The organism is Pseudomonas sp. MH10 (genome assembly GCF_034353045.1).
Lineage (GTDB): Bacteria > Pseudomonadota > Gammaproteobacteria > Pseudomonadales > Pseudomonadaceae > Aquipseudomonas.
Genome location: NZ_CP133783.1, coordinates 3560882 through 3618552, shown reverse-complemented (window position 1 = coordinate 3618552; position 57671 = coordinate 3560882). Strand labels below are relative to the sequence as shown.

Below are 57671 nucleotides of genomic sequence, written 5' to 3'. Positions count from 1 at the left end.
GTGGGCAGCGCGAAAGGCAGGTCGATCATCGCATCGATAATCTTGCGACCTGGGAAGGTGTAACGCACCAACACCCACGCCAGCAACGTGCCGATCACGCCGTTGATGATGGCGGCGCAAAACGCAGTTCCAAAACTCAGTTTGAGCGCGGCCAGCACACGCGGTGCGGTCACGATGGCCCAGAACTGATCCCAGGTCAGCTGCGATGCATGGATGAACATGGCTGACAGCGGAATCAACACAATCAAGCTGAGGTACACCAAGGTGTAGCCCAGCGTCAGCCCGAAGCCGGGTATGACGGGGGAGATACGACGCGACATAAAAGTCCTTGGTTAACGCGCGAAGCCCGGACCAGGATCCGGGCTGAAGGCCAAACAGCGACCCACTTTTTTCAGGGGCCGGCCTGCCAATTATTGCGGCTGGTAAATCTGATCAAACACGCCGCCATCGTTGAAGAATTTCGGTTGCGCAGTTTTCCAGCCACCGAAGTCCTTGTCGATAGTCACCAAGTCCAATTTCGGGAATTGATTGGCGTATTTAGCCGCGACGGCTTTGTCGCGAGGGCGATAAAAGTTCTTCGCTGCGATTTCCTGGCCGGCCGGGCTGTATAGGTGTTCCAAGTACGCTGTAGCTATTTCGCGAGTGCCTTTCTTGTCGACGTTTTTGTCGACTATCGATACCGGCGGCTCAGCCAGAATCGACAGGGACGGTACAACGATGTCGAACTTGTCGGCGCCGCCGTCTTCTTTCAAGGCCAGATACGCTTCGTTTTCCCACGCCAGCAGCACATCGCCCTGACCGTTGTTGACGAAGGTAATGGTTGAACCGCGAGCGCCGGTGTCCAGAATCGGTACGTGTTTGAACAGCGCTTGGACGTATTCTTGCGCCTTGGCTTCGCTGCCACCGGCCTTCAGGCCATAGGCCCAGGCTGCCAGGAAGTTCCAGCGTGCGCCGCCCGACGTTTTCGGGTTAGGTGTGATCACTGACACATCTTTCTTGATCAGGTCGCCCCAATCTTTGATGCCTTTCGGGTTGCCTTTGCGCACCAGGAACACGATGGTCGAGGTGTAGGGTGTGCTTGCGTCCGGCAGTCGGGTTTGCCAGTTGGCCGGGATCGCTTGCCCCAACTTGCTGATTTCGTCGATGTCACCGGCCAAGGCCAAGGTCACCACGTCAGCGCGCAAACCGTCGATGACGGCTCGACCCTGCTTGCCCGAACCGCCATGGGACTGCTGTATTTTGACGTTGTCGTCAGCGTGGGTTTGCTTCCAGAAGCTGATGAACTCTGCGTTGTAATCCTGATAAAGCTCACGTGTCGGGTCGTAGGACACGTTCAGCAGCTCAATATCCTTGGCAACAGCTGAGCCCGCAAAAACGGCGCTGGCGATGGCAGCCAAGGCTAAAAGGCGAATAGACATGGGTGAAGCTCCTGGACGATTCTGTTTTTAGTTTTTATGAACACGATTTAGCTAGGCTTGGTACTGGGGGTTTGCAGGCGGAATTTTTCTTTGCGTTCGATCTGCACCACTTGCGCGTTGTGCACCGTGATTTCTACCGCGCCGAAGCGCAGATCACGCAAAGCGCTTTGAATTTCACGCAGGATGCTTGCTTCGTCTTGGCCGTCAACGCTACGCACAGATGCGCTCATGGTGCTGCTCCTTGAATAGAGGTGCCTGCAGTAGCGGTTCGAAGGCGACTACTTGCGGCGTGACGCTAATCTTAGAGAGGCGCGGTTATTCTTAAAAAGACTGTTTAAGAATGCAGATATAACTAAAAAGAATAATTAGATTTTTGGCTAGGCTTAGAGCGCATTGCGCAGCTCCAACACCTTGTATTTGCGGCTTAGTGAGGCACGCGCTGCAACTTGCTATTCAACTCTTCCGGCGGTTGTGGACGGCCGAATAAGTAGCCTTGGCCTAGTTCACAGTGGTTTTCCAACAGAAAACTCGCTTGTTCAGGTCGTTCAATGCCCTCTGCAAGTACTTTCATGCCTAACGCCTGCCCCAGCGCAATGATGATCCGGACAATGGCGGCGTCGTCTTCGTCATGAGGCAGCCCGGCGACAAACCCCTGATCAATTTTGAGCTTATGCACCGGCATGCTCTTGAGCCGCAACAGCGATGAGTAGCCGGTACCGAAATCGTCTATGGCCAGTCGCAAGCCCAGCTCACGCAGGCGGTGCAGCTGCTCAAGGGCCATTTCGGGGTCTTCCATCACCGCACTTTCGGTGACTTCCAATTCCAGAATCGCTGGATCGAGCCCGGTTTCGCTCAGTACCCGCGCCACTTGTTGGTACAAATCACTGTGACCAAACACCCGGCTGGAGACGTTTACCGCGACAAATTCGAGATCAAAACCCGATTCGCGCCATTCACGCATCTGCCGACAGGACGTTTTCAGTACCCAAGCGTCGATGTCGGCGATCAGGCCACTTTGTTCGGCAATCGGAATAAACTCACCGGGTGACACCAGCCCACGCTCAGGATGCTGCCAACGCACCAGCGCTTCGACCCCCAGCATGCGACCACTGTAAAGATCGTGTACCGGCTGATAAAACACTCGTAGTTCTTCATGCTCGATAGCGCGACGCAGCTCACCGGCGAGTTCGACCCGTTGCTGGGCGTGGGCAGTCAGTTCTTCGGTATACAGGGCGTACCCTTCGCGGCCATCGTTTTTGGCTTTGAACAGCGCAGAGTCGGCGTTGCGCAACAACTGCTCGGCATTCAGCGCGTCGTTGGGAAACAGGCTGATACCGATGCTGGCGCTGATGAACAGCTGATGCTGATCAACCGTGAACGGTTGTTTCAGGCCATCAATGATTTTCTGGGCCAGTTCTGCGGCTTGCATCACTTGCTGGCAGTTCTCAGCCAGCACGGCAAATTCATCACCGCCGAGCCGGGCCAAGGTCATACCGTTGTCGAATAACGTGTGCAACCGCTGCGCGACGATTTTGAGCACTTGGTCGCCAACGTTGTGACCCAGGCTGTCGTTGATATTTTTGAAGTGATCCAGGTCGATTAACAGCAGGGCACAGCCACGTTTTTGCGCTTGGGCGTGCGCCAAGGCCTGACGGGTACGGTCGGTGAAAAGCAGGCGATTGGGCAAATCGGTCAGTGGATCGTGGTGCGCGAGGTGCATGAATTCGCTTTGCGAGCGCTTGATCGCGGAGATGTCGGAAAACACGGCCACGTAGTGCGTGATGACACCATGGTCATCCTTGATGCTGCGAATATTTTGCCATTGCGGGTAAACCTCACCGCTTTTGCGTCGGTTCCAGATTTCGCCACTCCACTGACCGGTGTCGTGCAGCGACTTGAACATTACTTGATAGAACGCCAGGTCATGGCGGCCGGACTTGAATTTGTTCGGGTTCAGCCCGAGGACTTCCTCTTCCTGATACCCGGTAATTTCCATGAAGGCACGGTTCACGTGGACGATCAAACCGTGGCTGTCACTGACCAACACCCCTTCACTGGTGCTGTCGAACACTACAGCGGCCTGGCGCAAGCGTTCCTGGTCTTTTTTCTGCTGACCCAGGCGAGCGCCCACGCCCATGATGTTCAGCAAGCGGGCGCGAGCGAAATAGACGAACGCAGCGCTGAAAGCCATCCACCCACAGCCATTGATCAGCTGCCAGCGAAGCAATCCAGCCGGATCTTCGATAAGCACTGGGAGTACAAGCGTGCTGAGCTCCAGCCACAGAATCGACAGCAATGTGTAGAAAAGGGCCGTGCGTAAGGCATCCCGGGACGAAAGTGACATAAATATACGAAAGTCCTCACGAAAGGCGCGGATTATAGGGTAGAAACATCCGGCGACTCTTATCTAAAAGGGCGACTGGTTTTATCTGGTGGCTTAGTGATAATGCGCGTTGCTGTTTTTATCTTTATCGAGCGCTAATTGAGGGCTACTGAGTCTATGTGGAACAACGGTCTACTTGACCTATCGGTGTGGCAACTGGTGGCGGTCACTTTAATCATGACCCATGTGACCATTATTGGTGTCACGGTCTACCTGCATCGCTACTCGGCCCACCGTGCGCTGGAACTCAACTCGGGCCTTAAACATTTTTTCCGCTTCTGGCTGTGGCTAAGCACAGCACAGAATACGCGTGAGTGGACTGCGATTCACCGCAAACATCACGCTAAATGCGAAACCGTCGACGATCCTCACAGTCCGGTGATCCTAGGCTTATCTACAGTGCTGCGTAAAGGTGCCGAGTTATACCGTGCAGAAGCACAAAATCCGGAAACCTTGCGCATCTATGGCAAGAACTGTCCCAACGACTGGGTTGAGCGCAATCTTTACACCCGCTTCCCGGTTCTAGGTATTACCCTCATGGCGCTGATCGATGTAGCGCTGTTTGGCGTGATCGGTATCACCGTGTGGGCAATTCAGATGATGTGGATCCCCTTCTGGGCCGCAGGCGTGGTCAATGGGCTGGGGCATGCGGTGGGTTATCGCAACTTCGAATGCCGTGATGCGGCGACCAATCTGGTGCCATGGGGCATTTTGATCGGCGGTGAAGAGCTACATAACAACCACCACACGTACCCTAATTCGGCCAAATTGTCGGTCAAGAAATGGGAATTCGACATCGGCTGGGCCTGGATAAAACTGTTCAGCCTTCTGCATTTGGCCAAGGTTCAGCGGGTCGCGCCCATCGCCCATCGGGTGGAAGGCAAAGGTTCGCTGGACATGGACACCGCGATGGCGATTCTGAACAATCGCTTCCAGATCATGGCTCAATACCGCAAATTGGTGATTGGGCCGCTGGTTGCCCAAGAACTGGCCAAAGCCGATGCGTCGGTACGGCATCAGTTTCATCGCGCCAAGCGGTTGCTTTCACGTGAGACCAGCTTGCTCGACGAGAAACATCTGCAGCACATTCAGTCCATGCTGGAACACAGCCAAGCGCTGAAAGTGATCTACGAAAAGCGCCTGGCGCTGCAACAAATATGGCTTAAAACCAGTACTAACGGGCATGACATGCTGGCCGCGATCAAGGATTGGGTACATGAAGCTGAAGCCAGTGGCATCCAGTCACTGCGTGAATTTGCTAATCAACTAAAAACGTACTCGCTTCGCCCTTCTGCCTGACACCGTTGATCGGCGCGCCCCGCCTGGGAGCGCGCCTTCCGGAACTTCGTCTCCTACAATCAATCTGAACCTCAACTCGCTAGTTAATGGGTTTAGTTGTGGCTGAGCGCCGCACGTCTTTGTGAGATGCCGTGCCCATGGATAATCCGAAACTCCTTACGGCTACTCCCTTACCCATCGATCTACCGGCGGCGGCCGAAACGCTGCTCGCGTTAATGCATGCTCAAGCCGAAGTTGCGCGCTTGAGTGAGCGCGAACATTTATTTAGTTCGCTATTGGGTAGTGTTAACGCCGTGTTGTGGGCGTTCGATTGGGAAACCCAGCAGATGATTTATGTCAGCCCTGCCTACGAGCGAATTTTTGGTCGCTCAGCGGGCCTTCTGCTGGCCGACTACAACGAATGGCGCGACAGTATTTACCCAGACGATCTGGACTACGCCGAACGAAGCTTGATGAACGTCCTCGATAAGGGCTCCATTGAAGATCGGGAATACAGGATCATTCGCGCAGATGGTGAGGTTCGCTGGCTGAGCGACAAATGCTTTATCAACCGCCAGGAACGCGACCATCGCCTGACCGTGGTGGGTATCGCTGAAGACATCACCGAGAAGAAACAGCTGGAAGGCGAACTGCAACGCCTCGCGACCACCGACGTTCTGACTCAAAGCAGCAATCGGCGTCACTTCTTCGACTGCGCCCAGCACGAGTTCGAACAAGCCCGCTTGTTGGGCCGACCACTGGCCTTCCTGTTGCTGGACATCGATGACTTCAAGTTGGTGAACGACAGTTACGGGCATCAGGAAGGCGATCAAGTGCTGCAACGCATTGCTGAATGTGGACGAACCGCGCTGCGCCGGGGCGACTTGTTCGGGCGCATCGGCGGCGAAGAGTTTGCTGCGGTGTTCCCAGGCTGCGCGCCAGACATGGCCCAGCAGATCGCCGAACGGTTGCAGCGGGAAATTCAGCGTTTGAGTTTTCAATGCGACGATAAAGCATTTGGCATCACTGTCAGCCAAGGCCTGACCAATCTGGGCGAAGACGATACCGGGCTTGAAGTCCTGTACGCCCGCGCGGATGCGGCGATGTATCAGGCCAAGCGTCAGGGCAAAAATCAAATCGTGCTGGTTTGATTAACTGACGCAGGCTTGTCTGCCAAATGTGTCTATTTTTTGCGCAACCGACCTAGTTCCGACGTCCCGACTTTCAACAGGCGGGCAGCCTTGCTGCTTGCCAAGGCGTCGACTTCTTCGTCCGGGCCTAACCTTGCCAATTGTGCTGCGACGGTCATGACCAAAGCTTCGCGGGATTGAACGCCGGCCGAGAATTGATACACCGCCGCAATCAGCTCTCGCAACTCCAGCGGCAAACGCCAGCGAGTGCGCAGGGCGGAACCAAAGCCGGCACCGAATTTCGTGAGCGCGTTTTCCACGGCGTCTTCGTCCAGTTGCCCCCCGCACGACAGCCACTCCTGTATGCAGCGCAGCACACTCAGATCACCCAGGTTGTGCAGTAAACCAGCGCAAAAGCAGCGCTCCTGATCCAGCTCCAGCAGACGTGCCAGCGAGCGGGCGTAGTTGGCGGTGAGCAGGGATGACGACCACAGCTTGCGGGCATGGTCGATCAGCGCGGGGCTCTTAAGCATTGCGTTTTGCTTCTTGGGCAACCCAAGCAACAGATTAATGCTCGCAGTGGGCCCTAGCGACTGCAAAGCCTGTGGCAAGGTTTGAGCCGCTTTGCCCAAGTGTTGGGCGGCACTGTTGGCAGCAGCAATCAACACGGCGGCAACGTGAGGGTCTACGTGCAGTGCCTTTTCCAGCAGTGCCAGATCAACACCCGCCTTACCTTGGCTGCTTGAAACCGCTTCGCGCACATTCAACGACAGCGGCGCGCCTTCAGCAGTTTCACGACGTTTTTCGAGAAACTGAGACAGCGTGATTCCTTGGATGAGCGTGCGAGCTTCAGGGTCAATGTACTCGTCGGCAGGCAGCAATAAACTTTCCAAGCGCAGACGCAAACCTTCCAGGTTCAATGGTTTGGTCAGATAAGCCGTAGGCGACTGAAGAACGGCTTCGCGCACGCTGGCGCTGTCGCTACGGTTGCTCAGCAATATGAAAGGGACCGCCGGCTGTTGCTGCTGCTCCCGAACCCCGCGCAACAAACTCAAGCCATCGGAACCCGGCAAGTCCCAATCGGCAATGATCAGGTTGACGGGGTGAAGGTCAAGCCACTCCAGTGCCCGCGGTCCATCTGAACAGACTTCCAGGTACGCATCACGGCGTACGCTCAGGACCAGTTCAATCAGCGCGTTTCGTACCCCAGGGTCTGCATCCGCGATCAGTACGCGCGGTGCAGCGGGTAAATCTACAGCGGTCATTCAATACTCTCCAACGACGGTATCTGTACTACAGCCAAGGCCTGAAACGGAAAAAACCCGCCGAGGCGGGTTTTTTCTGTCTACTCGGACACGTTTTACACGAGTTCGGCGAAGCACTCTTCTAGAATCGCCAAACCTTTGTCTAACAACGCGTCATCAGCAGTGAGTGGCACCAGCACGCGCAACACATTGCCGTACGTGCCGCACGACAGCAGGATCAAACCCTTGTCGCGGGCTTTGGCGACGATTTGAGCAACCGCCGCAGCGTTTGGCTTATGCGAGTCGCCATCTTCAAACAGCTCCAGCGCAATCATTGCGCCCAAGGCACGCACTTCGCCGATCACCGGATGTTTGGCCTGAATAGCTTTCAGGCCAGTCACCAGGCGTTCGCCGACGGCTTTGCAACGGTCGAGCAAGTGTTCTTCTTCGAATACTTGCAGAACCGCCAGTGCAGCAGCGCAAGCAACCGGGCTACCGGCATACGTGCCGCCCAAGCCGCCTGGAATAATGGAGTCCATGTATTCGGCTTTGCCGCAAACGCCCGCCAACGGGAAACCGCCCGCGATGGATTTGGCAAAGGTGGTCAGGTCAGCAACAACGCCCATTTGTTCCATGGCGAAGAACGTACCGGTACGGCCAGCGCCGGTTTGCACTTCATCAGCGATCAGCAAAATGCCGTGCTTGTCGCACAGCGCACGCAGGCGAAGCATGAAGTCTTTCGGCGCAACGTAGAAACCACCTTCGCCCTGAACAGGCTCGATGATGATCGCGGCGATGTCACGTGGCTCGGCATCGTTCTTGAAAATCCGTTCGATGCTGGCGATGGAATCGTCAGACGTCACGCCATGCAGCGCGCACGGGAACACTGCGCGGAAGATGCCGCCGGGCATCAAGCCCATGCCTGCCGAATACGGCACGACTTTACCGGTCAGACCTAAGGTCATCATGGTGCGGCCATGATACGCGCCGGTGAACGCGATCACGCCGGTGCGGCCAGTGGCGGCGCGGGCGATCTTGACGGCGTTTTCTACCGCTTCGGAACCGGTAGTCACCAGCAGGGTTTTTTTGTCGAAATCACCCGGTACCAGAGCGTTGATCTTTTCGCACAGCTCAACGTAAGGCTCGTAAGCCAACACCTGGAAGCAGGTGTGAGTCAGCTTGGTCAGTTGTTCCTGTACAGCCGCGATAATTTTCGGGTGCAGGTGACCGGTGTTCAATACCGCGATACCGCCAGCAAAGTCGATGAACTCGCGCCCTTCAACGTCAGTAACGGTGGCGTTTTTTGCCGAAGCAGCAAAAATCGGGTGGATCTGACCAACACCGCGCGGAACAGCGGCGTTGCGGCGTTTCATCAAGGATTCGTTAGTTTGGGACATGATTTCCTCATTCACCGCTCATCGGGCGGTGTGGTTCAAGGATTAAGCGGCCGGTTGAAAGGTGCAGCAGCATTCGATGATCGACTGCTGCACCTTCCCGGCTACCACTGAAGTGCGTAACGCTACTGTGCTGACAGAATTAGATGCCCAGGCACAGGTATTTGATTTCCAGATAATCTTCGATGCCGTACTTGGAGCCTTCACGGCCCAGGCCCGACGCCTTGATCCCGCCAAAGGGCGCGACTTCGTTGGAGATCAGCCCGGTGTTGACGCCAACCATGCCGTATTCCAATGCTTCGGATACACGGAACACGCGGCTCAGGTCACGGGCATAGAAGTACGACGCCAGACCGAACTCAGTGTCGTTGGCCATCGCGATGACTTCAGCTTCGTCTTTGAAGCGGAACAGCGGCGCCAAGGGGCCGAAGGTTTCTTCTTTGGAGACTGCCGCGTCTTTCGACACGTTGACCAAAATGGTCGGCTCGAAGAAGTTGCCTTCCATGCTGTTGCCGCCCAATAAAACGGTGGCGCCTTTGCTGATGGCGTCAGCGATGTGTTCCTTGACCTTGGCCACGGCTTTTTCGTCGATCAACGGACCAGTGGTGGTGCCGTCTTCCAGACCGTTGCCGATCTTGAGTTTAGCCACCGCGACTTTCAGTTTTTCGGCGAAGGTGTCGTAAACAGCGTCTTGAATGTACAAGCGGTTGGCGCAGACACAGGTCTGACCGTTGTTGCGGTATTTGGAGATGATCGCGCCTTCGACGGCCTTATCCAGGTCTGCGTCGTCGAACACGATGAATGGCGCGTTGCCGCCCAATTCCAGGGACACTTTTTTGATGTCCTTGGCGCATTCAGCCATCAATTGGCGACCGACTTCGGTCGAGCCGGTGAAGGACAATTTACGCACGATCGGGTTGCTGGTCAGCTCGCCACCGATGTCGCCGGCACTGCCAGTTACAACGCTGAACACGCCTTTCGGAATGCCCGCACGGTGCGCTAGCTCAGCCAACGCCAACGCCGAAAACGGGGTTTGCGACGCCGGCTTGAGCACCATGGTGCAACCGGCGGCCAATGCCGGGCCGGCTTTACGGGTGATCATCGCCGCCGGGAAGTTCCACGGAGTAATGGCAGCAGTCACACCAATCGGCTGCTTGATTACGATCAAGCGCTTGTCGGGTTGGTGGCCAGGGATTACGTCGCCGTAGACGCGCTTGGCTTCTTCGGCAAACCATTCAATAAAGGAAGCGGCGTAAACGATTTCGCCTTTGGCTTCGGCCAGCGGCTTACCCTGTTCAAGGGTCATCAGGCGAGCGAGGTCGTCCTGGTTTTCAATAATCAATTCGAACCAGCGACGCAGCTTGTTCGAACGTTCTTTGGCGGTCAGTCCACGCCAGGCCGGCAACGCATTGTTGGCTGCCTCAATCGCGCGACGGGTTTCAACAGCACCCATCTTCGGCACAGTCCCGAGAATCTCGTTGGTGGCCGGGTTGTTGACTTTGATCGTCTGGCCATTGTCCGCATCCAGCCAAACGCCATCGATAAAGGCTTGCTGGCGAAACAATTGGGTGTCTTTAAGCTGCATGTCGGCCTCCTAAACAGCACCGCGCAGGCGCGGAGCGAATTTTTTGATTGTTCAAAGGCGCCTCTATAAAGGCTGCCGTCAGGAAATCATTCACCGTACTCAGTACTCAGCGCGCACTCAGTGTAGACCGTGCGCTTCAGCATCCCGCCAAAAGCGTTTGAAATCTCAAACGAATCCTAGGGTCTGCTGGGGTAAAGGACAATAGTCTGTTCGAAAAAAAGAACAAAAACGTGAAAAGCGCTGAAAATTTCGGATCAACGTCACCCTTACATCCGGTAACGTGCGATATCAACAACAGCACTCACCGGCATGGACGCCCGGCAGCCAGATGAGTATCATGGCGCCCGCGTCGCACCAGTAGCTCAGCTGGATAGAGTACTGCCCTCCGAAGGCAGTGGTCGTGGGTTCGAATCCCGCCTGGTGCACCATCTTTTTTACCTTGTATTACAAGGGGATAGCGCTCCTGACAGAAACCTGTCCTAGTCCTGAAAGTCGTTTTTGCCACAAATTTGCCACACTCATAAGTGGCGGGCATGGTCGAAATGCCAACAATCAGGAATCGCGGCCCAGCTATTAGTAACGGGCAGTGAGAAGCGCAAATTCGTCGTAAGGGCTATCCAGCCCAACGTAAAACCTTCGAAACTAAAGCCGATGCCCAAGCTTGGGCGCGCATGATCGAAAGCGAAATCGACCGGGGAATCTTTGTCTCTCGCGTCGAGGCTGAACGCACCGCCTTTCATCAACTCATTGATCGTTACATCTCCGAGATCGCTCCAAAGCACAAAGGCGCGTATTCGGAAATCAAACGCTTGGAAGCCCTCAAGCGCCATCCGCTGGCGACACGCATCGTTGCCACCCTCACTTCCTCCGACTTCGCCCGCTACCGTGATGAACGCCTGAAGATCCGCAAGGGCAACACGGTGAAGCGTGAGCTGGCGTTGTTTCAATGCGTGATTGAGGTCGCTCGTCGCGAGTGGGGAATTCACCTTGCCGAAAACCCGGTGGTTATGGTCAGCCGTCCTAGCTACAACGACGAACGCTCGCGACGATTTGATCCAATTGAAAAGCATACATGCTTGGCGCCTTAGAGCTTCGTGAGCGCCGTGCTGACGGCACTTATGCCGACGCCTCACACAATCCTTGGATATGGCCTATCGTTCAATTGGCGATTAAGACAGCGATGCGACGTGGCGAGATTTTCGAGCTGCGCTGGAAGCATATGAGTCTGGAGTGTAGGGCCGCGCATCACCCCGCAACCAATTAAGCCTGCCCAGAACCGTATCGCTTTCACCTAGGGCTATTCAATTGCTGAAGGACTTGCCGCGCTCGCTGTGTGGTCGAGTCTTTCCCACAACGGCTGATGTGCTCAAGAAGGCCTTTGTGCGAAGCTTGGAGCGAGCAAGGGTGAAATGCTTGTGAGATTGCGGAGTGGTGCAGGTAATGCATCAGGAAGACTCCCTGGTCAATCTGCGCTTTCACGATCTGCGGCATGAAGCGACCTGTCGACTTGGAACCAAGTTTCCGAATCTGATCGAGCTCGCCAGCGTGACGGGGCATAGGGAAGTGAACATGCTGAAGCGGTATTGCAACATCCATCCGTCCCCATCTGATGTTTTTATGCAGTCAAAATGGAGCAGCCAATGGCTGTGTGAGCGAGCATGATGGTAGCTAAAAGGTCTATATCTGGACATTATGATGCGATTTTTTAAACATTATAGAATGTGAAGCTTTGTGCATTCCAAACGGAAAATGCTAAGCCCCTGATAGCACTGAATGCCCAACGGTGCATCTCGATAGGTTTTAGATTTATCCATAGCCCGTTGATTTTAAAGGGATATTATGGCTACTGATTTCACTACATCCGCTAAAGAAAGGCAAAATGTGTTGAACAACAGATATGCGCTTGCTCATGCGGAGCGCCATCTATCTCTCGGCGGTGTTAGCTACGATGGAGAGACCGTTTTTACCAAACAGCAGCTGATCGAGCTATTCAATATCAGCGAAGCCACAATTGAGCGCTACATCACAGGGCACGCTGACGAGCTGAAGGCTAATGGCTATCGATTGATAAAAGGTAAAAATCTTAAGGATTTCAAGGATTTAGCTTATGGTGCCCTCATCAGTGAGGGTACCAAAACCAGCATACTTGGACTGTTTTCGTTTCGCTCACTTTTGAATCTCGCAATGCTACTCACCGAAAGCGAGCAAGCGAAAATTATCCGGTCACGATTACTTGATATCGTGATTGATGTAATGGCAGAAAGATCCGGGGGGCACACCAAATTCATTAATCAAAGAGATCAAGATTACCTTCCCGCTGCATTTCAAGAATATAACCACAGGGCCGAATTCACCAGCGCGCTAAGCAGCTTTTTGGATATGGGGCCATTAAAATTTGGCATGTATACAAATAAAATATATCAAGCCATATTCCATGAAAATGCAGCAGAGTACAAAAAGGTATTAAGGTTAGCAGAAAAAGACAATATGCGCGAAACACTCTATGCCGAAGTGATTCGTGCAATCGCTAGCTTTGAAAGTGGACTAGCTAGTGATATGAAAAATTTTTACGACGAGCATCATCGAAAACTAAAACCAGTGGAGCTGGACTTACTTATAAAAAATGCTGAAAACAATCCATACCTGAAGCCGGTACTAAGTGAGGCTCGTACAAAAATGGCTAGCCGAGACTTGTGCTTTAGGGAAGCACTACATGAGAAACTAGAAGGATATATCCAAACAGTACCTGAAGGAGACTTTGAGCGCTTTTTGGGCGAGACCAGTAAATCTCTAGAGGCTCGCTTAGCCGACCCGGAGCTTTTAGCTGTTTTCAAAAGATTGAAAGATCGCTAAAAGGCGGATCATGTTTCTATATTTTGATACGAATCATGCGATCCAGATACATGACTGGATAATTGAGAACTCCGGCGGAAGACCAGGAGTATTTAATATTGGCAACCTTCAGAGCCCATTAGAACATGTAAAAAATGATGATTACTACCCGACGATCGAAGATAAGTTGAATTTCCTCGTATATTCAATAAACAAAAATCACGCTTTCAATGATGGAAACAAAAGGTCATCAATCGCACTGGGCGCCTATTTTCTGAAACTCAACGGGTACCATTATGCAGTGTCCGGCTTTGTCTCCAACATGGAAAACATAGCTGTATGGGTCGCTGACAATATTATAGATAGAGCTCTTCTAAGTGAACTGATAACCTCCATGATTTATGAGGATGAGTTCTCAGAGGCATTGAAAATCAAGCTACTAACTTCTATCTCCTGCATGTGACATCAGGCCTTGGGTTTGCAATACAACGGTTACACAATCCTGACCACAATACCCAAGCGAAAAGCATATGCAAAGGCAGACATTATGGTCCCAATGAACAGCAGAGAGTGTGCTGGCAGATTGTTGTGGGGCAAGTATGGCGCGCCACTGTCAACCTGCTGGGCACTCTGATGCCAACGTTATGAGCATTCAACCCACAACAAAAATCAAGTGACTTATTTTGACAAAGCAAAATAGGCTGAGTTGAGAGACATCAATCAACTTCACCTAGTGCGAGACCAACCCAGCAAACTAGCTTTTAGGCCCCTAACTACCCAACAACCGGGCGCTCCTGTGGGTTCGATTCCCGCCTGCGCACCATCTCTTTCCATGAAGCGCAGATCTGCGTGATCGCTCGTGCACCATCAGTCAAATGGACGGCTCACTGCGCATATTCGACATTCAATCGTTCAAGACTAAGGATCATTAACACGTTCAGCTGTTCAAGCCCCGTGTCGGTCAGAACATCACTCAGCACATGAACACCCGGCTGCAGCAGTTGCGACTCCAACTGCCCGGCTCGTAATGACAGTGCCATTGCCCCCATCGTCCCCGCACTGCCCTTGACGGCATGCAGGACCGACTTCGCGCCGGCGGTATCTTGGCTGTTAATGTGGTCGTGCAGTTTTGCGAACTGCCGGCGCATGTCAGAACCAAAATCTTTTAGTCCATTTCTGATCAGTTCGAGGTTGCCGCCCATACGCCGGGATATCGATGCACGTGATTCCAGCACGTGGTCGTGTTCTTCTTCGGCTTCCGCAGTCAGCCCATCAGGCGATTTTCCAGTCTGAGCTAACAAGGTCGCAATCAGTTGCTCAAGGTCGATGGGTTTGCCGAGATGCTCATTCATGCCCGCCGCAAGGCACGCTTCCCGGTCGGTTTTCGACGCGTTCGCCGTCATTGCCACGATGGGCAGATTCGCGAAACGCGGGTCTGCGCGGATGCGCCGGGTGGCTTCAAGTCCGTCGATATCCGGCATCTGCATATCCATCAACACCGCATCGAAAACCTCGGTAGTCGCAATGACCCGGTTGACGCCTTCAATGCCGCTTTCGGCCAAGGCAACAGTCGCGCCCTCGCTGCTGAGCAGCGACTCGGCAATCTGCCGATTGATCATATTGTCTTCCACGACCAATAACCGAAGCCCCGCCAAGCGCGTCGAACGTTGAAATGCCGGGGAATAGGCACCAGGGTGTGGCATCCGAGTCCCGTTGACCGCATCCCGTATCGTGGCGGCCAACTGATGGGGGGTTACGGGTTTTGTAAGCAGCCCAACGAAAGGTGCGTTGCCTTCCTCGTGGACATCGTTGAGCGCCTCTCGACCACAAGCGGTGATCATAATCACGATAGGCGCAGGCTGATGGGTGCCTTGGCGATGAATGACTTCAGCCGCGCTTAGGCCATCCATTCCGGGCATGCGCCAATCCATCAAGACCACGCCATAGCCTTGCCCTTGTTCTCGGGCTTCCCGGACATGCTCAACGGCCAATGCGCCGTCCATCACACAGTCCGCCTGCCAGCCCAACGCATTGACGGTACGCATCATGATTTCGCAGGCAATGGCGTTATCGTCGACAATCAAAATACGCATCGCCGGGAACTCGACAACGTCGCTAGCCCCCAACGGGGTGTCTTGTGCAACATCGAGTTCAAGGTCAAACCAGAAGCGGCTGCCTATACCCGGCTGGCTGTCTACCTGGAGTACTCCGCCCATTAGCCTGACCATCTTTTGACAGATCACCAGCCCCAGCCCCGTCCCACCAAAGCGGCGTGAAGTCGAGGCCTCAGCTTGAGTGAACCCATCGAATATTCGTTCGAGCTGTTCAGGACTAATGCCGATTCCGGTGTCGGTAATCGCGATGCGTAAACGGACGCTTTGCGCCGAGCCATCGAGCTGTTTGACGCTGACGACCACCTGTCCGTGGGAGGTAAATTTGAGGGCGTTTCCCGCCAGGTTGATCAAGATTTGTTGCAGGCGAAAACTGTCTCCAATCAACATGCTAGGCAGTCCGACATCAAGATCGAACATCACTTCGACCTCTTCCCCCTCTTGGTTCCCTGCCAGTATCACGGCGAGATCGCGCAATAGCGCCTCAAGTTCAAAGGGGTGCAGGTCCAGTTGTAACTTATTGGCCTCAATTTTAGAGTAATCGAGGATGTCATTAAGTAGCCTCAGCAGTGACTTGGCAGCTGTCTGCGCCTTGGTCACGTATTCGTATTGGCGAACGTTCATTTCGGTGCGCAGCACCAACTGCAACATGCCCAATACCGCATTCATCGGTGTGCGGATTTCGTGGCTCATATTCGCCAAAAAAGTAGATTTGGCAGCACTCGCGGCATCCGCCTGCTCTTTCGCGTGTCGTAGGCTGGATTCCAGTTCTCTGCGCACGGTAATGTCTATCGCAATGCCCAAGTAACCACTGAGCTGACCGTTGCCATCGCGCATGGCGGTCACGACCAATATCACTGGGAAACGCGAACCATCCTTGCGTACATAACTCCACTCATGGGTTTGCGCCACGCCTTCAATTTTCGCCTTGTACACCAGTGCGCGGAAACCTTCGATAGGCTGGCCGTATTCGGCGCTCAACTCCACGCCGCGAGCCGCAACTTCCTCGGGCACATGGATGATTGAGGGTGTGTGCCTGTTTACCATCTCATCGGCCTTGTAACCTAAGAGTCTCTCGGACCCCTTGTTGAATACCTGAATCACTCCATCAAGATCCGTGGCGATGATCGACACTTGAGAGGCAGAGTTCAGCACGCCGGTGAGCAGCATGTTCAGCTCGCTCAATTGTGATGTGCGCTGGATAACCTGCTCTTCGAGACTTGAGTTCAGCTCCAGGATTTTTGCTTCGTTATTTTTTTCAGTGGTGATATCCCGTACCGTTTTTGAGGCACCGACAATTAACCCGGTCTCGTCACGGATGGGTGAGATAGTCACCGAGACATCGATCAAACTGTTGTCTCGGCGGTGACGTTTGGTCTGGAAGCTGGATATATGTTCTCCCTGACTAATTTTTTCCAGGATGTCGATTTTCTCCCGCTCGTAACCGTCCGGCATGATCAGCTTGGACAACGGCTGACCGACGGCTTCTAAAGAGGTGTAGCCAAATAGCTGCTCGGCGCCTTTATTCCAGCTCGTCACGATGCCTTCGAGGGTCTTGCCGATAATGCCATCCGACGAGCTTTCGACGATCGCTGCCAACCAGGCTTGCTGGGCAACTACGAGTGATCGACGCTGACGGCTCACGCTACCAAGGCCGACTAACACGGTGAGCAGCAAGGTAATCAGGACTCCGATGGAAAATACCAGCCTGGGCGATACCAAGTTCAATCGTTGAATAAACGCAGGAGAGGGGCTGACCTCCAGCAGCCAATGACGGCCATACAGGTCAAGTTGAACCTTGTTCGTGAAACGGCTCTGGGGACTGGGTGGGGCGTTGGCGTTGTCGTAGAACGGTATTTCCTGCCCTGGCACGGTAATGTCGGTCAGCGTTAGATGGATCGAATCATTTTTTCCGGGGAAACTAGCCAGCACGTCGGCAATCACCAATGGAGCATAACTCCAGCCAAATGCACTCTGCTCACGCTGGGCAACGCTAGTAGGGGCCAACGTGTCTCGGTAGATGGGCATAAGCATCAAAAACCCTTGATGCTGTTTATCATCAGCCTGAACCAACGTAATCGGTGCGGTGAGTTGGGCCTTGCCAGTGCGGATGGCCTTGCGCGCGGCCTCTCGACGACTAGGGTCCGATGCTATATCAAGGCCCAAAGCACGCTGATTTTGCTCCAAGGGTTCAATGTACTGAATTACAAAACGTTCATCTGTTTGCGGGGTCAGCTGCTTGATTGAAAAGTTGGGCTGTCCATCATGTCTCGCCTCCGCCAGGAATTGCTTTTCTTGCGCCACCGGCACCCTGCGAATAAAACCAAAGCCCCTTGCACCAGGAAATTCAACAGCCAGGTCGCGCGTCTGGCTATAGCGGTGGAACGCGTCGAGCGTAATCAAATCCTCCCCTGCGGTTAACACGACCCCGCGCGCACCGCGTAAGCCATATTCGTAGAGCTTCAATCTATCCGCTACCGCATCGGCGGCTTCTAGCGTTTCAGTCTGGACCGCCGTCCGTGCTTGATTGTCATTGGCTTCGCGCAACGCCCAGGCACCTAAAGCCGTCGCCAGTAATCCAACCACCAGCGTTAAGAACGCCCCAAGGCTGATAGGGGCCACGCTGTTATTTTTATTCATTTTATGAAGCTCCAATAGACAGCGGCGTCAATCAAAAGGCCCCTAGTCATGAGCACGGGCGGGCCTTTGACGCTCGTTACTATTTGTTATTGTCGAGCAGCACGGACATCCCGGAGAAAGGAATCGGGCGGCAATAGAGGTAGCCCTGCATGACATGGCAGCCCAATGATAAAAGGGCCTGTGCCTGCTCTTCGGTTTCTACACCCTCCGCGACCAGCTCGAGTCCAAGCACCTGGGCAAGCTTGATAATCGTGGCCACGATGGCTGCATCACTTTTATCTTCAAGCATGGTCCGCACGAAGCTTTGGTCAATCTTCAGGATGTTCACTGGAAAGCGCTTCAAGTACGCCAGGCTTGAATATCCTGTGCCGAAGTCATCCACCGAAATGCGTATCCCCATACCCCTTAGGGCCGCCAGTGTTTCGCACGTGATATCGATATCCTGAACCAAAACACCTTCCGTTATTTCCAGCTCCAACATGTTGGGCTCCAGCCCTGATTCGCTAAGAATCGCCTTAACCATGTCAAGGAAGGAGTGGACCTGAAATTGTTGGGCAGAAATATTGACGCTCACCGGGATTGCATGGCCGCGATCGGATAAAGACTTGGCGTCGTAACAGGCCTGCCTGAGAACGAATTCGCCAATGGGGATGATCAGTCCAGTTTCCTCAGCCAGCGGGATGAATTGATTCGGGAGCACAATAACGCCGTTACTGCACAAGCGCACCAAGGCCTCAATGCCCACCACCTGGCAGGTTCTGGCGTCCACTTTACTTTGGTAAAAGACTCGAAAGTCACCCTGTTCAAGGGCGCTACGCAGACTTAGCTCGAGCTGGTGCCGGGCACGCAGGCTGGTTTCGATTTCTGCAGAAAAGAAACAGTAGGTATTTCTACCGTGTTGCTTGGCTTGATACATGGCTGTATCGGCGTGCCAATACAGCGACTCCAGCGTGTCGCTGTCATCTGGGAACAAACCGATGCCAATGCTAGCGGTGACGTCGTAGTGCATATCCTCCACGTAAATCCGCTTACTGATGATTGAGAGCAGTTCAGCAGAAAAATCGCCCACCGCGTCGAAGTTCTCCAACTCCGGCATGAGCACCATAAATGAATCGCCGCCTTGACGACTAACCGTGTCGATCACGCGCACGTATTCTTTCAGGCGAGTCGCGACCACTTGCAAGACCGCATCACCGATGGCATGGCCGACCGCATCGTTGATCGCCTTGAAATGATCTAAATCGATCAGTAGCAAGGCCACCTTTCCTCGGCTATGCCGAGCCTGTTGCAACGCCTGATCCGTGCGATCGTGCAAAAGGGTGCGGTTGGGAAGCTCAGTCAATGCATCATGGTTAGCGAGTTTTTTTGCCTCCGAACGAAGTGCGATATGCGCCTTGATGTGCGCTCGGGCTACCGGAATGTTCAACGGTTTCTGTAAAAAATGGACACCGCCGTAATCGAGCGCCCGTAGCTCGTTTTCAGTTTGCGTGTGGGATGTCACGAAAATAACAGCGCTGTCACATGTCTTCGGGTCGGATTTGAGCGCCTTGCACACCGCAAAACCATTCATGTCCGGCATCTGGATGTCGAGTAAAACCACATCGGGTCGCCAACGCCTGGCGGCTTCCAAGGCGGACCGGCCATCGGTGACAAAATATACTTGGCCTAGATCGCGCACCGCTTCAGTCAGAATCCTGACATCTGTAGCTTGATCGTCGACCACCAGAATGACTGGTTCGCCAAATATTTTGTTGCGCATGCTGTTGCTCCTGACTCGGACCTGAGGAGCCGTCGCTAATTGGGTGCCGGGCGTGTCTATGTATACGGCTATTAGTTGGCAAAGGGCCCTCAGTCAGATCAATGTCATTTTGATGGCGCCTAGAAACTGCCGGATATAGATAGCACGCTGCACGGGGCTTTCATAGATTTAGCTGTACACCTATCTAGAATCCTTAGCGTTTAGGCCCAGCTGTTTGCGAGCGCATGCAGAGTGGAAGGCATCACGGGCGCGTCGTAGATGATGCGGTATCCCCCCACTTTTCTGGAAACATGCTTTTTTTGCCAATCTCACCTCGTCAAAATTTGCTCGCTACTGTTACCAGCCTCTAAGAGGCCTACAGCGTAAGTAACCCCCCGCCATCATCAACTTTACCCCCCTCATCTGAATTTATAAGCCGTGCTACAGTCAGCCTTATTGCAGATAAAGCTCAATCTGAGGCGTGTTATGAAAGACTTTTTCCCAGTAGGTTGCGGCGATTCGCTTAGTAAAATCGGGCTTTTAGTAAAGGCTAAGCGCGTGGACCTGGGCCTGCGCCAGACCGACCTCAAAACCAGCCTCGGAATTTCAGAGCATACGCTGCGCAAAATTGAGAATGGGTCGGAGCACGTTGACCTTAGGTCGTTCATGTTGGTGCTGTGGCGCTTGGGTATTAGCGAGATGCTTTTCAGTTCACTGGAAGGCATCGAAAATACGTCACAGATGATTCGGTATGCCGCTCATCAAGATGCTCAAACGAACCTTGCTTCCAAGCGTGTCCGACTGTCTAAGCCTAAGGCGGAGGATTTTTGATGTCTCGTGGCTACATCTACAGGGAGCATCCGGTCACGCGCGAGCTGCTGACGCTTGGCAGGCTGACCTTGCAGGGTAAAGTCGGTGAGTTTATCTATGCGCCCGACTACGTGGCGCGCGGTGGGTGGGTGCCCGACCCCGTTAACTATCCATTGCGCGCAGAAGCCTACACAGGCGTTTCAAAAAATCGGGGTATTCCAGGCTTCATCAACGACGCCATGCCTGACGGCTGGGTTGAGCGTTTACTTCATCGCGTTTACGGTCAAGATCTGGCGCCCATCGATTTTTTGCTCAAGTCACCGAACAACGACCGTATTCTTCAAGCCCATGTGCTACAACGCTTTGGTGGGAAACAGCGACGACCATCCTCGCAACCACGCAATCATTTGGCTGGATGGACAATGGCGTCTATCGCCGATGTACGACGTGTTGCCGGTCTTGGGTGAAGGGCCTGCTCAAACGTTGGCGATGGCGGTTGGTCGGGAAGGAACCAAGATCAACCGCAAGAACCTGCTAAGTCACCACGCCCATTTCGCGCTGTCGCTTGACCACGCCGAACACGTGCTTGATGAAGTGGCTGGATGGGAGCAGGAGTTGAAAGAATACTACGGACAGTGGCTGCAAGGCGCTGAGTTGGAAATGGCGCGGGAGGCTACTAGGGCCGAGCGCCTGCACGATTAACAGTGCGACGCCTTTGCAATTGAATCGGTTTCAATGGGAATCAACAGAGACTAACTCGCGCTGACGATATAGCGGATCGCGATCTGTTAATAAATTATTGTTGCGAGACGTTCTAGTGACTGTCATTTATGACAGTTGTTCTCGTTCGCCCATAAGTGTTTTATTAAGGCTGGGTTAAGCCATCAAATACTTGTTGAGTAGAAAAATATGGATATCTTGAAAAAAAAGGAAGTATTTAACAGCCGGGTTGCCATCAATCGATTTAATAAACGGCGTTGTAGCGTGTTAGCGGTATGTACAAGCCTTTTGTTTACGGGTGGTTTAGCGATGGGGGCAGATGAGGGCGTGTCTGCCGCTAGCGCCACACCCATGGCCAACGGATCACTTGAACTGTACAAAAATACCGCTCCGACTACAGGCAACGGAACCTGGCAGTTAAGATGTACGATTCCCCTTCCGGAAATTGGGACAAAAGGAGAGGTAGACGTGTATCTGGACAGCCATATTTATGGCTGCAATAACGACGAAGCCTATGGCTATAGGCTTATTGACGCGGGGATAATGAGTTTTGGTTTCTATGATAAGAAATGCGGTGACAGTCACTTGTATGATGATGATTACTTTGAGTACAAAGTGATGGCGCACCACACTACAACAGGCATTGTGAAACGTCTCGATACTGGCGTCGGCATAGGTCAAGAAGTGACACCTGGCGTTAAGTATATTTCAGGCGCTTACCATAACGGAATTGACGGTAAACTTTCGTGTGTCAGGTTTTTCTCCATTGCGAATACGGGTGGTATAAGCGGCAATTAATAGTGCCTAGGGGAAACTCTGAAAAAGGTTTTAAAATCTGGTGAAATGTCTTCCATCACATGAGCTGAATGGTTGGTACTCCGATGGGGCAGATTTCTTTCGCCGATGCCGAGTACGCAGATAAACGTAAGCGAACCCGCCGTGATATTTCCTGAGCGAGATTGACAACGTCGTCCCCTGGAAGAACACCCAGCGCACCACTTCACACTCATGCCCACACGCCAAACAGTGACTCAGCCACTCACCCAAGAACAATGGGACACCTGACTTTCCGGAAAAAGAACGGCTTACTTCAGGCCGTCCCTAAACATCTCATTCAATCCGGCCAATGCCAAGCTGGGGCATCGAGCATGCCTTGCCCCACGATTGCGGTTTGGCCGAAGTTTTTTTCCAGCACGATGGGGTTGCAGCTTGGGTCGTTTTCCAGCGCGGCGATCAAGCGGCTGGCGTGGGAGACCACCCAGACTTGGCAATGCTGCGACGCTTGAATAATCAACCGGGCCAGCGCGGGCAACAGACCGCCTTCGCGTGCCAGCGCATTAATGACGCCGCCTTGAGCGGTTTCGGCTAACAGGCGCAGCGCTCGGTAGAGGTTTGATTTGCCGCTGCCATTGGGTCCGGTGATGACGTTAAGGCGCCCAAGAGGCATTACCAACGAATTGATCGAGCGGTAATTGGCCACGGCGAGAGTGTTCAACATGCTGACGTCCTTGAGGGCGTATGAGGCCCACCTATTTCCATAAACCATGAGTTTAGTCAGTGACGGAACCCTGATCTACGCTCACAGTCGCATACCTCAGATTTAGAAATGATTTCCTACAACCTGTACCGCGTGTCTGTCACGGCATTTGCAAAGGAGTCTGCATGCCCGCTCATCGATCAAAATATGCCGTGGTCAGCTTGAGCGTGGTGCTTGGCTTATTGGTCGGTTGTGGCGACAAAAACCCGCAAGAGCCGCAGCGCCCCAGGGTTTACGTCCAGCAGGTGAAAACCGCCGACTTCGCCGCCGCCGTGTCGCTGACGGGCGATATTCAGGCACGGGTGCAGACTCAATTGTCATTCCGCGTGGGCGGCAAAATCATTCAGCGGATGGTCGACGTCGGTGATCGGGTCTCGGCCAAACAAGTTCTGGCCAAACTTGACCCCAAAGACCTACAAACCAGCGTTGACTCAGCTGTCGCCGCCCAAGCCGCTGAGCAAGCGAGAGTCCAACAGACCAGCGCAGCGTTTGTGCGCCAGGAAAAATTACTGCCCAAAGGGTATACCAGCCGCAGCGAATACGATTCGGCACAGGCGGCGTTGCGCAGCAGCCAAAGCGCGCTGAAGGCGGCTCAGGCGCAGTTGGCCAATGCCCGTGAGCAGTTGGGTTACACCGCGCTGGTGGCGGATGCGCCGGGCATTATTACCTCGCGGCAGGCGGAAGTCGGGCAAGTGGTGCAAGCCACCGTGCCGATTTTTGGCTTGGCGCGCGATGGCGAGCGTGATGCGGTATTCAACGTCTATGAATCGCTGTTCGTCGACCCTCCTACTGATCAGGCGGTGCAGGTGACCTTGCTCGACAACCCGGCCATCAAGGTGTCTGGCAAAGTCCGTGAAGTAACGCCCGCCGTCTCCGCGCAGACCGGCACGCTGCAAGTCAAAATCACACTGACGCAATTACCGGCGGGTATGGAGCTGGGCTCGGTGGTCAGTGCAGCCTTGAGCGTGCCGGCCAAAGCCAGCGTCCAACTGCCGTGGGCGGCACTGACCAAAGGCCTCGGTGATCAACTGGGGCAACCGGCCGTTTGGGTGGTTGACGACCAAGGCATTGCTAATTTGCACGCCGTTAAAGTCGCCCGCTATTTGACCGGCAGCGTGGTCATCAGCGAGGGGTTGAACGCTGACGAAAAAGCAGTGGTTGCCGGTGGCCAGTTATTGCACCCCGATATGCAGGTCGAGATTGCCCAACCGCCCCAGCCCGCCACCGCGAAGGCGCAGCCATGAAGCGCCTGTCATTGATGGTGCTGAGCAGCCTGATGATCAGTGCTTGTAGCAAACCCGAGCCACCGCCTGAACCGGTGCGCCCGGTGTTGTCCATCGAGGTCCAGCCGCAATCCGTGGAAAACCTCGGGCGCTTTGCCGGAAATATTCAGGCCCGCTACGAAAGCACGCTGGGGTTTCGTGTGTCAGGCCGCATCGCCCAACGCAGTGTCGACGTTGGCAGTGAAGTGGAGAACGGCCAGCTGTTGGCGACCCTTGATCCCACCGATCAGCAAAATAACCTGCGGGCCCGCCAAGGCGATTTGGCGCGAATCGAAGCGCAGTGGATCAACACTCAGGCCAATGCACGCCGCCAACAAGAGTTGTTCGACCGGGGCGTAGGGGCTCAGGCCCAACTCGATATTGCCCAGACGGATTTGCGTACCACCCGCGCCTCGCTGGAGCAAGCGAGGGCGGCGGTCACTCAGGCCCAGGATCAGCTCAACTACAGCGACCTGCGTGCCGATCACGCGGCGGTGGTGACCAACTGGAAAGTCGAGGCCGGGCAAGTGGTCAGTGCCGGACAAGAAGTGGTGACACTGGCACGGCCCGACATCAAAGAAGCGGTAATTGACCTGCCTGCGTCGCTGGCCGATGAGCTGCACGAAGGCGTGGAATTCAAGGTGGCGGCTCAGTTGGCGCCGGAGATCAACACCACCGCTACGCTTCGCGAAATTGAGCCCCAAGCTGAACGCTCGACCCGTACCCGCCGTGCGCGCCTGACGTTAACTGACACTCCCACCGCATTTCGTCTCGGCACTGCCATCAGCGTTACCCTCACCACCGCGATCGAACCCCGGGTACAGCTGCCGATCAACGCCGTGCAGAACGTCGATGGTAAGACCCAAATCTGGATCGTCGACGTGCAAAACCAAACCGTCGCCCCGCGAGAGGTCAACGTTATAAGCCGCGACGATGACAGCGTGGTTTTGGTGGCGGGCGTGAAGGCCGGCGAGCGCGTGGTCAGTGCCGGTGTGAACAGCCTCAAGCCTGGCCAAAAAGTTAAAGTCGATAAGGATGCCCCACGATGAAAGGGAACTTCAACCTGTCCGATTGGGCCATCAAACACCAATCGTTTGTTTGGTACCTGATGTTCGTCGCGTTGTTGATGGGGGTGTTTTCGTACCTGAATCTTGGGCGTGAAGAAGACCCTTCGTTCACCATCAAAACTATGGTCATTCAAACCCGTTGGCCCGGTGCCACAGTGGATGAAACCCTGGAGCAAGTCACCGACCGTATCGAGAAAAAACTAGAAGAACTGGACTCCCTTGATTACGTCAAAAGCTACACCCGGCCTGGCGAATCGACGGTGTTTGTTTATCTGCGCGACACCACCAATGCCAAGGCCATTCCGGAAATCTGGTACCAGGTTCGCAAGAAGATCAACGACATTCGCGGCAACTTTCCCCAGGGCATTCAAGGGCCGGCGTTTAACGACGAATTCGGCGACGTGTACGGCTCAATCTATGCGTTTACCGCTGATGGCTTGTCCATGCGCCAGTTGCGTGACTACGTGGAGCAAGTCAGGGCTGGCATCCGCGCGGTACCGGGTCTGGGCAAGGTCGAGATGATCGGCCAGCAGGACGAGGTGCTGTACCTGAATTTCTCCACCCGCAAGTTGGCTGCGTTAGGCCTGGATCAGCGGCAAGTCGTGCAAAGTCTGCAATCGCAAAACACGGTCACGCCGGCCGGGGTCATCGAAGCCGGGCCGGAACGGATTACCGTGCGCACGTCGGGCCAGTTCGCCTCGGAAAAAGACCTTGAGACGGTCAACTTACGGCTCAATGACCGCTTCTATCGCCTGAGCGACATTGCCGACATCAGCCGAGGTTACACCGACCCGCCTACACCGATGTTCCGCTTCAACGGCAAGCCCGCCATTGGCTTGGCCATCGCCATGCAGAAAGGCGGCAACATCCAGACATTCGGTAACGCCCTGCATTCACAGATGGACGCCGCTACCGCCGACCTGCCAGTGGGCGTCGGCGTACACAACGTGTCGGATCAGGCGCAAGTGGTGGAGAAGGCCGTCGGCGGCTTCACCAGCGCACTGTTCGAGGCGGTGGCCATCGTATTGATCGTCAGCTTTATCAGTCTCGGCGTGCGCGCCGGATTGGTGGTCGCGTGTTCGATTCCGTTGGTGTTGGCGATGGTCTTCGTCTTCATGGAATACAGCGGCATCACCATGCAGCGAATTTCCCTCGGCGCGTTGATCATCGCCCTCGGCCTGTTGGTGGACGACGCCATGATCACGGTGGAGATGATGGTCACCCGCCTGGAGCTGGGGGAAACTAAAGAACAAGCCGCTACCTTCGCCTACACCTCGACGGCGTTTCCGATGTTGACCGGCACCTTGGTCACCGTGGCCGGGTTCGTGCCAATTGGCCTCAACGCCAGCTCTGCCGGGGAATACACGTTCACTCTGTTCGCGGTCATTGCCGTGGCGATGCTGGTGTCGTGGGTGGTTGCAGTGTTGTTCGCGCCGGTGCTTGGCGTTCACATCCTCAGCGAGAACATCAAAAAGAAATCAGAAAAACCGGGACGCCTCGCACGGGCGTTCAACGGCGGCATGCTGTTGGCGATGCGCAACCGGTGGTGGACGATCCTCATCACCGTGCTGTTGTTTGCGATGGCAGTGTTTTCAATGCGCTTCGTCCAGAATCAGTTTTTTCCGTCGTCAGACCGGCCGGAAATTCTAGTGGACTTGAACCTGCCGCAAAACGCTTCGATCAATGAAACCCGCAAAGCGGTGGATCGGCTTGAAGCCACACTCAAGGACGACCCGGACATTGCGCGCTGGAGCACTTACATAGGGCAGGGCGCGGTGCGCTTTTATTTGCCGCTGGATCAGCAACTGGAAAACCCGTACTACGCGCAACTGGTGATCGTCAGCAAAGGTCTGGAGCAGCGTGGCGCATTGACCCAACGCCTGAAAAACCGCCTGCGCGAAGACTTCGTTGGCATCGGCAGCTACGTGCAACCGCTGGAAATGGGGCCGCCGGTGGGGCGTCCGATTCAGTACCGGGTGAGCGGCAAAGACATCGACAAAGTTCGCCAGCATGCTATCGAGCTGGCGACCTTACTGGGTCAAAATTCGCACATTGGCGAAATCATCTACGATTGGAACGAGCCCGGCAAAGTGCTGCGCATCGATATCGCCCAAGACAAGGCCCGACAGTTGGGGTTGTCGTCCCAGGACGTGGCGCAATTGATGAACAGCATCGTCACCGGCTCGCCCGTCACCCAAGTACGGGACGATATTTACCTGATCAACGTCGTCGGCCGCGCAGAAGACGCCGAGCGCGGTACGCCGGAGACATTGCAAAACCTGCAAATTGTCACGCCAAGCGGCACCTCGATTCCGTTGTTGGCGTTTGCCACGGTGCGTTATGAATTGGAACAACCGCTGGTGTGGCGTCGAGACCGTAAACCGACCATCACCGTCAAAGCAGCCGTGCGCGATTCGATTCAACCGACTGACTTGGTAAAACAGCTCAAACCCGACATCGATAAATTCGCCAGCGGCTTACCGGTGGGCTTTAAAGTCGCCACCGGTGGCACCGTGGAAGAAAGCGGCAAGGCCCAAGGACCGATTGCCAAAGTGGTACCGTTGATGGCGTTCCTCATGGCGACGTTCTTGATGATCCAACTGCAGAGTGTGCAGAAGATGTTTTTGGTTGCGAGCGTTGCGCCACTGGGGCTAATCGGCGTGGTGCTGGCGCTGATTCCGACCGGCACGCCCTTGGGTTTTGTGGCGATCCTCGGAATTCTGGCGTTGATCGGTATCATCATCCGCAACTCGGTGATTTTGGTGACGCAGATTGACGCCTATGAACGCGGCGATTACTTGCCGTGGGACGCGGTGGTCAAAGCGACCCAACATCGTCGTCGCCCCATCCTGCTCACCGCTGCCGCCGCCAGCTTGGCCATGATCCCCATCGCCCGGGAAGTGTTCTGGGGCCCCATGGCCTACGCGATGATTGGCGGAATTATTATCGCCACGCTGCTGACGTTACTGTTCCTGCCTGCGCTGTATGTGGCGTGGTATCGGATTGAAGAACCGAGCGAAGAGCAGCGTGACGAGGCCCAAGCCAAGCAAGCTGAACTCGATGGTCAGCCAGATACACCGCGTTGAATTCTTCCCGAACAAGTTCGGTCCCACAGGGTGATCGAAAATTAAATCTGTGGGACCGAATTTATTCGGGAAGGGGTCAGTTCAAACCGCGCATTCCTTCAAACCTTACGCCACACACTCGCCAGCCAAGGCTGTTGATCCAAGGGCAGTCCTTCGGGCCGGTAATAATGTTCCAACTCCACAAACCCCGCCCCATTAAGCAGTTCGCGCCAGTTCTTTAGGTCGTGATAAGAGCCGTATCGACTGCCGTTCCAGCCTTCTTCGTTCTCGCCCCGAGGGTTGGAGCTGAACAGAACACCGCGAGGTTTCAATGCTTCGTGCAATTGGCGCAAGACGCGGGGCAGTTCCTGGCGTGGCACGTGGAATAGCACGGCGTTGGCGAAGATTCCATCGAAGCGCCAGGCGGGCAGGTCAAGCTCAAGGAAGTTCTGTTGCAGCACCTCGCAGCCGGTTTCTTCACGGGCCATCTGGGCAAAGCGCTCTGAGCCATCGAGTCCGACTGCAATATGCCCCATCGCCGTAAACGTCTTCAGATCACGCCCCGGCCCGCAGCCGAAGTCGAGAATCTGAAACGGCGCGTTACCTTCGATATGCCGCAGCAACGCGGCAATGTTCTGGCTGACGTCGTGACCCCAGGTGCCTTCGCGAAAGTCGTCGGCCACAGCGTTGTAATGACCGACGGTGGCAGCGGTTATTTGTGCGAGGTCCTGCGGATCGAGTTTCATGGCGATTCTGTCTGGGCATAGATAAGCGGTGAATATACCCTTGCTCAGCGTTTGTTCAAGACCTGCGCCAGTCGATCGCCCCCCATTTGAATCACCGCAACCACCACCACCAACAGCACGATTACCGTCAGCATCACCTGGCTGTCGAAGCGCTGATAGCCGTAGCGGTAAGCAATATCACCCAAACCGCCTGCACCAATGGCCCCGGCCATGGCGGATGAATTGATCATGGTCACCAGAGTAATCGTGAAGCCGCCAACGATGCCCGGCAGCGATTCGGGCAGCAGGACGTGCCAGATGATGTGCCAACGACGGCAACCCATGGCCTGAGCGGCTTCGATCAACCCGTGGTCGACTTCCCGCACACTGACCTCGGCGATGCGCGCAAAGAACGGCGTGGCGGCGATGGTCAGCGGTACGACGGCAGCCCACACCCCATACGTTGTACCGACGATCAGTCGGGTGAACGGGATCAGCGCCACCATCAAAATCAGAAACGGAATCGAACGGAACAGGTTAACGACCACCCCCAGTACGCGGTTCAGTGCGGGCGCTTCGTATATCCCGCCCTTGCCGCTGGTGACCAGCAAAACCGCCAGCGGAACGCCCACCAACAAAGCAATTAATGACGACACGCCCACCATCAAAAACGTATCGAGGGTGCCCTGTAGCAATCGGTCAAACCACATAGCCTAATACCTCCGCACGTTGCGCCACGGTGCGGGCGCGGGCCAGCAATTCTTCGCGACCATGGGGCGACCGAGATACCGACAAAATCAGATGCCCCAGCGCACGGCCCTGAATGCGCTGGACGCCGCCCTGCATCAGACTGACTCGCCCACCGAGCGTATTAAACAACTCCGCTAGATCCGGCTCTTCGCCGCTGACGCCAGTGAAATGCAGGTCCAACACTACGGCGGCATGGGCTTGCTGCGGCTGCGATCTCATCCGCGCCAATAAATCCTCGGGCAGTCCGTGTTGCAAGGGTGCGAGCAGGGTTTTACTGACGTCGTGCTGCGGGTTACCGAACACTTGCCAGACCGGGCCTTGCTCAACCACTTGGCCCTGTTCCAGCACCACAACGCGGTCACAGATATCGCGAATCACCGCCATCTCATGGGTGATCAAAATGATCGTAAGGCCCAGCCGCTGGTTGATCTCGCGCAGCAGGCCGAGGATTGATTGCGTGGTCTCTGGGTCCAGCGCCGACGTGGCTTCGTCGCACAGCAAAATCGCCGGGTCATGCACCAGTGCGCGGGCAATCCCCACACGCTGTTTCTGGCCGCCGGACAACTGCGCCGGATAGACCTTGTGTTTGTCCTGCAAACCTACCAATTCCAGCAATTCGGTGACTTTGCGCTGGCGCTGTTCACGGGGTACTCCGGCGACTTTCAAGGGCAATTCAACGTTCTGCCACACGGTTTTGGCGGACATCAAGTTGAAGTGCTGAAAGATCATGCCGATGCGCCGACGCAGCTGCACCAAGTGGTCTTCGTCGAACTCGGCGATGTCCACGTGGTCGATCAACACCCGCCCGCTGCTCGGACGCTCCAGGCGATTGATGGTGCGAATCAGCGACGATTTGCCCGCGCCGCTGCGGCCGATGATGCCAAATACTTCACCGCGCTGAATCGCCAGGTCGATGTTCTGTAAAGCGTCCACCGGGCCCTGTTTGCTGTCGTAGGTTTTGCCCAGATGAATGAAGCGAACGTGGGCGCGGTTCAAGTCCGGGTGCAGTGCTGTCGTCGCTGTAGCCCCGGACGGTTCAAGTATCAGTCGACGTTGGGCGGTTGCGCTCATATTCAGCTTTCCCAGCCAGCTTGATACAGCTTGCCGTGGGCTTTATCGAGCGCCGCGCGGACCACCGGTGAGTGCTGGTAGATATCAACGAACTTGGCTATGCGTGGGTCGGTTTTGCTTTCGGGCTTGATCACAAACTGGATCACGTATTCCTTGTGGTCCAGCCCGTCAAACAACAAAGCCGAGCCTGCGTCGAAGGTCTTCGAGAGACGAATGTACGCCGGGTAGCCTTGCACCAGATCGGCATCGTCATAGGCGCGGACCAGCTGCACGGCCTCGACCTGAATCAGTTTGATTTTTTTCGGGTTGGCTGTGATGTCTTCTTCGGTGGCTTTGTAACCGACGCCCGGTTTGAGCGTGATCAGCCCGGCCTTGGCCAACAGTTGCAGGCCGCGCCCGCTATTGATCGGGTCGTTGGCGATGGCCACGGTGGCGCCCACTGGCAGCTCATCAAAGCTTTTGTAGCGTTTCGAGTACAACCCGACGTTGTTGATAATCCCCGGTGCGAACGGCACCAGATGGAAGCCTGCTGCTGCGTTGGCGTTTTCCAGGAAAGGAATGTGCTGAAAGTAGTTCACATCGATGTCGCCCGCCGCGAGGCTGACATTGGGTGCGATCCAGTCGCTGAACTCCACCAGTTCGACTTTCAGGCCCTGCCTGCCGGCTTCTTCAACAGCGGCTTCCAATGGAATCGAGAACGCAGCAGTGGTGCCGATTTTGAGCGGTTTGTCGTCGGCGTGAGCGGTCAGGGTGAGTACGCTTAAGGCGAGGGCGATCAGGGTTTTTGTCATGGGTGCGTTCCAGATGAATTGATGTTGTTTGTTAGGCCGCCTTCGCAGGCAAGCCTGCTCCCACACAGCCTGCACGGGAATTGTGGGAGCAGGCTTGCCTGCGAATGGGTCTGGCTTTACTCAGAAACATGGCGATACCCAGCACCCGCATGCGAGTCAGGCAACCGTGGTCCCTGATGAAACAATTTCTCGCGCAAGCTCCCGGCGTCATACGCCGTCTTGTACGAGCCACGGTGTTGCAGCTCCGGGATCACCAAATCGATAAAGTCGACGTAGCTTTCCGGGGTCACGATCCGGGTCAGGTTGAAGCCGTCGAGGCCGGTTTCGGCGATCCAGGATTCCAGTTCATCCGCCACTTGCTCAGGCGAGCCGACCAAGGTGATATAGCGTCCGCCCAAGGCGTGCTGGTCGAGCAAGTGACGACGGGTCCAGTCGTTGTTTTTCAGGGTTTTGGTGGCGGATTGAATCGCGTTGCTCTTCACGTACTGAATGGGCTCGTCCAGTTCGTACTCGGCGAAGTCGATTCCGGTCGAGGCCGCGAAATGCGCGACCCCGGCTTCAGCACTGGCGTATTCCTGGTACTCACGCTGCTTGGCCCGGGCCAGCTCTTCAGTGGCGCCGACGATCACGTTGAGGCCCATGAATATCCTCACGTCTTCCGGTTTGCGGCCGGCGGCGACCGCGCTTTTGCGGACCTTGTCCACCTGTTCTCGGGTCGCGGCTTTGTTTTGACCGCTGATGAATACGCACTCAGCGTGCCGCCCGCCGAACTGTATACCGCGCTCGGACGTGCCCGCCTGAAATAACACCGGCGTACGCTGAATCGACGGTTCGCACAGGTGATAACCCTCGACCTGATAGAACTCGCCCTTGTGTTCGACCTTATGCACTTTGCTTGGCTGGGCGTAGACCCGTTGTTGGCGATCATTGATGACCGCGTCGTCTTCCCAACTGCCTTCCCAGAGTTTGTAGAGCACTTCCAGGTACTCGTCGGCCTGGTCGTAGCGACGGTCATGTTCGATCTGTTCGGTGAGGCCCATGGCTTTGGCCGCGCTGTCCAGATAACCGGTGACAATGTTCCAGCCCACTCGACCCCGACTCAGGTGATCCAGGGTCGACATGCGTCGGGCGAACAGATAGGGCGCCTCATACGTGAGGTTGACGGTCAGGCCGAAGCCGAGGTTTTTCGTGACGGCGGCCATGGCCGATAACAGCAGCAGCGGGTCGTTGACCGGCAACTGGATCGCCTCTTTAAGCGGGACATCAACCGAATGCTGGTAGACGTCATACACGCCGACGATATCGGCGATAAACAGCCCGTCGAACAAACCGCGCTCCAGCAATTGCGCCAGTTCGGTCCAGTATTCGAGGGTTTTGTACTCGGTCGAAGTGTCCCGTGGGTGGGTCCACAGGCCGTGGTTGATGTGTCCAATGCAATTCATGTTGAACGCGTTAAGCAGAATCTTTTTCTTTGGCATCAGATCGTCCCCCGCAGTGGAGGATTTTCGTGATTGAGGTAGTAGTTGCCGATGGCGTGGAATTTCCAGCGCACCGGGTCGTGCAGCGTATGCACCCGGGCGTTGCGCCAATGACGGTCGAGGCCGTGTTCAGCCAAGGTCGCCTGACTGCCGGCCAATTCAAACAAGGTGCTGCCTGCGGCGAGGGAAATATCAGTGCTAATGGCCCGCGCTTCGGCCACCGCGATGGAGGCTGCGGCGACGTTTGCTGCGCTGCTGTCAGCGTGTGCGCGGTCCAGGAATTCAGCTGCGCGTTCCAGCAGCGCTTCGGCGGCATGAAGGCGAACCCCGAGTTTGCCGAAACTGTGCAGGGTCAAAGGATCGTCCACGGCCTTTTCGGTGCCGGAGTCGATCCAGGGTCGGGTGCGGGTGCGGACAAAATTCAGTGCGTCTTCGTAGGCGGCGCGGGCGATGCCGGTGTCGATGGCGGCGTGGAGAATTTGCGCCAGCGGGCCGACCGTGGTGGGGCGCTCAAACGCGCTTTGAAACGGCACCACATCGTCGGCGCTGACGAACACGTCATCGAACACCACAGAGCCGCTGCCGGTGGTGCGCTGGCCAAAGCCGCTCCAGTCATCGATCACGCTCAAACCGGCGCTGTCATAGGGGACGAATACCAGGTGTTGCACGCCCAGGTCGTCGATCACCGAGGTCGGGATTCGCTGCGCATACAACGCGCCGGTGGCGTAAAACTTGCGGCCGTTAATGCGATAGCCGTCACCGTCGCGGCTCAAGCGCGTGGTGCGGTCGTGAGCAGTTTTGGTTCCCAGTTCGGCCAGCGCGTTACCGAACCGAGCACCGGTCAGCGTTTGCGCATACAGGCGTTTTTGCTGCTCAGGGCTGCCGTTCACCCGCAAAACTTCCAGCGCGTAAAAATGGTTTTGCGGGATTTGCCCCAGAGACGAGTCGGCTTGGGCGATCAGTCGAATAACCGTCGCCAGCGTGACATTGGAAACACCCGCACCGCCGAACGCTTTCGGCACGGTGATGCCCCATAAACCTGAGTTGGAAAACAGGTCAAGTTCGGCATACGGAAGGCGTCGCTCGCTGTCACGCAAGGCACTGTCGCGCTTGAATTGTTCAGCCAATTCGCCCGCCACGTGCAGGGCTTGGGCGTCACTGCTGATCACTGCAGCGGGAATGCGCAGGGTAGAAAGAGAAGTCATGTGTTGCTCCAGTGGTCTGGTCAGATCCAGGAATGCCGGGCGGGCAAGGCGCCGTTGAGGTAGTAGTTGCCGACGGCGTGGTATTTCCAGCGCACTGGGTCATGGAGGGTATGAACGCGGGCGTTACGCCAGTGGCGGTCGAGGTTGAACTCGGCCAGGGTGGCGCGGCTGCCTGCCAGCTCGAACAGCTTTTCACTGGCGAGCAGGGAGATTTCGGTGGTCAGTACCTTGGCTTCGGCGACGACGATTGAGGCGCGGGCGGCCGATTGCTCGTCGATGGGCGCAGCGCTGATGTCGTCCAGCACTTGACCGGCCTTACGCAATAACGCCTCGGCAGCGTGCAATTCGAGTTTCAGTTTGCCGATGTCGGCGATTACGTAGAGATCATCGGCGGCGCGCTCGACCTTGGCTTCAATCCACGGGCGCGAGCGCTCGCGGACGAAGCGGATGCTGTCGTCGATGGCTTCTCGGGCGATCCCGGCATCAATTGCAGCCTGGATGAGTTGCGACACTGCGCCCTGAATATTCGGGATCAATGCCAAGCGCCAGTTGTCGATGACGTGGTCGGCTTCGACCCGCACGTTGTCCAGCAGTACGGTGCCGCTGGCGGTGGTGCGTTGGCCAAAGCCCGACCAGTCATCGACGATACGCAGCCCCTGGGTGCCTCGCTTCACGAACGCCAACACTTGCTGGTCGTGCTCGTTCAGTGCCTTGACCGCCACCCAATGGGCGAACAGCGCGCCAGTGGAGTAAAACTTTTGTCCGTTGATGACAAAGCCGTCGCCCTCGGCAACGATGCGTGCTTTAAGGTCCAGGGTATTTTTCGTGCCGCGCTCGGGGCCGGCATTGCCGACGCGCCAGCCGTTGAGAACGCTGTGAAACAACTCTTTTTTCTGCACCTCGCTGGCACTGCCGATCAACGAATGAAGGATGCCGAACTGGTTCTGCGGAATCTGCCCCAACGCCGGGTCGGCGGCGGAAATGATCTTGAACACTTCGGCCACGGTCACGAACGACACTTGCGGGCCGCCATAGGCCCGTGGCACCGAAATACTGCCCAGGCCACTGCGGGTGAAGTGTTCGATTTCGGCCCAGGGTAATTTGCGCTGTCGATCACGCTGTGCGGCGTGTTGGCGGGCAATGTCCGCCAATGCATAAGCGGCAGTGATCGCCTCGGCATCGTTGGCCAGCACTTTGGCAGGCAACAGCAGCGGCGAGATATCCACATCGTTATTAACGGGTGCAGTTGCCAGACGGGACATCAGCGCTGCTCCTTGGCTGCACATGATGTGTCGGCGTTGTACACGGGGGTGATGGTGAAAATGACCATTCCAAACCTCGACATTAGCCGCAGCCAGCGTGTGAGAAGCTGCGGCGAAAATAAACTGACGGTGGTCCGGTGGTCCGGTAGATATACCCTAAGCGTGTATAAAAATTAAATAAACATGCTTTTTGGAATAACAATAGAAGCGTTAGGGGTGGCATGTAAGGGCGCAACGCTGAGTATCCGGGAGGGCGCCCAGCGTGAGTTGTTGCCAACCAGGTCGATGACGCAATAAGTGACTTCCAGCGATGGATCTTCGCCGGCCTCCAGAATCATCGCAGGCGGCACTTTGATCGTGATGGGCTTGCCGACATCCCGTGGATTGATCGCGGGTAAATCCATTCGCACATCGCCCCAGCGCAGGGTGATTTCGTCTTTCGCGGCCATATTGGGGTACGCCTCAATTGTCAGCGCAATCCCTTTTTTGAGCTGCTTGGCGGTCAGGCCATTGTGCAGCAGCGCGTCAGGAAGGGTCAGCGGCGTCAGGTTTTGATTTTCCTCGGTACAGCTGCTGGCAAGGTTTCCACCGGGCCGATCAAGCTTGACCAGCACGCTTTTACTGGGTGAAAGCGTGGGGTGCATGCCGATTTTTTGCACTTCATACCAAGTGCTGGTAGTGCCACTCTGCACGAAGCTTTCCGGTACCCGCAACGCCAGCGGCTGACCGATATCGTCCGCAGTCAGCAGCTTCGAGGCTACGTAGCATCCGTCCCAAAACAGCGTGATCAAGTCACCTTCGTCCATCCTGGCGTAGGGTCTGATAGTGACCATCAAATGCGCAGCGGCCGCAGCGCTTATACCGAACTTATTGGCTTGCGGTAACGAAGGCGCAAACAACTTGATGTGAGGGGAAGGTAGGGTCGCACTGTCCATGTTCGAGACTCCTTATTACCCGCGGCCGATGAATTTACGCCACGTGATAGTCCTTGTTGATTGAAGTTTAGAGGTAGCGGGGCCTAGCTAAGAGGGATTGGGAATAGGTGTCAAGGAGGGGAATGGCAGAAGAGTCGAGGGGGCAAAGGAATCAGATTGTTCCTACGTCGGCGAGGTTAGAAGACCACTGGAGAGTAGGTGCTGCGTCCTACTTGGCGGCCGCTCTCAGCTTTGAGTGATATCAGGACGTAATGTCGAATCAGGCTTGCGCAGATCGGTGAGGATTCCACGCCGGATGAGCGGCAACAGGCATAGCACGGTGCCGACTCCGCCGAACCATAGGGTCCAATCGATTCCAACGTATTTAATGGTTAGCGAGGTCAATACGCTGCCCAGTGGAATGGCTCCCCAGATCATGAAGCGTTGCACCGAATTCACTCTGCCCAGCAGGGATAACGGCGTGACTGTCTGCCTTAGCGTCAGTGAGGTCGGTCCAAAAACACCTTCGCCCAGACCATGAAGCACACTGGCGGCTATCAAGCCTGCAATTGAACCCGAGGCGCCGAACACGGCAATAAGAAAAAGACCGGAAACAGATGTCGCTGCAGCCATGACCAACGTGCGGGAGATACCGAAGTCATTCATTAATCTTGATGAGATGAGGTTGGCGACAGGAAATCCTGCGGCCGCTGCACCAATCACCAGGCCGATGGCGCTGGGAGAGAGCGCCAGAACGTCCTTACAATAAAGCACCAGACTGGTCTCAATGAAGGTGAGAAACAGAACATACACTGCTCCACACAAAAACACGGGTTCCAGTTTCGGGTGTGAAAAGACAAATTTCAGCCCTGTCTTTATATCCGCCACGATGGATGTCCGCACAGGCACGGACCTGGTTAGATCCAACGCGGTGTCGACATTTCGAATGGCCCCTAGCGTGAGCGCAGACACCAGGAAAGAACCGCCATTAAGGAGGATCGCAATAGGCGGGGCAAATACAGCAATCAAAGGGCCCGCGGCTACAGGTCCTAATGTGCGAGCAACCGATTCGGAAAAAAACAGCTTGGCGTTACCTTTTTGAAGTTCGGACGCTCCCGAATATATTTCCGGCAGGAATGAGGTGTAGGCCACTTGAAAAAAGACGGTCGCGGTCCCTGCAACAAACACCAACGCCATCAGCGCTGGAAATGTCATCAGGCCTTTGATCGACAGTATTGCGATACACGAATACACGAGCATCTGAACCAGATCAGCCACGACCATGGTTTTGCGCTTGGGCAGTCGATCAACCAAGGCGCCTGCTGGAAGTCCGAAAAGCAGAAAGGGAATAAACATCATAAAAGGCAGTAGAACCGCTTGGGCGGCTGAAGCCCCCACCACCTGTACGGCGAGAAGTGGAAGTCCGATAACCAAGAACTGATTACCAAAAAGGCTCATGGACTGGCCGGACCATAACAAGTTGAAATTTTTATGTGCAATGTGCCGCAATGGATCTGTTTTATCAGCGTCCATACTGTGTCTCCTGAATCATGGAAGTTAGCCGCCCATTTAGAGGGGGCGGGGGACATCAACTAGTTATATTGAACTGCGCGGGGCTGCAGCGTTTTTCTTGAGCCGGACTCGTTGTCCGGTAGGCTGGTTCCTGAGAACTAACACCACGTTCGCTAATCCAGTGGATCTGGCAGTGATACCTGACGTTGAATGTCCAGGTTTTACGGGATTATCGAACCCACAACCAATGGCAACTCTTCAGGCGAATCCATTTTTTCTCGCTCAAGCAACTTACGCTTACGCTCGACACCCCACCGGTACCCGGACAATGTTCCGTCGCTGCGCACGACGCGATGGCAAGGAATGGCCACAGCGAGGCTGTTGGCGCCGCAGGCGTTCGCTACCGCCCGTACTGCGCTGGGCATGCCTATCCGGACCGCGATATCGGTGTACGTGGCGGTCGATCCGGCAGGAATATCCCTCAACGCCTGCCACACACGCTCCTGGAAAACAGTGCCGCGAATATCAAGCGGTAGCGCCAGGCCCACAGCCGGCGACTCTACGAAACCCACGACGGTGGAAACCAGTCCTTCAAACTCTGCGTCCCCGCCAATCAGATTGGCATTTGGAAACTGATCCTGAAAACTCTCAACCAGGCTATTGGGATCGTCTCCGAGCAAAATCGCACAGATGCCACGGGCACTTCTGGCTACCAGAATCGACCCAAGTGAGCTTTCACCCAGCGCAAATTTGATGTCGACGTTGGCCCCTCCTGCGCGGTACTCGGTGGGTTTCATGCCGAGAATCTTCTGAGAGGCTTCATAGAAACGGCTGTTGGAGTTGTACCCGGCTTCGTAAAGTGCGCTGGTGATCGTCCCGGACTGGGAGAGCTGGTCCCTGACCCGCGAGCGCACCGAGGCGACGCTATAGGCTTTTGGCGTCAACCCTGTGATTTTTTTGAAGATGCGGTGAAAGTGAAAGGTGCTCATCCCGACCTTTTCGGCCATGTCGCTCAGGTTGGGTACCGAGTCGGACGCGTCTATCATTCTGCAGGTTTCGGCAACTGTGGCTGCGTGCTTGAGCGCTATCGTCTCCTGATTGCTGTCGCGACGCTTGGACGGACGAAAGCCCGCTGCTTCAGCTTCGATTGCGGTGTCAAAAAAAACGACGTTTTCCGGACGCGGCAGCTTGGTCGGGCTACGAGGTCCGCAATAGATACCTGTCGTCAATACGCCATACACGAAGTCGTCGCCAACGTCCGCCTGTCGGTTTATCAGGACGCCCCAGCGCGGATCATCTTCTATCCTTGGAACGCGCTTTGTTGCCGGAACCTTTGTGCTTTCCATGGTTTTGCTCCGTCGTTGATTTTTCTTAATGCCTGTAAATCCATGGTCATTCACACGATGCAGGTGCTCGCTCCAATTTTCAGAGCCCAGTTTTTTCTATTGCCAGTTCGAGCATCTGCCTTTCTTTATCGATTGCATGCGGGCCAACATACCGCGCGCGCAAATCCCCTGCCTCCCGTTTGTTGCTATCAAATTTTATTATGTGAATCACTTTCCGGAATTCCAATGGATGCCGCCCTCACACAAACAAAAACAGCGCCTGAAGGGCGCTGTTTTATTGATCCAAAGCCAACCTTCAATGGCGGCTTCGTTCCAAAAACTGCCGAGTGCGTTCTTCCTTGGGATGGGCGAACAGTGCCTTTGCTTCACCCTGCTCGACGATCACGCCCTTGTCGATAAAGATCACCCGATTAGCAACATCCCGGGCAAAACTCATCTCGTGGGTGACGATCACCATGGTGCGTTTTTCTTCCGCGAGCGCACGGATAGTGGTCAGCACTTCACCGACCAATTCCGGGTCCAGTGCTGAGGTGGGTTCGTCGAACAAAATGACTTCGGGTTCCATGGCCAACGCTCGCGCAATCGCTACCCGTTGCTGCTGTCCACCGGACAAGCGTCGCGGGTATGAATCTTCTTTACCGGCGAGCCCGACCTTGGCCAGTAAAGCCATCCCGAGTTTGGCCGCCTGTTCCCTGGCCATCTTCTTGACCACCAATGGTCCTTCAATGACGTTTTCCAGCGCTGTTCGGTGCGGGAACAGATTGAAGTTCTGAAAGACGAAACCCACGTGTTGTCGTAATTGCCGGATAAGGCCCTGTTGCTGAGTCAACGGCTTGCCGCCATCGATCTTGATATCCCCCACTTGAATGCTGCCGCTGGTGGGTTCTTCGAGAAAGTTAAGGCAACGCAACAGGGTGGTTTTGCCCGATCCGCTGGGGCCGATAATGGCCACCACTTCACCGGCTTCAATGCGCAGGTCGATGCCGTTCAGCACGGTTTGGCCTTTGAATTGTTTGGTCAGTTTTTCAACCACGATCATGCTTCAAGACTCCAGATCATGTCGGTTGACCCTCGCTTCCAGTCGGTTTTGCAGGTGCGCAAGCAGGCTGGCGAGAATCCAGTAGATCAGCGCCGCAGCCAGGTACATGGTGAAAATTTCGAAGGTTCGCGCGGTGATCAACTGCGCCTGCCGAAACAGCTCGGGCACTTGAATGGTGGCCGCCAATGCAGTGTCTTTGACCAGCGAAATGAAACTGTTGCCCAGCGGCGGCAATGCGGTTCGCGCGGCTTGCGGCACAATGGCGCGTCGCATGGCTTGCGCACGGGTCATGCCGATGCTGGCGGCGGCTTCCCATTGCCCACGGTCCACAGCTCCGATGGCGGCTCGCAAAATCTCGCACGCATAAGCGGCCATGTTCAGCGAAAAACCGATCAAAGCAGCCGGAAGCGGGTCAAGCTCAATGCCCAATTGCGGCAAGCCGTAATAGATCACGAACAACTGAACCAGCAACGGCGTGCCGCGAAAGAACGACACGTACACCCGGGCAATACCGCTCACCAGCTTGAGACGCGACAGACGCATCAACGCCAAGCCGAAGCCCAGCAACAAGCCAAAGAACATTCCGCCCAGGCTCAGAATGACGGTGTAATACGCGCCCTTCAGCAAGAAGGGCGCGGAGTCCAGCGCTAGCGTTAGACTCTCTTCAATCATTGGGTCACGTCAGAGCCGAAGTACTTCTGTGACAACTTGGCCAGCGTGCCGTCGGCGCGCAGTTTGTCGATGGCAGCATTGATCGCAGCCACCAACTCAGGCTCACCTTTGCGGATCGCGATACCGGCTTCCTGACGCGAGAACGCTTTGCCGGAAGCTGCCAGTTTATTGTTGGTTTTCTTGACCATTTCCAACGCGGCAAGACGGTCGACGAGAATCACGTCAGTGCGGCCAGCCATTAAGTCTTGAAACTTGGTTGGGTCATCGTCGTAGGTTTTGACTACTGCGCCGGGCACGTTTTCTTTCAGCCATTGCTCGTAGTTCGTACCCAGGCCCACACCGACTTTCTTGCCGGACAGCGATTCAGGCGTCGGGAATTTGTCGGCGTCTTTCTTCTGGGTCAGGGCCTGAATACCGGAGATGGTGTAAGGCTCGGAGAAGTCGTACTTCTTCTTGCGCTCTTCAGAGATGGTTACCTGGTTGATCACGACATCCAGGCGCTTGGATTCCAGCGCCGCGAGGATGCCGTCCCACTTGGTCGGTTGCAGTTTCGCCGTCACGCCCAGCTCCTTGGCCAGTGCTTGGGAAAACTCGACTTCAAAACCGGCGAGCTTGCCGTCTTCAGCGACAAAGCTGAAAGGTGGGTACGTACCTTCAAGGCCGACGTTGATCGTGCCGCTGCTTTTGATTTTTTGCAGCTGATCCCCAGCAACGGCTTGCCCTATCAGGCTGGAACCGAGCACGAGGCTGAACGTAGAAAGAAGAAATGTCCGGCGGATGGCAGCAATATTCATGAAGAGCCCCTTATTGTGTTTTGAATGTCAGGCAAAAATCAGGCCCGACAAAAGTACTGTGACTGTGAAACGTTATCCTGCGATTTCACGCGGCCTTATTCCATCCGTGATCCCTAACGCGAACGCGACTATAAGGCAGTCGTCATATCAGTTTAAATACTAAAAATTACTTTATATATTTCTAAATCGAATAAAAGAGAGGTCTGTGTTACTGATCGGAAAATACGTCTGGGTACGCGAACAGCGCAGGCGCGCCACCGGTGTGCAGGAAGATGATCGGACCCTCATCGAAACGCTGGCGGCCGACGCCGTCAAGCAGGCCCGCCATGGCTTTGCCGGTGTACACCGGATCGAGCAACAGGCCTTCCTGACTGGCGACTAACTTGATGGCAGCCAGTGTTCCCGCATTCGGCGCGCCGTAGCCGGGGGCAAAATATTCGTCCCACAACTCAACCTTGAAGCTGCTTGGCAGATCGATGCCCAGCAGTTCGGCGGTGCGCTCAGCCAAGCCTTGGACTTTCGGCCGTTGTGCGTCGTCGCTGCGGGAAACGGTGACGCCGATCACCGGCAGATTGGGCAGCGTCTCGCTGAGTCCCAATGCCAAGCCACTGTGAGTGCCGGCACTGCCCGAGGCGAGTACCACGGCCGAGAACGTCAGGCCGGTGTCTTTAATTTGATCGGCCAGTTCCAACCCTGCCCGCACATAACCCAAAGCGCCCAACGCGTTGGATCCACCGATAGGGATGCTGTACGGTTTTTTACCGCTGGCCCGCAGGCGTGCCGCAAGGGCATACAACTGGTCGTCGGCGTTGTCCAGGTTATCCACCCGCTCGACCTTGGCATCGAACAGGCTAAGCAGCAGCCGATTGCCATTGCCGAGGTAGTTGGGGTCGTTGGTGGCCAAGGGATTTTCCAGCAACACCACACACCCAAGACCCAGGTGTGCAGCCAGGGCAGCGGTTTGTCGCGCATGGTTAGATTGCAGACCGCCAGCAGTGATCAAGGTGTCCGCGCCTTGTGCCAGCGCATCGGCTGCCAAGTATTCAAGCTTGCGCACCTTGTTGCCGCCCAACGCCAGGGTTGTCGTGTCGTCACGCTTTATGTAAACGTCCCGGCCCACCCATGAGGATAAACGCGCAAGCTTTTCCAGCGCGGTGGGTGCGCCCAGTAATTCAAGACGATTAAAACGAGCGAGCTGTTGTTTGATCATGGTGGTTTGGATGGCCGACGAAGTAAGTCGATGGACTATAGGCAGTCACCCCGGGTGGCCGCAAACATTTGTGTATGCCTGAGATGCCGCATCCTCCAACGCCGCGCTGTCGCGCAGCAAACACGGGGCTACTGTAGGAGCGAACTTGTTCGCGAAACGGCTTACCTGGATCACCGCGTAATGCCCTTCGCCAACAAGTTGGTTCCTACAGACAAACGCGTGTTTACAGTTGAATCGAGATTCCGTCGCCTCTTCGACGCCGGGTTGTCGTACCTATAAATAGAGCGTCCGGTAGAAATTGTTATTTTTTCGTGTCTAAAGTTTGCCGTAAAGTGAGCCCATCCTGGCTTTAAGCCTAAAAAGGAGTGATGAGCGTGAGCGATATTTCAGACGCACCCGCCGACAACCGCGCCGGTAACTGGCAGTTGCAGCAAATCGTTAGTCAATTACGTGAGGCGCGGGACGACTGGCGCCAGCGCAATGGCCGGGTCAGTGGCGAACTGGGCGGTCGCGAGTTGCCGTCCCGAGCCGCCATGCGCGACATTCTTGAAGCGCTGTGCGGCGCATTGTTTCCGATGCGCTTAGGTCCAGTGGACTTACGTGAGGAGAGTGAAGACTTCTACGTCGGTCATACCCTCGACGTCGCCCTTAATGCGTTGCTGGCTCAGGCCCGCCTGGAGCTGCGTTATGTCGCGCGCCAGCGGGGCGAAGACGTCAGTGCCGTTGAACATCATGCGACCCAACTGATTCAAGCCTTCGCTGCCGCGCTTCCAGCCATGCGCATCCTCCTCGACACCGACGTCTTGGCCGCTTACCACGGCGACCCGGCTGCGCGCAGTGTCGATGAAGTGCTGCTGTGCTATCCGGGCATTCTTGCGGTCATTCATCACCGTTTGGCCCATCACCTGTACCGCGCCGGGTTGCCGTTGTTGGCGCGGATCAGTTCCGAAATTGCGCACTCGGCCACCGGTATCGATATTCATCCGGGTGCGCAGATCGGTGGCAGTTTCTTTATCGATCACGGAACAGGTGTGGTCATCGGCGAAACTGCGATCATTGGCGAGCGGGTTCGCATCTATCAAGCCGTAACCCTGGGTGCGAAACGCTTCCCGGCAGATGAAGATGGCCAGCTGCAGAAAGGCCATGCGCGTCACCCGATTGTCGAAGACGACGTGGTGATCTATGCCGGCGCCACGATTTTGGGGCGCATCACCATCGGCAAAGGCTCCACCGTCGGCGGCAACGTCTGGCTGACCCGCAGCGTGCCAGCCGGCTGCAACGTGTCTCAGGCGAACTTGCTACAGAAGGATGATTGCTTGAAGTAACGCCCTTCCCCTGTAGGGGCCAACACGTTGGCTCTACAGGCTCTGAATGTTCGATCAAAGCGCTCGGATAATAAAAAAAGCGGGAACTGTGTCTCCGATTAAGGAGTCGCAACCCCATACACCTACGAGAGAGGATTCGATGACTTATATCGCTGCCGAAAACCGTTATGAAGCCATTCCGTACCGCCGCGTCGGCCGTAGTGGGTTGGTTCTGCCTGCTTTGTCCTTGGGGCTGTGGCACAACTTTGGCGACAGCACGCCGATGGATACCCAGCGCGCATTGCTGCGCACGGCGTTCGATCTGGGTATCAACCACTTCGACCTGGCCAACAATTACGGCCCTCCATATGGCAGCGCCGAAATCAACTTCGGCCGCTTGCTGCGCGAAGATTTCAAGCACTACCGCGACGAGTTGATCATCTCCAGCAAAGCCGGCTGGGACATGTGGCCAGGCCCTTATGGCCAAGGCGGCGGCTCGCGCAAATACGTGCTTGCCAGCCTTGACCAGAGCTTGCAGCGGATGGGGCTGGACTACGTGGATATCTTTTATTCGCACCGCTTCGACCCACTGACCCCGCTGGAAGAAACCGCCAGCGCGTTAGCTACTGCCGTACAGCAGGGCAAAGCGCTCTATATCGGGATCTCGTCCTATTCGGGTGCAAAAACCCGGGAAATGGCGGCGTTGCTCAAAGAGTGGAAAGTGCCGTTGTTGATTCATCAACCGGCGTACAACTTGCTCAACCGTTGGGTTGAACGCGACCTGTTGGACGCCACCGATGACCTCGGCGCGGGCGTAATTGCCTTCACCCCGCTGGCTCAAGGTTTGCTGACTGACAAATACCTTAATGGCATTCCCAAGGATGCGCGGGTGAACAAGCCGGGTGGGGGTTCGTTGCAGGCTTCGCACTTGTCCGAGAGCAACATTGCTCACGTCCGCGCGCTGAATGAAATCGCCAAGCGCCGCGGCCAAAGCCTCGCGCAACTGGCATTGGCCTGGACCCTGCGTGACCCGCGTATTACCTCGGCGCTGATTGGTGCGAGCCGTCCGGAGCAGATCGTTGAAAACGTCGGCGCATTGAAGAACCTGGACTTCACCTCCGAAGAGCTGGCCGAAATCGACAGCTTTGCGGTGGAAGGCGGGATTAACCTGTGGGAAAAGCCGTCGACTGATCAGTGACCTAGGAGTCGGCGAGCGGCTTAGCTGGGTTAACGGGCACCTTATGTTGGAACGGGTAGAAAACTGCTCCCAGCTTCGCTTGCCAGCCGACGGTCATGAATTTTTCGTTCTCTAGTCTTGGGTCGGCTGGCAGCAGGCCGGGACTGATAGCTGGCGCCCACTTTACGGTAAAAAAGGGTGTGCTGTTGATCAGGCTCATCGTGAAATCCCCTGTCTGACAACCGGGTCTGTTGAGGTTTGTGGCGTGACGGGACGTACTCGCGGAATATTCGCTGGGCGCCTTGGGTCGGGCATTGGAGGGTCGGGCGGCGCAACGGTGTGGTAGCCGGAAAACCGGTCTTGATAATCGATGGCTGCCTGGATAATCAGCGCTTCGCTAAATCGAGGGCCCCAGAACGCAGCGTTGATGGGTAATTGCCTCGACAGCCCAGTTTGACCATAGCCAATAGGGAAACTCAGCATTGGCCAGCCATGGAGATTAGGTGCGTCAATCTGTAACCGTCTGACAAGAATCGAGTCGAGTTTGTCGTCGAATCGGCGGCCAACGTGCGCGCCCAGTGGCATGACTAACATAAAGTCCACACCGGCTTCGTCTAGCGCTTTTTGATAAAGCATTTGCTCCTCACGCCTGCGCCGCTCACCCTCGGTACGCATCCCGACGGTCACTCTCTGGGCCCCAATGCCTGTGTTTTGCCAATACATCCCCAGCAGTTCAGTTTGATGATCGGGAAGACTCCCTGCCGCGAACTCGGCGACCGCTCGCCAGTATTCCGTCTCCACTGAGTTGCTATAGGTGACCGCTGTTAGCGGCGTGATTGGATTTACATTGCCCTGATCGTCGACGACCTCTCCCAAGATCTCCGTATTGGAGAAAGGGCATTCGGGTGTTCCAATGTTAAGTCCAGGGAACTCTTTGACGGTCGCTCCAAGATGGGCCTGGGTGCCATTTTTACTTTCCCGGCCCTTTATACCAATCGAGTCTTTCACCCCATTGGAATACCACACAGCGGTGGTGCGAGACCGCGGTCGTCGTTGGGGTTTTGTAACCAGAGATCGGCGTCGCGTGCTTGCGTCAGTGCTTCCAGTCGATCAATACGCACAAATGCGTTGTAACCGCCGTTTGCATCGTAGGTTTCAAAAGGGCCGTTGAACTGATCGATTCGTTGCAAGTAAGCGACTGTAATGTCGTAGGACGTCAGTTCCTTGCTGCGAAACAGCACAGCCATTTCGACGATTTCGTAATCGACGATTCGATCACGCAGGGGGATTGAAGACCGAGGCGGCAGGGCCGCGAGCAGACGGGTGTTTAGTGCTGTATCCATAGCAGCCAGCTCCTTGTCTGACCTCGAATGTTGAGGTCAGATAAGGAGCTAATCACTTTTAAGACGCTGCGTAAACTGTCAGAAATGACAGGTTTAGGCGTCGTCGCCGTCGTCTTCGTCGCCATCGATCTTCATGCCCAACTCCTTGATCTTGCGCGTCAAGGTATTGCGGCCCCAGCCCAATAACACAGCGGCATCCCGGCGGCGGCCGGCGGTGTGCTTGAGGGCGGTTTCGATCATGATGCGTTCAAAGGTTGGCACCGCACTGTCCAGCAGGCTCGACTGACCCCGTGCCAGCGCTTGGTCGGCCCATTGACGCAGCGCGTGTTCCCAGTTGGTGACAGGCGCAGCATCATGGGGCAGGCTCAACAGTTCTGGCGGCAGGTCGCTGACATGGACTTCACGCCCGGACGCCATGACGGTGATCCAGCGGCAGGTGTTTTCCAGCTGACGCACGTTGCCAGGCCATGGCAGGTGCTTGAGATATTCCTCGGTTTCAGCTTTAAGCAGTTTCGGCTCAACCGCCAGTTCCTGCGCAGCGCGGGCCAGAAAATGCTTGGCCAGCGTTGGAATATCTTCGCGGCGATCAGACATCCGCGGGATGTGAATCCGAATCACGTTCAAACGGTGGAACAAATCCTCACGGAATTTACCGGCCTGCACCAAAATTTCCAGATTTTGGTGAGTCGCGGCGATGATTCGTACGTCTACCTTCACCGGCGTGTGCCCGCCAACGCGGTAAAACTCACCGTCTGCCAGTACCCGTAGCAAACGGGTTTGAGTGTCAGCAGGCATGTCGCCGATTTCATCAAGGAACAGTGTGCCGCCGTCCGCTTGTTCGAAGCGGCCGCGCCGCAAGTTCGCTGCACCGGTGAACGCGCCTTTTTCGTGGCCGAACAGCTCGGACTCCATCAAATCCTTGGGAATGGCCGCCATGTTCAACGCAATGAACGGCGACGACGCGCGAGGGCTGTGACGGTGCAATGCGTGGGCAACCAATTCTTTACCGGTACCCGACTCGCCGTTGATCAACACGGTAATGTTGGAGTGGCTTAAACGACCGATGGCGCGAAACACTTCCTGCATCGCGGGCGCTTCGCCAATGATTTCCGGAGTGCGGGTTAGCGCGGGTACCACTTCCATGCCTTGCTGTTCTTGAGCGTGTTGATTGGCGCGCTTGACCAGCGACACAGCCTCATCGACGTCAAACGGCTTAGGCAGGTATTCGAACGCGCCGCCCTGATACGACGCCACGGCGCTGTCCAGGTCTGAATGGGCGGTCATGATGATCACCGGCAAACGCGGGTGCTGTTCTCGAATTCGCGCCAGCAACTCAAGGCCACTGGCCCCCGGCATGCGGATATCGGAAATGATTACGTCGGGTTGCTGACGGGCCAGACGGCTCATGACGCCATCGGCGCTGTCGAAGCTTTGGGTAGTCATGCCTTCTTGTTGCAGCGCTTTTTCCAAAACCCAACGGATGGAACGGTCGTCATCGACGATCCAGACAGTTTCACTACGGCTCATGACGACGCTGCTCCTTGTTCCAGCGGCAGGAAGATCGAGAAAGTGGTGTGGCCAGGATGGCTGTCACACTCAATCAGTCCTTGGTGCTGGCTAATAATGTTCTGGGTAATCGCGAGGCCAAGCCCCGTGCCATCTGGGCGGCCGCTGACCATTGGGTAAAAAATGGTTTCCTGCAGTTCTGCTGGAATGCCAGGGCCGTTATCGATAATTTCGACCTTGGTCACCAGACGATGGCGGACATGGCCGATGGTGAACTGACGCAGCGCTCGCGTACGCAAGCTGATACGGCCCAGACGCAGTTCGTTCTGGCCGCTGATTGCTTGCATCGCGTTGCGAACGATATTGAGCACGGCCTGAATCATTTGCTCACGGTCGATCAACACGTCGGGAATGCTTGGGTCGTAATCACGTACGAGGGTGATGCAACCTTGGCTTTCGGCGTCCACCAAGCTGCACACACGCTCAAGCACTTCATGCACGTTGGTCATGGCCAGTAATGGCAGCTTGTTCGAGCCCAGCATGCGGTCGACCAGATTGCGCAGGCGGTCGGCCTCTTCGATGATGACGTTGGTGTAATCCTTGAGGCTCTCTTCGGGCAGTTCACGTGCCAGCAATTGGGCGGCGCCGCGAATCCCTCCTAGGGGATTTTTAATTTCGTGAGCCAAGCCACGCACCAACATTTTGGTGGTTTCTTGCTTGGACAACTGGGCCTCTTCCTTGGTGATGCGCATTAGGCGATCACGCGGGTGGACCTCCAGCAGCAGCATGGTTGCGCCTTGGTTCAGAATAGGCGTGACAGCGTAATCGACGGTCAGTGTTTGCCCGGTCAGCGCCGTCAACATCGCTTCGCGCTTGGTGAACGGGTGGGCCTGTTCGACAGCCTGACGCAGAGCGTTCAGCGCTTCGACTGACTCGGTGAACAGCTCGCTGATAAATTGTCCGTGGCTGCGCTGACCGCTGATCGCCAGCAGCATTTCGGCTGCGGGATTCATGTACTCAAGCCGCAAGTCGGCGTTGAGCAGAATGGTGGCAGTGGTCAGGTTGTCGAGTAACAGCCGGTGCAGCGCATCACTGATAGTCATAAATCCTCGTTGACCTCTTTTGGCACATTGCAGCCTGCGGCGGGCCGTGTTCAAGCCTCGCCATCATCGGGCAACCTGCTGATACGGTGCTTAGTTCACTGGAAGTTGCAAAAACCAAACCAAGGCTCCGAAAAGAAGCGTTTAATCCGTAAAATCGAGCTTTTTTCGGACAGCGGGTCCTTCGACTGAACAGTTTGGGACTATTTCCGAACCAAAATGGGTAACGAGGCTAGTCGGTACGGGAAGTATTGCACCAATACGGAGCGTCGCCAGTTTTGACGCTCATAAGAACGGCAGGAAGCTGCTCTTTTCTGGGGGCTTGTCCGCGATCGGGCACTCGGGTCTAACCCCGTAGTCGTCCGCTGTGCAGGGCTGTGCCTGGCGTTTTTGCGCGAGGCTGATGCGCAGCATCTGAAATTCCTGGCTTGGTGTACGTTCGAGCATACGCCCGGTTTCATCGAGAATCTCGACAGCCAATGAATGAGTGCCACGATCAATGTTGCTCAGGGGAAATACCGGGCTGCGACCCGCTTCGCCAAAGGGTTTGCCATCCAGGAACAGGCGGTACATGTGCCCCGTTTGCAACTCAGGGTCATTATTGACAGTGACAATCAACTCACCGGCGATATTGCGAATCGTCGCTTCGGGTTCGGGCACCAGAATCCGTAGTAACTGGTAATGGAACAGCGGGCCGGGTTTTACGACTGCAGATTTGGCTTTGGCGGCTGATCGGGGCGCAGAGGTGCCAGTCATGTTGTTGCTGGGAGGAATCGCAACGCGATGAGCGCCGCTGTGGGGTTGGTCCGTAAATACACGGTTTCCCTGAGCGTCGACGTAGGTATAAACGTCGGCGATGGCCGGCATAGCAATCAGCAATAGCGCTCCGATCAAACAGTATGTGTTTGCTCGGCGACAGCGCGGCGTTGCAGGCGCGGTGGCGTGGAGTGGGAGCACTTCAGGGTTTCCCAACATGGACTCGCTGCACCGTCGTCGTGACGGTTGAGCTTTGCTGGATGATCTTGTCACCGCTCACGACACGCACGGCCAAACTGTGTTCGCCGCGTTCCAGGTTCACCACTTGCAGTCGGGGCACATTACTGGCCTGGCCATAACTCATGCCGTCGACGACCATCTGCAACAGATGCCCTGGCTGTAGGCGCGGCTGAATGGCCACGCCAACGCTGAAGGTGCCGTTATTGGCGCGCAACGCTTCGTCGGTGGGCAGGTTGGTCAGTTCCAGCAGACTGTAGGCGCTTGAAGGCTGACTGGGTTGAGATGTCGCAGGGTTAGTGTTTTGTTCAAGCGTCTTTTTGACATTGACGGTATTTAGCGGCGGCAAGTCTACCGTCTGACTGGGTGTGCCGTTGGGCGGCAGATTGCTGTAGGCGGGGTTGCCATTGGCATCGGTGTATTTATAGATCTGCGCAACAGCAGGCAAGGCAACCAACAGCAGCAGAAAAATAAGGCCTCGACGCATGAAGTCTCCGATGACAATGGTGTTTAAGTTACATGGCAGCGTCGATCGAGATTGGCATGCCCGGGGTGCCAGCATAGAACACTATGAGTTCGGTAGGGCGATCACCGCTGCTGCCACGGTGAACAATGTTGTTCATTTCCGGTAAAACCTCTCCTGCGCTCAGTGTCACGGTTTTCCCGCCCTCACGTGCTTCGACGATCAGCTCGCCGGAAACCACATAGCCGGCAGCCGGCATTGGATGCTTATGCCAGTCAAAACTGCTGTGGGGGCCATGGTGACTTTTCGGATGGTCAGCTCAGGCTGGCCGGCTGGGTAGGCAGTGTAGGGCGTGCCGTCCCAGGACGAAGAGGTCTGCAGAAGGATTTTCGAATCAATGGCGGGTTGTGTTTCTGCGTTGGCAGTACCGATCAGGGTCAATAGGCCAAAGGAGAGAGGGGCGAGTTTTATCATGATGTTGTTCTCTGTCTTTCAGGGCGAAATGCTCTGAGTGGCGCGGATTAAACGTCATGAAATAGGCACGATCCAGCGAGGTTGATTTACCGGAAATGTCTGAAATACGGGGATATCAAACGCCTCGGTCGCGGGCTTCATACCGTGGTTGACGATTAATAATTTGCCACAAAAAAGGCCTCCCGAAGGAGGCCTCTTTGTTACGTCAATGCAGCCGACGTGACTGGATTAGCAGCTGTAGTACAGCTCGTATTCCAGTGGGTGTACGAACGTGCGTACTTTGATTTCTTCTTCGCTTTTCAAGCCGATGTAAGCGTCGATGAAGTCGTCGCTGAATACGCCGCCTTTGGTCAAGAACGCACGACCTTTGTCCAACTCTTCCAGGGCTTCTTTCAAGCTACCGCAAACCTGTGGAATCTCTTTCGCTTCTTCAGGCGGCAGGTCATACAGGTTTTTGTCAGCAGCGTCGCCAGGGTGGATCTTGTTCTGGATGCCGTCCAGGCCAGCCATCAACAGTGCAGCGAACGCCAGGTAAGGGTTAGCTGCTGGGTCCGGGAAGCGTGCTTCAATACGGCGAGCTTTAGGGCTGGACACGTAAGGAATACGGATCGAAGCGGAACGGTTACGTGCCGAGTAGGCCAGCATGACCGGTGCTTCGAAACCTGGGACCAGACGCTTGTACGAGTTGGTCGACGGGTTGGTGAAGCCGTTCAGTGCTTTACCGTGCTTGATGATGCCGCCGATGAAGAACAGGGCGGTGTCGGACAGGCCGGCATAACCTTCGCCAGCGAAGGTGTTCTTGCCATCTTTGGCAATGGACAAGTGCACGTGCATGCCTGAACCGTTGTCGCCATAAAGAGGCTTAGGCATGAAGGTAGCGGTACGGCCGTAAGCATCAGCTACGTTGTGTACGCAATATTTCAGGGTCTGAACTTCGTCAGCCTTCTTCACCAACGTGTTGAACTGAACGCCGATTTCGTTTTGGCCAGCAGTCGCCACTTCATGGTGGTGAACTTCGATCACCAGGCCCATCTCTTCCATTGCATTACACATGGAGGTACGGATTTCGTGGTCGTGGTCGAACGGAGGCACTGGGAAGTAGCCGCCTTTCACACCTGGACGGTGGCCTTTGTTGCCGCCTTCGATGTCCTGGTCGGACATCCATGAACCTTGCTCAGAGTAGATCTTGAACATGGAGCCGGAGATGTCAGATTTGAATTTTACGGAGTCGAAGATGAAGAACTCTGGCTCTGGACCGACGAAAACAGTGTCGCCGATACCAGTGGACTTCAGGTATTCCTCTGCACGGTGAGCAATGGCGCGTGGGTCGCGGTCATAGCCTTGCATGGTCGAAGGTTCGATGATGTCGCAAACCAGGATAATGGTTGGGTCTTCAGTGAACGGGTCGAGCACGGCGGTGCTGTCGTCGGGCATCAGGATCATGTCGGACGCTTCGATGCCTTTCCAGCCAGCAATGGAGGAGCCGTCGAACATTTTGCCGATTTCAAAGAAATCTTCATCCAGCGCATCGCGAGCCGGCATGGTCACGTGGTGCTGAATGCCTTTGGTGTCCGTGAAGCGCAGATCAATCCACTTAACGTCTTGATCTTTGATGAGTTGAACCGTCTTCGACATAGTGTCCTCCGGGTGGCTTCGGGCCAGGGTAGTGGTTTTTGACCCTTTGAATTGGGTGATGCCAGGCGCGAATATCGGCCAAGGCAGCCTGCCTCACAAGGGAGCAAATTGCATGCCAGTGCCCCGTGTTGGATTTTTTGCTTGAAACGCAGGCGCTTAGGCTATTAAAGCGGACATTTGAAATATTTGATGCGCCATTATGATGCTCGCTTTTCCAAAGATGGTCTTTTTTGGTGCGCTCAGTGTGGCGCTCAGAATAACTGGTTAAACCTTGAGCAATTTCCGCTATAATTCCGCCCCCACTTTTTCGGCTGGCACATCGCGCGCTGTATACATGAAACTAATCGTAAAAGTCTTCCCAGAGATCACCATCAAAAGCCGGCCGGTGCGTAAGCAATTCATCCGCCAGTTGGCCAAGAACATCCGTACCGTGCTCCGCGACCTGGACCCGGCGCTGGTGGTGGCCGGCGTGTGGGACAATCTTGAGGTTGAGACCAAGGTCAGCGAGCCGAAAGTCTTGCTTGAGATGACTGAGCGCCTGAGTTGCATGCCGGGCATCGCGAATTTTCTGCAGGTCGCAGAATATCCCCTTGGCGACATGGACGACATTCTCGCCAAGTGCAAATTTCACTACGGTGATTCCCTGTCCGGGAAAATATTTTCAGTACGCTGCAAGCGCGCCGGTAAACATACATTCAGCTCCATGGACGTCGAAAAGTACGTCGGCAGCCAGCTTCGCCAACAGTGCGGAGCTGCCGGAATTGACTTGAAAAAACCTGAAATCGAAGTTCGCATGGAAATTCGCGACCAACGGTTATTCGTAATTCACAGTCAGCACAACAGCATCGGCGGTTATCCGTTAGGCGCCCTCGAACAGACCCTGGTGTTGATGTCCGGCGGTTTCGATTCGACGGTGGCGGCCTACCAGATCATGCGCCGTGGGCTCATGAGCCACTTTTGCTTCTTCAATCTCGGCGGCCGCGCCCACGAATTGGGTGTGATGGAAGTCGCCCATTTCCTCTGGAAGAAGTACGGCAGCTCGCAAAGAGTGCTGTTTGTCAGCGTTCCGTTCGAAGAGGTTCTGGGAGAAATTCTCGAGAAAGTCGATAACAGTCATATGGGCGTGGTTTTGAAGCGTATGATGTTGCGCGCTGCGTCTTCAATTGCGGATCGGCTTGAAATCGACGTATTGGTCACTGGTGAAGCGATTTCCCAGGTTGCCAGCCAAACGCTGCCGAACCTGTCACTCATCGATGCTGCGACTGACAAGCTGGTATTGCGCCCGCTGATCGCCAGTCACAAGCAAGACATCATCGATCAGGCTAGCGAGATCGGGACTGCCGATTTCGCCAAGCACATGCCTGAATATTGCGGGGTGATTTCGATCAACCCCAAGACCAACGCCAAGCGCAACCGCGTTGAGTACGAGGAACAACAGTTCGACATGGCTATTCTCGAGCGAGCGCTTGAGCGAGCAAAACTGGTGACAATCGATCGAGTAATCGACGAGTTGAGCCAAAGTGTCGACATAGAAGAAGTCAGTCAGGCGCTGGCCGGTCAGATCGTTATCGACATCCGTCACCCGGATGCTCAGGAAGATCAGCCGCTGGAATTGCCTGGCATTGAGATACAAACACTGCCGTTCTATGCATTGAACAGCCGTTTCAAGGAACTGGATTACACGCGCCAGTACCTGTTGTATTGCGACAAAGGCGTCATGAGTCGCCTGCATGCTCATCATTTGCTCAGTGAGGGGCATGCCAATGTGCGCGTTTATCGACCGAGCTAAGTGCCCGGGGCTGTTTGCCTGTGGCTTGCGTCACCGGCCCCCCGACGCCAGTCGTCTAGCCGTAACGGCTTAGGCCGACTCTACTGTTAATAGCTGCCTACAATAGTCAGCTGACCGAATCCTCTGATCGAGATACACAAGTGATCGAAAATCTACGCAACATCGCCATCATTGCTCACGTTGACCATGGTAAAACCACCCTGGTAGACAAACTCTTGCGTCAATCCGGCACCCTGGAACGCAACGAGCTCAACGACGAGCGCGTGATGGACTCCAACGACCAGGAGAAAGAACGCGGTATTACCATTCTCGCGAAAAACACCGCGATCAACTGGAATGGCTACCACATCAACATCGTAGACACCCCAGGCCACGCCGACTTCGGTGGCGAAGTAGAACGTGTGATGTCGATGGTCGACTCCGTTCTGCTGCTGGTTGATGCTCAAGACGGCCCTATGCCGCAAACCCGTTTCGTGACTAAAAAGGCTTTCGAAGCCGGCCTGCGTCCAATCGTGGTTATCAACAAGGTTGACCGTCCAGGCGCGCGTCCGGACTGGGTTCTGGATCAAATCTTCGACCTGTTCGACAACCTGGGCGCTACCGAAGAGCAGCTGGACTTTAAAGTCATCTACGCCTCTGCCTTGAACGGTATTGCCGGTCTCGACTACAACGAGATGGCTGACGACATGACGCCGTTGTACCAGGCTGTTGTCGATCACGTTCCTGCTCCACAGGTTGACCGTGACGGTCCGTTCCAGATGCAAATCTCGGCACTGGACTACAACAGCTTCCTGGGCGTCATCGGTGTTGGCCGTATCGCTCGTGGTCGCGTCAAGCCGAACACCCAGGTTGTTGCGATCGACGCTGATGGCAAGCGCCGCAACGGCCGTATCCTGAAACTGATGGGTCACCACGGTCTGCACCGCGTTGACGTTGAAGAAGCAGCTGCCGGCGACATCGTCTGCATCAGCGGCTTCGACCAGCTGTTCATCTCCGACACTCTGTGCGACCCACTGAATGTTGAAGCGATGAAGCCGCTGACCGTTGACGAACCTACTGTTTCGATGACCTTCCAGGTAAACGATTCGCCTTTCTGCGGTAAAGAAGGCAAGTTCGTCACCAGCCGTAACATCAAGGAACGTCTGGACAAGGAATTGCTGTTCAACGTTGCTCTGCGCGTTGAAGAAGGCGACTCTGCCGACAAGTTCAAAGTGTCTGGCCGTGGCGAGTTGCACCTCTCGGTACTGATCGAAACCATGCGTCGCGAAGGCTTCGAAATGGGTGTTGGTCGTCCAGAAGTGATCATCCGCATGGTTGACGGCGTTAAGCACGAACCTTACGAAAACGTCACCATCGATCTGCCAGAAGATTCCCAAGGCGCGATCATGGAACAAATCGGTATCCGTAAAGGCGACCTGACCAACATGGTTCCGGATGGCAAGGGCCGTGTTCGCCTTGAATACAACATCCCGGCTCGTGGCTTGATCGGTTTCCGAAACGAATTCCTGACCCTGACTTCAGGCGCCGGCATTCTGACCAGCATCTTCGACCGTTACGACGTGATGAAGTCGGGCGACATGTCCGGCCGTCAGAACGGCGTTCTGGTTTCGGTTGCTACCGGTAAGGCATTGACCTACTCGCTGGAAACTCTTCAAGCGCGTGGCAAGCTGTTCCTGGGTCATGGCGAAGACGTGTACGAAGGCCAAATCGTCGGCATCAACAGCCGCGACAACGACCTGGGCGTTAACCCAACCAAAGGCAAGAAGCTCGACAACATGCGTGCTTCCGGTAAAGACGAAACCATCGCTCTGGTTCCGCCTATCCGTTTCACTCTGGAACAAGCGCTGGAATTCGTTCAAGAAGACGAACTCTGCGAAGTGACTCCAAAGTCGATCCGCCTGCGTAAGAAAATTCTTGGCGAAAGCGAGCGTACCCGCGCTGCCAAGAAAAACGGCAACTGAGTTTAAGTAGCTGTTAAAAAAACGCCCCCGACAGCGATGTCGGGGGCGTTTTTGTTTGTGTGGCGTATGAGCTATTTTTCTGTATGAGCCAACTTGTTGGCGAAGCGCCATAGCTGACAAACCGCATCAGACGCCTCGCCAACAAGTTGGCTCTTACAGGCTGATCAAAAAATATACAGGGTATTATCGACCGGCTTACGCTCAGGGGTTTTTGGCACGTATGCGCAATACCCAGGCCTTGGCCCAATTTTCGGGTGATTGCGGCAGGTATCAGGGCGCTGTTCGTAAATTGTGCACAACCGGCTTTTACGGTCCAGATACAAGCAATCGTTGTTGCTCATGCGCTGCAACGTAAAAATCCCGAGCTTCTGGTTATAGCGCTCGACGATTCCTTCCTTTTGCAGGCGTTTAGCGATGTTCTTCGGTGGATCGCCACGCTCGAACTCATCCACCACACCGATGCGGATCAAGTCCTTGATCTTCACTTCCACCGGCAGCGTACAGCAGCTGGAAATGCAGCCGCCACACATGGTGCTGGAGTATTTAGCCCAGGTATCGATTCGGTCGATTTCTGCGGCGGCGATCAGTGTGGGTTTCATGTGCTTACATTTCCGGGTGTATCGGGCGCGCGATGATACCGGTGGTTGAGGAATTCGCGTAAGCAAAAATTAAATGACCGACTGTCGGTGGTCATCGAAGGGCTGATCAGGCGCTGGCCGCACCTTATCTGTAGGCGCTTGTTGGCGAGGCAGTATGACAGGTGCACCACATAAGGCCTCTCGCGAACAAGTTGGCTCTACAGTAACGCAGCCAGCCCCTCAATGTGCTCCTGCCTCTGCGCTTGGCTCAGCCGCGAATGTGGATTCAGCGACGACCACTGTGGATGCGCCCGTGCCTTTTGCAGTGCATCGGGAAGTTTGCCTTCACGCCAGCTTTTGTCGCT

The 57671-nt window shown here is 55.5% G+C and carries 51 protein-coding genes, 1 tRNA gene and 2 pseudogenes (2 of these 54 running past the window's edge); 18 read left to right on the top strand and 36 right to left on the bottom strand.

Going from position 1 to position 57671, the window contains the following annotated elements; all coding sequences use genetic code 11:
• The 4 genes from cysT to dibA form a co-directional block, all read right to left on the bottom strand.
• Positions 1 to 320 carry the start of a sulfate ABC transporter permease subunit CysT gene (cysT, locus tag RHM59_RS16075; protein WP_322166964.1) on the bottom strand. The gene continues 499 nt to the left of window position 1, outside the view, so the window shows 320 of its 819 coding nt (coding positions 1-320); it begins with the start codon at positions 318 to 320; the stop codon falls past the left edge of the window.
• A 90-nt stretch (positions 321 to 410) separates the two neighbouring features.
• The gene (locus RHM59_RS16070) at positions 411 to 1418 is read right to left on the bottom strand and encodes a sulfate ABC transporter substrate-binding protein (protein ID WP_322166965.1); all 1008 of its coding nucleotides are present in this window, start codon (positions 1416 to 1418) and stop codon (positions 411 to 413) included.
• Between the two features lie 47 nt (positions 1419 to 1465).
• Entirely contained in the window at positions 1466 to 1648 is a 183-nt protein-coding gene (oscA, locus tag RHM59_RS16065; protein WP_322166966.1) for a sulfur starvation response protein OscA, read from the bottom strand.
• A gap of 194 nt (positions 1649 to 1842) precedes the next feature.
• Positions 1843 to 3762 (bottom strand): phosphodiesterase DibA, encoded by a 1920-nt coding sequence (gene dibA, locus RHM59_RS16060; protein ID WP_322166967.1) that lies wholly within the window; start codon positions 3760 to 3762, stop codon positions 1843 to 1845.
• A 156-nt stretch (positions 3763 to 3918) separates the two neighbouring features.
• On the opposite strand from dibA, the gene desA reads away from it, so the two are divergent.
• A complete protein-coding gene (gene desA / locus RHM59_RS16055; protein ID WP_322166968.1) occupies positions 3919 to 5100 on the top strand; it encodes a delta-9 fatty acid desaturase DesA in 1182 nt (393 codons plus the stop codon).
• Positions 5101 to 5237: 137 nt separating this feature from the next.
• Complete coding sequence (locus RHM59_RS16050; protein WP_322166969.1) at positions 5238 to 6230, top strand: sensor domain-containing diguanylate cyclase; 993 nt, start codon at positions 5238 to 5240, stop codon at positions 6228 to 6230.
• Between the two features lie 32 nt (positions 6231 to 6262).
• Here the strand turns inward: RHM59_RS16050 and RHM59_RS16045 are convergent, their stop codons facing one another.
• From RHM59_RS16045 to gabD, 3 genes are all read right to left on the bottom strand, one after another.
• Entirely contained in the window at positions 6263 to 7474 is a 1212-nt protein-coding gene (locus RHM59_RS16045) for an HDOD domain-containing protein (RefSeq protein WP_322224716.1), read from the bottom strand.
• A gap of 95 nt (positions 7475 to 7569) precedes the next feature.
• The gene (gabT, locus tag RHM59_RS16040; protein WP_322166971.1) at positions 7570 to 8850 is read right to left on the bottom strand and encodes a 4-aminobutyrate--2-oxoglutarate transaminase; all 1281 of its coding nucleotides are present in this window, start codon (positions 8848 to 8850) and stop codon (positions 7570 to 7572) included.
• Between the two features lie 139 nt (positions 8851 to 8989).
• Positions 8990 to 10432 carry an NADP-dependent succinate-semialdehyde dehydrogenase gene (gene gabD, locus RHM59_RS16035; RefSeq protein ID WP_322184438.1) on the bottom strand — a complete coding sequence of 481 codons (1443 nt, stop codon included), beginning with the start codon at positions 10430 to 10432 and terminating at the stop codon, positions 8990 to 8992.
• A 351-nt stretch (positions 10433 to 10783) separates the two neighbouring features.
• Here gabD and RHM59_RS16030 point away from each other — a divergent pair.
• The 5 genes from RHM59_RS16030 to RHM59_RS16010 all read left to right on the top strand — a co-directional run bounded on the left by RHM59_RS16030 (position 10784) and on the right by RHM59_RS16010 (position 13727).
• Positions 10784 to 10860: transfer RNA gene (locus RHM59_RS16030), tRNA-Arg, on the top strand.
• 243 nt (positions 10861 to 11103) lie between these two features.
• Complete coding sequence (locus RHM59_RS16025) at positions 11104 to 11520, top strand: hypothetical protein (protein ID WP_322224714.1); 417 nt, start codon at positions 11104 to 11106, stop codon at positions 11518 to 11520.
• A 352-nt stretch (positions 11521 to 11872) separates the two neighbouring features.
• Positions 11873 to 12094, top strand: a complete 222-nt coding sequence (locus RHM59_RS16020; RefSeq protein WP_322224712.1) for a hypothetical protein — start codon at positions 11873 to 11875, stop codon at positions 12092 to 12094.
• A gap of 177 nt (positions 12095 to 12271) precedes the next feature.
• Positions 12272 to 13285: a DNA-binding protein gene (locus RHM59_RS16015; RefSeq protein ID WP_322224711.1), complete on the top strand. Its 1014-nt coding sequence runs from the start codon at positions 12272 to 12274 to the stop codon at positions 13283 to 13285.
• A gap of 10 nt (positions 13286 to 13295) precedes the next feature.
• On the top strand, positions 13296 to 13727 hold the full coding sequence (locus RHM59_RS16010; protein ID WP_322224709.1) for a type II toxin-antitoxin system death-on-curing family toxin: 432 nt from the start codon (positions 13296 to 13298) through the stop codon (positions 13725 to 13727).
• A gap of 421 nt (positions 13728 to 14148) precedes the next feature.
• Here RHM59_RS16010 and RHM59_RS16005 read toward each other — a convergent pair whose 3' ends face one another.
• Positions 14149 to 18015, bottom strand: coding sequence for a CHASE domain-containing protein (locus RHM59_RS16005; RefSeq protein ID WP_322224706.1), 3867 nt, complete (start codon positions 18013 to 18015; stop codon positions 14149 to 14151).
• Positions 18016 to 18094: 79 nt separating this feature from the next.
• On the bottom strand, positions 18095 to 19774 hold the full coding sequence (locus RHM59_RS16000) for a putative bifunctional diguanylate cyclase/phosphodiesterase (RefSeq protein ID WP_322224704.1): 1680 nt from the start codon (positions 19772 to 19774) through the stop codon (positions 18095 to 18097).
• A 465-nt stretch (positions 19775 to 20239) separates the two neighbouring features.
• On the opposite strand from RHM59_RS16000, the gene RHM59_RS15995 reads away from it, so the two are divergent.
• The 4 genes from RHM59_RS15995 (at position 20240) to RHM59_RS15985 (ending at position 22081) form a co-directional block, all read left to right on the top strand.
• Positions 20240 to 20584: a helix-turn-helix domain-containing protein gene (locus tag RHM59_RS15995; protein WP_322166975.1), complete on the top strand. Its 345-nt coding sequence runs from the start codon at positions 20240 to 20242 to the stop codon at positions 20582 to 20584.
• A complete protein-coding gene (locus RHM59_RS15990; RefSeq protein ID WP_416195025.1) occupies positions 20584 to 21030 on the top strand; it encodes a HipA N-terminal domain-containing protein in 447 nt (148 codons plus the stop codon). Before RHM59_RS15995 ends, RHM59_RS15990 begins: the two co-directional genes overlap by 1 nt.
• Positions 20912 to 21265: a HipA domain-containing protein gene (locus RHM59_RS25555; protein WP_416195024.1), complete on the top strand. Its 354-nt coding sequence runs from the start codon at positions 20912 to 20914 to the stop codon at positions 21263 to 21265. Before RHM59_RS15990 ends, RHM59_RS25555 begins: the two co-directional genes overlap by 119 nt.
• A 207-nt stretch (positions 21266 to 21472) precedes the next feature.
• Positions 21473 to 22081 carry a hypothetical protein gene (locus tag RHM59_RS15985; RefSeq protein WP_322224702.1) on the top strand — a complete coding sequence of 203 codons (609 nt, stop codon included), beginning with the start codon at positions 21473 to 21475 and terminating at the stop codon, positions 22079 to 22081.
• Positions 22082 to 22273: 192 nt separating this feature from the next.
• Here the strand turns inward: RHM59_RS15985 and RHM59_RS15980 are convergent.
• Together RHM59_RS15980 and RHM59_RS15975 are read right to left on the bottom strand one after the other, a co-directional pair.
• Positions 22274 to 22351: pseudogene (locus RHM59_RS15980) on the bottom strand (DUF1249 domain-containing protein); the annotation flags it as partial.
• Between the two features lie 46 nt (positions 22352 to 22397).
• Positions 22398 to 22781, bottom strand: coding sequence for an AAA family ATPase (locus RHM59_RS15975; protein WP_322224700.1), 384 nt, complete (start codon positions 22779 to 22781; stop codon positions 22398 to 22400).
• Between the two features lie 164 nt (positions 22782 to 22945).
• Here RHM59_RS15975 and RHM59_RS15970 point away from each other — a divergent pair, with 164 nt between their 5' ends.
• From RHM59_RS15970 to RHM59_RS15960, 3 genes are read left to right on the top strand one after another with little or no spacing between them, the layout of a single operon-like run.
• Complete coding sequence (locus RHM59_RS15970; protein WP_322224698.1) at positions 22946 to 24064, top strand: efflux RND transporter periplasmic adaptor subunit; 1119 nt, start codon at positions 22946 to 22948, stop codon at positions 24062 to 24064.
• Positions 24061 to 25131 (top strand): efflux RND transporter periplasmic adaptor subunit, encoded by a 1071-nt coding sequence (locus RHM59_RS15965; RefSeq protein WP_322166979.1) that lies wholly within the window; start codon positions 24061 to 24063, stop codon positions 25129 to 25131. The genes RHM59_RS15970 and RHM59_RS15965 overlap by 4 nt, the downstream gene beginning before the upstream one ends.
• Complete coding sequence (locus RHM59_RS15960) at positions 25128 to 28235, top strand: efflux RND transporter permease subunit (protein ID WP_322224696.1); 3108 nt, start codon at positions 25128 to 25130, stop codon at positions 28233 to 28235. Before RHM59_RS15965 ends, RHM59_RS15960 begins: the two co-directional genes overlap by 4 nt.
• Before the next feature lie 98 nt (positions 28236 to 28333).
• Here the strand turns inward: RHM59_RS15960 and RHM59_RS15955 are convergent, their stop codons facing one another.
• From RHM59_RS15955 to RHM59_RS15890, 14 genes and pseudogenes are all read right to left on the bottom strand, one after another.
• Positions 28334 to 28960 carry a class I SAM-dependent methyltransferase gene (locus tag RHM59_RS15955; protein ID WP_322166981.1) on the bottom strand — a complete coding sequence of 209 codons (627 nt, stop codon included), beginning with the start codon at positions 28958 to 28960 and terminating at the stop codon, positions 28334 to 28336.
• Positions 28961 to 29004: 44 nt separating this feature from the next.
• Positions 29005 to 29649 carry a methionine ABC transporter permease gene (locus RHM59_RS15950; protein ID WP_322224694.1) on the bottom strand — a complete coding sequence of 215 codons (645 nt, stop codon included), beginning with the start codon at positions 29647 to 29649 and terminating at the stop codon, positions 29005 to 29007.
• Positions 29639 to 30760 carry a methionine ABC transporter ATP-binding protein gene (locus tag RHM59_RS15945; RefSeq protein ID WP_322166983.1) on the bottom strand — a complete coding sequence of 374 codons (1122 nt, stop codon included), beginning with the start codon at positions 30758 to 30760 and terminating at the stop codon, positions 29639 to 29641. Before RHM59_RS15945 ends, RHM59_RS15950 begins: the two co-directional genes overlap by 11 nt.
• Before the next feature lie 2 nt (positions 30761 to 30762).
• Positions 30763 to 31497, bottom strand: a pseudogene (locus RHM59_RS15940) (MetQ/NlpA family ABC transporter substrate-binding protein); the annotation flags it as partial.
• 170 nt (positions 31498 to 31667) lie between these two features.
• Positions 31668 to 33029, bottom strand: a complete 1362-nt coding sequence (locus RHM59_RS15935; protein ID WP_322184434.1) for an LLM class flavin-dependent oxidoreductase — start codon at positions 33027 to 33029, stop codon at positions 31668 to 31670.
• Entirely contained in the window at positions 33029 to 34234 is a 1206-nt protein-coding gene (locus RHM59_RS15930) for an SfnB family sulfur acquisition oxidoreductase (protein WP_322224692.1), read from the bottom strand. Before RHM59_RS15930 ends, RHM59_RS15935 begins: the two co-directional genes overlap by 1 nt.
• Positions 34235 to 34254: 20 nt before the next feature.
• A complete protein-coding gene (locus RHM59_RS15925; protein ID WP_322166987.1) occupies positions 34255 to 35496 on the bottom strand; it encodes an SfnB family sulfur acquisition oxidoreductase in 1242 nt (413 codons plus the stop codon).
• 173 nt (positions 35497 to 35669) lie between these two features.
• On the bottom strand, positions 35670 to 36431 hold the full coding sequence (locus tag RHM59_RS15920; protein ID WP_322166988.1) for a hypothetical protein: 762 nt from the start codon (positions 36429 to 36431) through the stop codon (positions 35670 to 35672).
• Positions 36432 to 36656: 225 nt separating this feature from the next.
• Complete coding sequence (locus tag RHM59_RS15915) at positions 36657 to 37943, bottom strand: MFS transporter (protein ID WP_322166989.1); 1287 nt, start codon at positions 37941 to 37943, stop codon at positions 36657 to 36659.
• A gap of 200 nt (positions 37944 to 38143) precedes the next feature.
• Positions 38144 to 39268, bottom strand: a complete 1125-nt coding sequence (gene ada / locus RHM59_RS15910) for a bifunctional DNA-binding transcriptional regulator/O6-methylguanine-DNA methyltransferase Ada (RefSeq protein WP_322286714.1) — start codon at positions 39266 to 39268, stop codon at positions 38144 to 38146.
• Positions 39269 to 39563: 295 nt separating this feature from the next.
• Positions 39564 to 40307: an L-cystine ABC transporter ATP-binding protein TcyN gene (gene tcyN / locus RHM59_RS15905; RefSeq protein WP_322224689.1), complete on the bottom strand. Its 744-nt coding sequence runs from the start codon at positions 40305 to 40307 to the stop codon at positions 39564 to 39566.
• Positions 40308 to 40310: 3 nt separating this feature from the next.
• Positions 40311 to 40979, bottom strand: coding sequence for a cystine ABC transporter permease (tcyL, locus tag RHM59_RS15900; protein ID WP_322166993.1), 669 nt, complete (start codon positions 40977 to 40979; stop codon positions 40311 to 40313).
• Positions 40976 to 41773, bottom strand: a complete 798-nt coding sequence (gene tcyJ / locus RHM59_RS15895; RefSeq protein WP_322166994.1) for a cystine ABC transporter substrate-binding protein — start codon at positions 41771 to 41773, stop codon at positions 40976 to 40978. The genes tcyL and tcyJ overlap by 4 nt, the downstream gene beginning before the upstream one ends.
• A 208-nt stretch (positions 41774 to 41981) precedes the next feature.
• On the bottom strand, positions 41982 to 42983 hold the full coding sequence (locus RHM59_RS15890; protein ID WP_322224687.1) for a D-cysteine desulfhydrase: 1002 nt from the start codon (positions 42981 to 42983) through the stop codon (positions 41982 to 41984).
• Positions 42984 to 43351: 368 nt separating this feature from the next.
• Here RHM59_RS15890 and epsC point away from each other — a divergent pair, with 368 nt between their 5' ends.
• On the top strand, positions 43352 to 44308 hold the full coding sequence (gene epsC / locus RHM59_RS15885; protein ID WP_416195023.1) for a serine O-acetyltransferase EpsC: 957 nt from the start codon (positions 43352 to 43354) through the stop codon (positions 44306 to 44308).
• A gap of 139 nt (positions 44309 to 44447) precedes the next feature.
• Positions 44448 to 45485 (top strand): L-glyceraldehyde 3-phosphate reductase, encoded by a 1038-nt coding sequence (mgrA, locus tag RHM59_RS15880; protein WP_322166997.1) that lies wholly within the window; start codon positions 44448 to 44450, stop codon positions 45483 to 45485.
• Between the two features lies 1 nt (position 45486).
• On the opposite strand, the gene RHM59_RS15875 is transcribed toward mgrA, so the two are convergent.
• From RHM59_RS15875 to glnA, 9 genes are all read right to left on the bottom strand, one after another.
• Positions 45487 to 45684: a hypothetical protein gene (locus RHM59_RS15875; RefSeq protein ID WP_322166998.1), complete on the bottom strand. Its 198-nt coding sequence runs from the start codon at positions 45682 to 45684 to the stop codon at positions 45487 to 45489.
• Positions 45681 to 46472, bottom strand: coding sequence for a hypothetical protein (locus RHM59_RS15870; RefSeq protein ID WP_322184432.1), 792 nt, complete (start codon positions 46470 to 46472; stop codon positions 45681 to 45683). The genes RHM59_RS15875 and RHM59_RS15870 overlap by 4 nt, the downstream gene beginning before the upstream one ends.
• Positions 46469 to 46807 carry a hypothetical protein gene (locus RHM59_RS15865; protein WP_322167000.1) on the bottom strand — a complete coding sequence of 113 codons (339 nt, stop codon included), beginning with the start codon at positions 46805 to 46807 and terminating at the stop codon, positions 46469 to 46471. The genes RHM59_RS15870 and RHM59_RS15865 overlap by 4 nt, the downstream gene beginning before the upstream one ends.
• A 93-nt stretch (positions 46808 to 46900) precedes the next feature.
• Positions 46901 to 48334: a nitrogen regulation protein NR(I) gene (gene ntrC / locus RHM59_RS15860; RefSeq protein WP_322167001.1), complete on the bottom strand. Its 1434-nt coding sequence runs from the start codon at positions 48332 to 48334 to the stop codon at positions 46901 to 46903.
• Positions 48331 to 49416, bottom strand: coding sequence for a nitrogen regulation protein NR(II) (glnL, locus tag RHM59_RS15855; protein ID WP_322167002.1), 1086 nt, complete (start codon positions 49414 to 49416; stop codon positions 48331 to 48333). Before glnL ends, ntrC begins: the two co-directional genes overlap by 4 nt.
• Before the next feature lie 282 nt (positions 49417 to 49698).
• Positions 49699 to 50280: a DUF4124 domain-containing protein gene (locus RHM59_RS15850; RefSeq protein ID WP_322286713.1), complete on the bottom strand. Its 582-nt coding sequence runs from the start codon at positions 50278 to 50280 to the stop codon at positions 49699 to 49701.
• Positions 50281 to 50371: 91 nt separating this feature from the next.
• A complete protein-coding gene (locus RHM59_RS15845) occupies positions 50372 to 50893 on the bottom strand; it encodes a DUF4124 domain-containing protein (RefSeq protein WP_322167003.1) in 522 nt (173 codons plus the stop codon).
• Positions 50894 to 50921: 28 nt separating this feature from the next.
• Positions 50922 to 51128 (bottom strand): hypothetical protein, encoded by a 207-nt coding sequence (locus tag RHM59_RS15840; protein ID WP_322224682.1) that lies wholly within the window; start codon positions 51126 to 51128, stop codon positions 50922 to 50924.
• Positions 51129 to 51571: 443 nt separating this feature from the next.
• Positions 51572 to 52978, bottom strand: a complete 1407-nt coding sequence (glnA, locus tag RHM59_RS15835; RefSeq protein WP_322167005.1) for a glutamate--ammonia ligase — start codon at positions 52976 to 52978, stop codon at positions 51572 to 51574.
• Between the two features lie 334 nt (positions 52979 to 53312).
• Here glnA and thiI point away from each other — a divergent pair, with 334 nt between their 5' ends.
• The gene (gene thiI, locus RHM59_RS15830; protein WP_322167006.1) at positions 53313 to 54767 is read left to right on the top strand and encodes a tRNA uracil 4-sulfurtransferase ThiI; all 1455 of its coding nucleotides are present in this window, start codon (positions 53313 to 53315) and stop codon (positions 54765 to 54767) included.
• Between the two features lie 140 nt (positions 54768 to 54907).
• Positions 54908 to 56728 carry a translational GTPase TypA gene (gene typA, locus RHM59_RS15825; protein WP_322167007.1) on the top strand — a complete coding sequence of 607 codons (1821 nt, stop codon included), beginning with the start codon at positions 54908 to 54910 and terminating at the stop codon, positions 56726 to 56728.
• Between the two features lie 164 nt (positions 56729 to 56892).
• Here typA and RHM59_RS15820 read toward each other — a convergent pair whose 3' ends face one another.
• Both RHM59_RS15820 and RHM59_RS15815 read right to left on the bottom strand, forming a co-directional pair.
• Complete coding sequence (locus tag RHM59_RS15820) at positions 56893 to 57327, bottom strand: YkgJ family cysteine cluster protein (protein ID WP_322167008.1); 435 nt, start codon at positions 57325 to 57327, stop codon at positions 56893 to 56895.
• A gap of 197 nt (positions 57328 to 57524) precedes the next feature.
• Positions 57525 to 57671: the 3' portion of a DUF3482 domain-containing protein gene (locus RHM59_RS15815; protein ID WP_322184429.1), read on the bottom strand. It continues 1218 nt past the right edge of the window; the window shows 147 of its 1365 coding nt (coding positions 1219-1365); the start codon falls outside the window, past its right edge — the gene reads right to left on this strand; it ends in the stop codon at positions 57525 to 57527.

Coding starts and splice junctions, on each gene's coding strand:
- RHM59_RS16070 (WP_322166965.1), bottom strand. CDS start 1,418: ATGTCTATTCGCCTTTTAGCCTTGGCTGCCATCGCCAGCGCCGTTTTT.
- oscA (WP_322166966.1), bottom strand. CDS start 1,648: ATGAGCGCATCTGTGCGTAGCGTTGACGGCCAAGACGAAGCAAGCATC.
- dibA (WP_322166967.1), bottom strand. CDS start 3,762: ATGTCACTTTCGTCCCGGGATGCCTTACGCACGGCCCTTTTCTACACA.
- desA (WP_322166968.1), top strand. CDS start 3,919: ATGTGGAACAACGGTCTACTTGACCTATCGGTGTGGCAACTGGTGGCG.
- RHM59_RS16050 (WP_322166969.1), top strand. CDS start 5,238: ATGGATAATCCGAAACTCCTTACGGCTACTCCCTTACCCATCGATCTA.
- RHM59_RS16045 (WP_322224716.1), bottom strand. CDS start 7,474: ATGACCGCTGTAGATTTACCCGCTGCACCGCGCGTACTGATCGCGGAT.
- gabT (WP_322166971.1), bottom strand. CDS start 8,850: ATGTCCCAAACTAACGAATCCTTGATGAAACGCCGCAACGCCGCTGTT.
- gabD (WP_322184438.1), bottom strand. CDS start 10,432: ATGCAGCTTAAAGACACCCAATTGTTTCGCCAGCAAGCCTTTATCGAT.
- RHM59_RS16025 (WP_322224714.1), top strand. CDS start 11,104: ATGATCGAAAGCGAAATCGACCGGGGAATCTTTGTCTCTCGCGTCGAG.
- RHM59_RS16020 (WP_322224712.1), top strand. CDS start 11,873: ATGCATCAGGAAGACTCCCTGGTCAATCTGCGCTTTCACGATCTGCGG.
- RHM59_RS16015 (WP_322224711.1), top strand. CDS start 12,272: ATGGCTACTGATTTCACTACATCCGCTAAAGAAAGGCAAAATGTGTTG.
- RHM59_RS16010 (WP_322224709.1), top strand. CDS start 13,296: ATGTTTCTATATTTTGATACGAATCATGCGATCCAGATACATGACTGG.
- RHM59_RS16005 (WP_322224706.1), bottom strand. CDS start 18,015: ATGAATAAAAATAACAGCGTGGCCCCTATCAGCCTTGGGGCGTTCTTA.
- RHM59_RS16000 (WP_322224704.1), bottom strand. CDS start 19,774: ATGCGCAACAAAATATTTGGCGAACCAGTCATTCTGGTGGTCGACGAT.
- RHM59_RS15995 (WP_322166975.1), top strand. CDS start 20,240: ATGAAAGACTTTTTCCCAGTAGGTTGCGGCGATTCGCTTAGTAAAATC.
- RHM59_RS15990 (WP_416195025.1), top strand. CDS start 20,584: ATGTCTCGTGGCTACATCTACAGGGAGCATCCGGTCACGCGCGAGCTG.
- RHM59_RS25555 (WP_416195024.1), top strand. CDS start 20,912: ATGTGCTACAACGCTTTGGTGGGAAACAGCGACGACCATCCTCGCAAC.
- RHM59_RS15985 (WP_322224702.1), top strand. CDS start 21,473: ATGGATATCTTGAAAAAAAAGGAAGTATTTAACAGCCGGGTTGCCATC.
- RHM59_RS15975 (WP_322224700.1), bottom strand. CDS start 22,781: ATGTTGAACACTCTCGCCGTGGCCAATTACCGCTCGATCAATTCGTTG.
- RHM59_RS15970 (WP_322224698.1), top strand. CDS start 22,946: ATGCCCGCTCATCGATCAAAATATGCCGTGGTCAGCTTGAGCGTGGTG.
- RHM59_RS15965 (WP_322166979.1), top strand. CDS start 24,061: ATGAAGCGCCTGTCATTGATGGTGCTGAGCAGCCTGATGATCAGTGCT.
- RHM59_RS15960 (WP_322224696.1), top strand. CDS start 25,128: ATGAAAGGGAACTTCAACCTGTCCGATTGGGCCATCAAACACCAATCG.
- RHM59_RS15955 (WP_322166981.1), bottom strand. CDS start 28,960: ATGAAACTCGATCCGCAGGACCTCGCACAAATAACCGCTGCCACCGTC.
- RHM59_RS15950 (WP_322224694.1), bottom strand. CDS start 29,649: ATGTGGTTTGACCGATTGCTACAGGGCACCCTCGATACGTTTTTGATG.
- RHM59_RS15945 (WP_322166983.1), bottom strand. CDS start 30,760: ATGAGCGCAACCGCCCAACGTCGACTGATACTTGAACCGTCCGGGGCT.
- RHM59_RS15935 (WP_322184434.1), bottom strand. CDS start 33,029: ATGCCAAAGAAAAAGATTCTGCTTAACGCGTTCAACATGAATTGCATT.
- RHM59_RS15930 (WP_322224692.1), bottom strand. CDS start 34,234: ATGACTTCTCTTTCTACCCTGCGCATTCCCGCTGCAGTGATCAGCAGT.
- RHM59_RS15925 (WP_322166987.1), bottom strand. CDS start 35,496: ATGTCCCGTCTGGCAACTGCACCCGTTAATAACGATGTGGATATCTCG.
- RHM59_RS15920 (WP_322166988.1), bottom strand. CDS start 36,431: ATGGACAGTGCGACCCTACCTTCCCCTCACATCAAGTTGTTTGCGCCT.
- RHM59_RS15915 (WP_322166989.1), bottom strand. CDS start 37,943: ATGGACGCTGATAAAACAGATCCATTGCGGCACATTGCACATAAAAAT.
- ada (WP_322286714.1), bottom strand. CDS start 39,268: ATGGAAAGCACAAAGGTTCCGGCAACAAAGCGCGTTCCAAGGATAGAA.
- tcyN (WP_322224689.1), bottom strand. CDS start 40,307: ATGATCGTGGTTGAAAAACTGACCAAACAATTCAAAGGCCAAACCGTG.
- tcyL (WP_322166993.1), bottom strand. CDS start 40,979: ATGATTGAAGAGAGTCTAACGCTAGCGCTGGACTCCGCGCCCTTCTTG.
- tcyJ (WP_322166994.1), bottom strand. CDS start 41,773: ATGAATATTGCTGCCATCCGCCGGACATTTCTTCTTTCTACGTTCAGC.
- RHM59_RS15890 (WP_322224687.1), bottom strand. CDS start 42,983: ATGATCAAACAACAGCTCGCTCGTTTTAATCGTCTTGAATTACTGGGC.
- epsC (WP_416195023.1), top strand. CDS start 43,352: ATGAGCGTGAGCGATATTTCAGACGCACCCGCCGACAACCGCGCCGGT.
- mgrA (WP_322166997.1), top strand. CDS start 44,448: ATGACTTATATCGCTGCCGAAAACCGTTATGAAGCCATTCCGTACCGC.
- RHM59_RS15875 (WP_322166998.1), bottom strand. CDS start 45,684: ATGAGCCTGATCAACAGCACACCCTTTTTTACCGTAAAGTGGGCGCCA.
- RHM59_RS15865 (WP_322167000.1), bottom strand. CDS start 46,807: ATGGATACAGCACTAAACACCCGTCTGCTCGCGGCCCTGCCGCCTCGG.
- ntrC (WP_322167001.1), bottom strand. CDS start 48,334: ATGAGCCGTAGTGAAACTGTCTGGATCGTCGATGACGACCGTTCCATC.
- glnL (WP_322167002.1), bottom strand. CDS start 49,416: ATGACTATCAGTGATGCGCTGCACCGGCTGTTACTCGACAACCTGACC.
- RHM59_RS15850 (WP_322286713.1), bottom strand. CDS start 50,280: ATGCCGGCCATCGCCGACGTTTATACCTACGTCGACGCTCAGGGAAAC.
- RHM59_RS15845 (WP_322167003.1), bottom strand. CDS start 50,893: ATGCGTCGAGGCCTTATTTTTCTGCTGCTGTTGGTTGCCTTGCCTGCT.
- RHM59_RS15840 (WP_322224682.1), bottom strand. CDS start 51,128: ATGCCGGCTGCCGGCTATGTGGTTTCCGGCGAGCTGATCGTCGAAGCA.
- glnA (WP_322167005.1), bottom strand. CDS start 52,978: ATGTCGAAGACGGTTCAACTCATCAAAGATCAAGACGTTAAGTGGATT.
- thiI (WP_322167006.1), top strand. CDS start 53,313: ATGAAACTAATCGTAAAAGTCTTCCCAGAGATCACCATCAAAAGCCGG.
- RHM59_RS15820 (WP_322167008.1), bottom strand. CDS start 57,327: ATGAAACCCACACTGATCGCCGCCGCAGAAATCGACCGAATCGATACC.